The following is a 46605-nucleotide window of genomic DNA, read 5'->3' as shown; positions in this document are numbered from 1 at the left end:
CCCACTAGCAGCCGACCCAAACCCGACAGGCTGCTAGTAAGCCGAAGAGCACGTCTGTCTGACCAGCTTCTGATGTAGCAAGCAGCTTATTGCTGCGGACAACCAGTTGAGCAGGTTAAAGACCAAAAACCTTATTCACGGCGCTGGTCTGTCTTCAGCGTTGCACGCAACAGCGCGGTAGTGGTTTCAAGGATACCGGCGCAGTTTTCCTCAGTGCGGTAAGCCTCGACAGTCAAATGCTCGAGCAAGGCCAGCATCTCCTCCAGACCCTCAGCGATGGTATTGCGGCTTTTAGAGGACGAGGTCGACATCGGTGCTTGCTCCAGCAAACCAATGAGTTGATTTGTTAAATCGAGAAGTAACTTAACTGTGAGCGCTGGGGAACTAAGTCTTTTTAGATAAATCTCAAGACTCGGAACTAATTTCTGAAGCAGCTTTAGCTTTAGCTTTTTATGTCCCTGAACTTGAAAGCTTTCCTCTGGAAGATGAATTATTGTTCATGTTTCTGAACTGGTTTGTGCTGGCGGCCAGGGGTGAAAATCGCCTTAATAGAAATAATTTCCATGGGATTATCGCTCTGTAGTTGTTGATGGCTCTTATAGGGGCCCTACAGGCAGAACAAGACAAGGAGACGGATCATGTTCCATGCCAGTGCTGCCGCGCAGGAGACGCTGGAGCAGGCGATCTCGAGCCAGTTAGCGCAGGATGGGTACTGTGTTAAGGAACTTAACGTGTTGCGTCAGTCACTCGACCGCATACTACAGAGTGCGCCTAGCTGCGGAGATCCAGTGCAAGACTTGGCACTGCGCGCCATGCTAGCCACCCGCTTCCATGCTGCTCTGAACAGCGCTGTGGCCGCCGCACAAGAAAGCTGAACAGCCTTTGGCTTGTTCAGCCTTACCGTCACAGCACGGGGACAATACTCTTTGCGGTTTTTGATCCCCTGGAGCGCACCCTGTTTCGACCGGGCAGGTGGCGTAACCTGAGGGTCTAGGTGCAAGCCTAAGAGGCTGTCCGAGTAATTCCTGGCAAGGTGGGAATGGTTGTGATTCGATCTTGCCGATGAGCAAGACCTTCCGACCCTGGGACGTCGATCAGGCGTGGCTGCTGCCGCCGTCGCTGCACGAGTTTGTGCCGCCGGGCCATCCGGCCCATTTCGTCCGCGACTTCATGTGTGAGACGTTGGACCTGACGGAGATCCCGTCCGCTAGGACGAGGTCCGGGGCCTATCCGCCTTACCATCCAGCGATGATGGTGGCCGTGCTGCTCTACGGCTACAGCCAGGGCGTCTACTCCTCGCGCCGTCTGGCCCGGGCCTGCGAGGAACGGATGGACTTCATGGCGGTCACCGAGCTGAACCGGCCGGACTTCCGCATGATCAGCGACTCCGCAGGCGCCACCTCACCGTGCTGGGGACCTATTCGTACAGCTGCTGCGGCTGTGCCGGGCAGTGGGACTGATTCAGTTCGGGCACGTGGCGATCGACGGCACGAAGGTCAAAGCCAACGCGTCACGACACAAGGCCATGAGTTATGGGCGCCTCCGGCAGGCAGAGGCCAAACTCGCGGCCGAGGTCGCCGGATGGTTCGCAGGAGCCGAGCAGTCCGATGCGATGGAGGATAGCCAGAACGGGTCCGAACGGCGCGGCGACTAACCGCCGGATTGGCTCGCCGACAAGGCGAAGCGCCTGGCCCGCATCCGCGCGGCGCGGGCGGCGCTCGAAAGGGAGGCGGCCGAGGATCCATTCTGAAGGGAGGGCTGCTGAGAGGCGGTTTAAGCCGTCTCTCGTTAGGGAGGACGCTCCAAGGGCAACTAAGCAAATTATTGGTCTTCTACTCAGCTGCAAGTGGCAGGTCAGAGCGGTATGCTGGGCTCTTTGCCGACAAGGCGGTGACGAACATCTCGTCATCTTCCATGCTGTCATTCAAAAGACCGAGGACTTCATCGTGCTCGACGACAGGTTCACTGTGCTGTCGGAAGAGGTTGTCCTTGATCAGGTTGACAGGCTTGTCCTCACGAATGGCTCGCTTACGGCGGCGAAGTTGTTTTGCCACATGCTCCAGGGCCATGGTCAATGCAGCGTGTGCATCCCTGTGCATGGCTCGACCATCGAAATCGATTGCTCCTGCGACGCGGAATCGGATGTTGCAGCAAAAGCCCCATCCTTTAGCATGCCGGGAGAAGATCACTGTCGCATCTGCCGCACGCCCGAAGTATTTAGCCGCCATGGTCCTGACACGGGCTGCGGCGTTCGCTTTCAGCGCATCGCCCATTTCAAGCTGATGGCCCTCAACTGCGACGCGGGTATTTTCCGGACGATCTGACCACACAGAGCTTGCCATGATGGTGGTGTGTCCCTCCGCTGTGTTGCAGAACAACGGTAGGCAGATTGAGAACAGCAAGAAACAAGCAACTATGGGTTGTTTATCAAATATACGTTACCACTATGCGGGGTACTGACCTGCAAATGCACGTAACTCATCGAAGCTCTGGCTTGGCAAAAATCGCTAACATTTAGGCATCGTCAGAAATTCCTCGCTCACTACCCGATTACCCCACGTTTGAGAATGCTGATGGCAAGGTGTTCAGGGGACGCCGCGTGCCCAGATGGTCTGGATGTGGACCAAGGAACATCGCGCACGGCAGGCAGTGTCCGAGCGGCGCCGCTACCCGACAGATCTGACCGATGAGGAATGGCAGATCGTTCAGCCACTGCTGCCGTCCGCCAGTGCCCGTGGCAGGTGACCCGACCTCGATCTGCGGGAGGTGCTGAATGCAATCCGCTACCTGGCACGGGCAGGATGCAGATGGCGCATGCTGCCGGTCCATTTCGGGCCATGGCAGACGATCGACTGGTGGTTCAGGCGACTCATGCAGCGCTTCCTGTTTGTCACCCTGCACAACATTGCTCTGATGCTCGATCGCGAACGGGTCGGGCGCAAGGTCAGCCCCACTGCCGGAGTTCTGGACAGCCAGACGGTGAAGTCGCCTCATGCGGCAGGCGGTGGGGGCTATGATGCCGCCAAGCGTCTCAAGGGTCGCAAGCGCCACATCGGAGTGGATACCGATGGCCGCCTGCTGATGGTCAACTTGACAGCGGCCGACGTGCAGGACGCAGCCGGAGCCGAGCAGATCATCAGGGTCATCCGCAAGCGTTGGCCCTGGCTGAAGCACCTCTTTGCGGATGGCGTCTATAACCGCGGCAAGCTGATGAGCGTCGCTGCCTACCGTGACTTCGTCATCGAGGTCGTGCGCAAGCTGGCAGGCCAGCAAGGATTTCAGGTCCTGTCCCGCCGTTGGGTGGTGGAGAGAACCTTCGGCTGGATGACCCGCTGGCGCCGTCTGGTCCGCAACTATGAACGCCGCTGCGATGTTTCTGAAGCCATGATCCACGTCAGCATGGGCGCGCTCCTGATCAGGCGCATTGCCAATCCATGACCATTCTCAAACGGGCACTTAGACGTGGTGGAACGATTGTGAGACTTGTTGGCCAAGGAGGGTGACCTCGAACAGATCGCCGGGCTAGTCGACTTTGCGCAGTTCCGGACTGAACTGGAGCAGGGGGGTACTTCGCTTGGACAGCACAAACGGTGGCCGCTCAGCTTTCAATCACGTGCTGATGTTCAGGATCCTGCTGTTGCAGGCGATGCACGGATTGTCGGATGAGCGCTGTGAATACCTCATCAAAGTCAGTTCGATGCTGACCGTCCCTCCAGCAGCGCGACCTCGACGATCCAGCCGCAGGTCCGTCCTGCCTGCACTAATCTACTCTCAAGGCATCGAAAACCAGGGTTTCCGGAGGTGCCAAATCGTTGCTTTTCCAATTCAGTGCTTCAGGTTCCTGTGGTTAGCTTGATGTTATGAAGCCTTCCCTGGTCAACCTTTTTACACGCAATCAGTCCTACGCCACCTGAACATCTGTGCACACGCTGGACGCTGCTCAGCTCCAAAGCGCTCCCGAATATGCCGTTCGACAAAGCTGTTGCACGGTGCCGAAAATCTGTTACCCGGCATTGGATCGGTGTTACGCGGCCCTCATAAGATGCTTCCAAGAGTGAAGCATCGCAGTGAGGATATCCATCTCAGCGTCCGCAGCTCACTTGCTCCGGCAGGGGTGGTTTACCGGTAGCGGGATGCCGCATCCGCTGTCGCTGCTAAGACATCGATGTTGAGTGTGGGCGACACATCGACCTTGCCGCTCCTGCCCCTCACGTTCTCTCGGGTGGCAAGTGTGCGGCCGCGTGTCGCCACTGACACGGGAGCGTCGGCTCCTGACGACTGGTATAGTTCTGCCCGCCAGACCGTCGCCCTACGGTGCGGGGCCGTGCTTTTTACCGGCATTCTGCGGTGCCCGTACGGTGCCAAGTTCGTGGACCGCGTTTCCGATCCGGTGTTACCCGGAAAAAGTGGACGCCCGGAATGCTGTTACCCCGGCTCCGGAAAAGTGATTCTCGACACGGGAGTCACGGGGGGACGACATCGGGAAGGGCGTGGCGGCCAAGATCCTGGACCAGGCCAGCCGGTGATTCCGGCCGCTGCTGCATGATCGGGCGGGCAGGGCGGAATGGCAGAATCCGTTCAGGAATTTCAGCGCAGCCTACGTGCGGTCCGGTGCGGTCCAGGAAGGTGCAGATTGGCGACCTGGCAGGCAGGCCGATGGCGACTCAGACCATTGGGCACGACCCACCATCCGGACCGGCACCATGGCGGGCGGCGATGTCCGGAGCGGCGGCCCGCACTCAGTGCCGCCGCGCGGCCTCGTCGAGTTCGGCGGCGACGTGCATCCTGGCCCGCGCCAGGACCTGCTCGGCATCGATGTTGTGCCGGGCGCACCAGTGCAGCACATCGGTCAGCAGGTCGGTCGCGATGTCCTGCCGATCGGTGCCGGAGACGGAGGCGTAGATGTCGGCGATGGCCTGGATCCGCGCGACCCGGGCCGCGATCGAGGTGTCAGGCATTGGACGTCTCCTGCGGGACGGTTGAGGGACCAGGCCAGGCCTCGGCGCCGGGCGCGGCGTCGACGGCCATTTCCCCGGCCCGCGCTGCAATGACCGCCAGGGTAGCCTCGGCGCGGGCGGCGCGATCCGTGGCGGCGGCCCAGGCCTCGGTGATCTGGGCGAGGCGGGCTTCCGCGGCCTCGCGGCTTTTCCGCTCCCGCTCGACCTCCATGGCCATCGCCTCGGCGCGGGCGTCGGCCAGGGTCAGCCGCGTGGTCAGTCCGGCCGCCGCCGTTCGTGCCGCCTCGCACGCGCCGTGCAGCTGCTGGAGCTCCTGCCGGGTGCTGGCCAGTTCCCCCCGGGCCCGCCCGGCCTCGGCCATCGCGGCCTCGGCCGTGGCGCTGGCCGCGGCGGCATCCTGCCGCGCCCGCGCCGCCGCCTGCTCCGCAACGGACACCTGGCTCCGCAGCCCGGCCTCGGTCGCCGCCGCACGCTCGGCCGCCTGCCGGGCCGCGGTCTCAAGGTTCTGCTGCCGCTCGCCCAGTCGGGCAATGGTGGTGCGGGCTTCGGCCAGCGCCGCCGCCAGTTCCTCGGCCCGCTGCTCGGCGGCCGCGACGCGGGCATCGGCCTCGGCCAGCACCTCGCGGGCGGTGGCCTCGAGCGCCTCGACCTCTTCCCGCTGCCGCCGGGCACGCTCGCGCTCCTCGCGGGTGCGTTGCAGGGCCAGTTCCTCGGCGGCGCGCCAGGCCAGCACCGGCAGGCGATCCACCAGCTCGAGCGCCTGCTGCCGCATGCTGTCGCGCTGCTGCTCGAGCGAGGGCGGCAGCGGCGAGGCCGGAGCGGCGTCGGCCGCGGGCGCCGCCTCCACCTGGGCCGCCTGCCAGATGGCTGCCAGCCGCTCGGGCTGCCCGGCGCCGATGGCTTTCCGCAGCGCCCAGCCATTCACCGCCCGGCCCTTGGCCAGCAGGCGCTGGCCCGCCTCGAGGATCGTTGTGTCGGAAACCAGGGCAGGGCGGGGCACGGTGTTTCTCCACAGGAGGTGGGGAGAAACAAACCTACAAACCAACAATCAAGGAAAGCTTAAGCCCGGCTTCTCGTTGTCGGCGAGCAGGGTGTGGAACAGGCGCCGCGGACCCGCGGGCGCAACTTCGGATGGAACAGGGGCGGATCGCTTTTGGTCTTCATCGGGAGCCAAATGCGATCAAGGCTTTCGGCATCAATCTCTCATCAGGATCGTGATGCCCGCCTCCCACCCACCGCCTGCGGATCTGTCGCCCCGCGCCGCCCTCGCCCCCGCACCCGCGCCGCGGGTCTGGCGGATCTACCGCATCACCCGCTGCCGCGACGGCCGCGGCTATGTCGGCGTCACCTGCCGCAGCCTGGCAGGGCGCGCCGCGGCCCATCGGCACCACGCGCGCCGCCATCCGGATCTCGGCCGCCCCGGCAGTCTCGCCGCTGCCATCCGCGCGGCGCTGGCGGAGGGCCTGGGCTTCGCCGAGGCGTTCCGGATCGAGGAGCTCGACAGCACGCCCGACCCGGCTGCGGCGCGGGCGCTGGAGCGGCACTGGATCGCCCGCCTCGGCACCGCCTGGCCGGAGGGCTTCAACCGCGCACCCGGCGGCGCCAGCCTCGGCGGCCCGGCCAACGCCGTGCCGGTGACGCTGCACCACCCCCGGCGCGGCGTGCGGCGCTACCCGTCGCTGCTGGCGGCGATCGCCGCCATCGAGGCGGAGCGCCGCGCGGCCGGGCGGCCGCCGCTGCCGCCGGGAGTGGTGTATGCCCGGCGGGCGCTGGGCTGGAGCCCGGAGGAGGCGCTCGGCCTGCGGCCGCACCGGGATGGCCGCGGCCTGCGCAGCGATGTGTGCTGGGCCGGGCAGCCCGCCGCCAGCCTGCGCGCCGTGGCGGCGGCGCAGAACATTCCGCTCGCCACGCTGCGCTCGCGGCTGCACCGCGCCCGCAGAGTGGCTGGGGCGGACGGGGCGAACGAGGTGCCCGACCTGGCGCGGGACCGTCGCAAGGCTGGAAAGGCCACCCGGTCGCCGCCGCTGGCGCTGCCGCACCCCCACCGATCCGTGCGCCGCGCCGGTTACCGCGGCGGTGTTTGCCCGCCTCACCGAACTGCCGCGCGCCACGGTGCTGCACCGCTACCACGCGCTGGTCACCCGGTACGGCATGGACGCGCGCCCCTTGTCCCGCGCCCGGCTGCTGCGCGGGCTGCGGCGACGGCGGCGGCGCGAGATCCCGCTCCGCCTGGTGCTGCCGGGCGGGCGCGTCCTGCGCGGCGGGGTGCGCGGGCTGATCCGTCGGGTGCTGAACGACGCGGCGCTGGCCGGAGGGCGGCCCGAGCCGCTCGGCTGCTCGGCGATCCGCGCCCGGCTGCGCCGCCTGCCCGACTGGCCGCGGCCGGATGAGGCGGGGATCGCCTGGGCCTTCGGGTTCCGCCCGGCGGGGAACCGCCCATGACCAGCGGCACCCGCGCGGGGCGCTACCTGCTGCTGCGCGACGCCGACGGGCAGCGCCACGCGGTCGCGCTGTCCGCCGCCCTGGCACTGTGCGAACTGGACAGCGGTGGCACCGTGCTGCTGCTGCCCGGCGGGCGGCTGCTGCGGCTCGACGAGCCGCTCGAGCAGGTGCTCGCCTGGCTCAGCCCGTGAGCCGCCGCGAGCCACCGCGGCGCGCATCCGCCGGGCAGGTCGACCTGCCGGACGAGGCGACGCCGGAGCAGGCGGTGCCGCTGCTGGACCCGGCGCGGCTGGCCGCCCGGCTGGCGCTGCGGCGCGCGCTGGCCGCGCAACAGGTCGACGCCGCCCGCCTGCGCGGCGCCGTCATCATCGAGGTGCCGGAGGCGGGCTGGGTGGAGCCGGTCGGCAGCGCCTGGCCGGAGGTGGTGGACGTGCCCGGCCGCAGCACTTCGGGCGGCAGGCCTGGCGACCTCGCGGTGCGCCCGGGCGAGTGGATGATCTTCGAGGGTGAGGGTGGACCGGCGCGGCGCTCCCGGCATCCGCCCGGCTACGAGGACGAGCAGGTCGCGCTCTGCCTGTGGCAGGGCCAGGACGTGCTCGGCATCGCGCCCGCGCCGGACCGCCAGCTGCCGCCCGACCTGCGGCGCGTCGCCGACCTGCGCTTGGTGCTGGCGCCGCTGGACCCGGCGACGCTGCGCGAGGTGGCGGCCGCGGTCACCGGCAGCCAGCCCAGGACGGTGTTGCCGCCCGAGCTCTGCGCCCGGCTGACACCCGCCCTGCTGCGGCTGGCGCGCCGCCCCGGCCAGACGGCGGACGACTTCGTGGCGCGCGCGGCGCGGCTCGCCGCCCCCGCGCCGCGCGCCGCCGCGGCGGCCGCGCTCGACAACCTGCCCGGCCTCGACGAGGCGGTGGCCTGGGGGCGCGACCTGGCCCGCGACCTCCGGGACTATGCCGAGGGTCGGCTGGCCTGGCGCGAGATCGACCGCGGCTGCCTGCTGGCCGGGCCGCCCGGCACCGGCAAGACGAGCTTCGCCCAGGCCCTGGCCGCCACCTGCGGCGTGCCGCTGGTGGCGGCCTCCTATGCCGGATGGCAATCCTCCCGCGGCAGCCACCTCGGCGACCTGCTGCGCGCCATGGCCGCCACCTTCGACCAGGCCCGCCAGGCCGCACCCTGTATCCTGTTCATCGACGAGTTGGAGGCCCTGCACACGCGGCAGACCAGCGGTCAGCATGGCGACTGGTGGACGGCGGTGATCGGCGGGCTGCTGGAACAGCTCGACGGCGTCGGGGGCCGCGAGGGCGTGGTGGTGGTGGGCGCCAGCAACCACCCGGAGATGATCGACCCGGCGATCCTGCGGGCCGGACGGCTCGACCGCCTCATCACCATCCCGTTGCCCGACCGGCAGGCGCTTGCCGCGATCCTCAGGGTGCATCTCGGCGAGGATCTGGCGGGCGCCGACCTGGCCCGCGCCGCGCTGCACGCCCAGGGCGGCACCGGTGCCGATTGCGCCAAGTGGGTGCGCGGCGCCCGGCGGCGGGCGCGGCACGGCCGCCGCCCGGTGGTGCTGGACGACCTGCTGGCGGAGATCCGCGGCGCCGTGACGATGCGGCCGGAGCAGGAGCGGCGGGTCGCGGCGGTGCACGAGGCGGGGCACGCCCTGGTGCAGGTGCTGGAGCAGCCCGGGTCCTTGCGCCACGTCTCGATCCGCGAGGACGCCCATAGCGGCGGGCACACCTTGTCCGAGGCGCCGGGCGGCGACGTCTCCGAGGCCTGGCTCGCCACGCAGTTGCGGCGGCTGCTGGCCGGCCGCGCCGCCGAGGCGGTGGTCCTGGGACAGGTCACTGGCGGCTCGGGCGGACCGGCCAACAGCGACCTCGCCCGCGCCACCCGGCTGGCCCTCAACGCCGAGACGGCGCTGGGCCTCGCGGCGCGGCCGCTGCTCTGGCGCGGATGGTGGGAGGGCCGCGACGTGGCCACCCTGCTGATGAGCCGGCCGGACCTCGCCGGGCGGGTCGAGGCCCGCCTCAACGCCGCCAATGAGGAGGTCTCCCGTCTGCTGCGGCAGCACCGCGCCATTCTGGACCTGCTGGTCGCGGCCCTGCTCGAGCGCGAGGTGCTGGACGGCAACGAGGTGGAGGCGATCGTGCAGGCGAGGAAGAGTTCTATTGCAGACGCTTATCAATGATGAAGGCTGCTGTAGCAGGGGATGCTCGCCATGGACTCTGTGCCGTCTTGTCTGCTCGGCACACTTTGAAGCTATCCATTCTTAATCGGCATTCTTTAGAGAAAGCGCTCTTGACCGAACCAAGGCAGCCGAGTCAGCTGGGCGGATGAACCAGATATCCGATTTGGTGGTAACGCCACTGAATCGGATTTCTCCCGCATTTTCCGTGCTGCTAGACATCTCTAAAAAACCCCCTCCGAAAGCTCCTCCGTAAATCTCAAGCTGTTGGTCTGCCCTCAACAAGGTTGGCGGTAGCAAAATACTTGTAGCGTTGCGCCGCACTCTCTTTCTTAAGAGTTTTGAAGTAGCTCAAGCGCCGTTTTTGCCAGATCTTCATCATTGATCCTTACTCTGACCTTCTGTTTGGCAGAAGGCTGACGAACCATGCATGGTATGATTAGTTCACCGCTTTCCTTGTTGCCGACGAAGTAGATCTGAGTCGACACGTCATGACACCGACATTGTCAGAAATCTTGGCCTGCGCTGGCTGGCGCTGGAAGACAGCTCTTGCCTTGCTGATAGCTAGTCCAGCCTGTTGGTTGCTGCCGTCCTTCTTTATGCCTTGGGCTGGTCTTGCTCTCCTTGCGATGGCCGTTCTGCTTGCCTTGACCTCCACCATCGCGGTTTTGCGTCAAGTGCTACAATCGCCAGAAACAGAAGCTACTGTCGTCGAAGCAGTCGATCCTTTGATGACTCTGAACGCCCTGTTGGAAGGGCAGCGGGGTCAGATGCATGAGGCAGCAGCAGCCGTAAGTCGTGCCGTGACCGCCGGTGCTCAGCTCGCCAGCCTGACGCGCGGTGCTGAGCAACAGTGGCGGCAGTTGTTGGAACAGGGTACAGCTACTCGAACCGCAGCAGCCCCAACCTCAATGCTGGAAGAGTTGCGCGCCAGCATCGCTCTGGCGCAGGAAACTGCCGCTGTTGAGCGCGAGGCAATGGCTAAGGTGTTGCAGCAGCGACTGGATCAAGTCGAAGATCGGTTGGCCAGCATGCTGTTAGCTCTACAAACCAAGCCGCCCTCCCCCCCTGCCATGGAAGTGCCGCCGGCTTTGCTCAGCAGCTTGATCAGGCTCGATGAGGTATCCCGTCAGCTAGCCCTCCAAACTGAGGGGCATGCACATCATGAGGCATCTTTGGGTGACGCAGCACGCTATCTCACTGAAACTGCGGACCGGCTGCGAGATGGTACGCAATCTATAGAGACCCAAGCTTTGCGGCTTCAAGCTATGCTCATGGTGCAGCGCCATCAGGAAGCGGCGCAGACCGAGACTGTACGTCAGGAAAACACTTCGCCAATCGCAGAGGCTCCCAAGATCGTGTGACCCCTGCTCAAAGGCTTAGTGCAGCATCTTCGGAGTCCATATTCACCTCCGTCGTGAAACGAGCCGGCATTCCGGCATCAGAACGCCAGTGATGTGCCGATGCGAGTGAGCAGCTGCGAAAGCAGCTCCCACTCCTACAAGCCCCTATAAGCGTACGCTTGGTTCGGTACTGCCAAACACGCTTTGACAGGGTACGGAGAAGCTCATCGTAGAAGATCTCGCCTGTGAGTGCGTCGGCTTGGTCGAATTTGGCTGATCGGCGCCGGCAGCAGGGTCCACTTCGTCGAAGTCTTGCCAGGTGAAACGCACCCCGTCCAGGCCGTAGCGCTAGTCAAGATCGCCTCGGACCGCACCGAAGACGAACTCGCCGCCCAGGATGGCGCTCTTGCGAGTAGTAGCCACTACGCCTTCCGCTTGGAAAGACGGAGCAGGTTGTATACGGCCGCAATGAGGGTGAAGGTTCACCCAAATACCTTGTCGGATGCGCTGGCTCAGGACGTAGCCGGGATAGAACGTAGGGCTCTCAGCAAAGGCGAGAGCGGTTGGTAGTGCTCTGGGCGACATGCGGAGTGACCTTCATCTCCCGCAGTTTCACCACATCCTCGGCCATTTTTGTTCCGGACGGCCGAGTAGAACGGCTGCAATAGCAAGGCTCGTCGCAGCTTCTCCAGCGCGATAGACTCCCGTCCTGCCACCATAAATCCGGGCAAAGTTGGGCGACATGCGTTCCAGGCAGCATTGACCACTGGCCGGATCGCCCGAAACAGATGGCTGCGTGGCACCAGTGTGTCCGGGCTCAAGTAGTTGACGAGTGAGCCCGTTTGCCGATCTGCCCCACGCATTCTCCGTCTTGGTTGTCCAACGCCATCCTTAGCGAATCACAGCACCACCGAACTCAGAGAACGAATTTCTGCATTCCGCTAAGTCGGAACTCGCTTGCATCTCGCACAGCAGAGCTAACCGCGATAGCCAACACTACCGTCTGGATCAGATCCTAGCGCGTGGAGACAATGTGTAGGAATAAAAGTCCGCCATAGCCTCTTCCAAACTAGACGCGGACCAAGTCACCACATCACGAGGTTGACTAGATTGACGCTCGTCAAAGGCATGTAGTGCGTGGAACGGCAGAGTTTCTAGTTCGCCACGAAAGGCGTTTTTTCCATGGCTAGGCCAAGCGCGGATAAAAGCTGTCTGTAAGTGCGTCCAGGGAAGTTCTGTCGAAATAGGGCCCAGAGCACTTAGATAGGCGCAAGCCCAAATGCGCGGCATACCCGGCTCACGCACCATTTCCACAAAAGCAGGCGCTTTGCAGAGCACGCGTTCTGAAGACGAGAAGGTGCGTGAGGGACTTGGAGGAGCATTATGTGCAGCAGCCAAGGCTGCCGCAATAGCTTGCGTGAGTTCGGTTGCGCTTCCTTCCGCCACAACCCTAGCTTCGCCGAGAATGCTACGAGTTTCGGTCTGCCAATGTACCGGGCTGTTATTGTGCCATTGTCCTGTCGGTGAGCGGAGCTGACATTCGTGACGATGCGTTGCGCCATCACGGTCCTGCGGCCAACCAGGAGCAGCGGTAGTAAATGCACATGCGCGACGTACAGCGCCTGGTAGATCCGCGCTTCCTTCAACTTCGATGAAGTGTGGTGCCACGAAGCGGGGTTGGTACAGGTTCGTTGTCATATCGTCACGAATCCCACCATGGCCGGTCGGTTCGAGCGAAACACTACTTTAACACGGTACAACGAGATGAACGATCCGGGCATCGACGGCAGCTCCACCTAGCTCACAGGAAAGCTACTGCGGATCCGATGCAAAAACGCCTCCGAGGTGCCTCAAAAACGGAGATTTGACTCGAAAATATTTTACAAACCTCTAAATTGTAAATCGTTGGTTTAGATGTCGTGGCCGTGTTAGCGGCGGCAGGAAGGGTCGAATGATGCCGTTTCGTCAGTTGATGCTCTATATGCTGGTAGCGGTTCTCGCAGTAACGGGAACGGTACTGATGATTCCGCCCGAGGAAACGACTTCCAGTGTCCAGTGCTCACTGTCTTGCCATCAGGGAGCAGGCTGGTCTGTTGAGCGGGCGCAGCGTTTTGCGAGTGTGTTCCGTGAATGAATCAATAAGCATCCAAGCGCGTAGCACTCGATCCTTGATGCTGATCGAGCAGGGAGCGTAATTTTACTAAGTCGGCTTCCATAACTGCTGCGTGCTGCAAGGTTCGATGATGGCGATGCTGCTCCTGCAGCAGCGCCAGTTCAGCCCGTGCGAGCCGATCCGTTAATTGCTCAAAAACATCTTCCAGCGCATGGTTTCGGAGGCGCGAAGCTAGCTGCCGCGGTGAGCTGCGCAGCCAGACTCTGCCTTCCCATAAACCTGCAATGAAGCTCAAGGTCATGGCTTTGGGGCAGGCATCGCCCGCAAGACAAACAGGCGATGGGACGCAATATCAACCATGCGCCGCATCCGTTCCAACCAGACCTTCTCGGCATCCTGCATAGTGGCAAAGGGGCCGTGCAGTTCTTCGGTTCCGGCTTCGAGCTCGGCAAAGCTCGTATCGCGGAAGACCCCACCCCAGACCACCCAGATCTCGCGGCCGTTCAGGGGATCATTCATGTTGAGTCCTTCCATCGTGGAAACCTAGCCGGCTGCCGGACTGCCCAGCAGCAGGCTCCTTTGCCAAGCTTCGTTAGCGAGCGCAACGTATGCGGATTTTGAGACGCTTGGCAGACTGTCCGGCCAGGCTTCTGCGGCCCCACGGCGCTGACATTGTTCGAGCCGCTCCTGAATTTCGCAAGATAAGCAGGAGCGCCAAGCAGAGCAGAGAAGTTATCGACAAAGCGAGGAAGGCTGCTGACGTGTATGCCGCATTCGACGGCATCACTGCGGCTCCGAGAGTGCTGGCGCCGGCTGTAATCATCAACGCTAGGGCAGCCCAGCGATTGTCAGGCATCAGGGTTCTCCCGAAGAGTAGGAACGTCAGCTTTTTAAGCTGCGTACTGATCGAAGCATAAAAACTTCAGCTGCCTATATCAAGGTTTTTCGCATAACTTTTGATGAAACTGGCTGCGTTTGAGCCGGAGTTACGACCACCTCTTTCAAAGAGAACAAACCCCATCATCACAGTTAGTTGACTATAAGGTTCTCGGCATGCAGAAGATGTCGGCGTCACGACGACCAAAAAATAATCATCCGGCCTAATAACCGTTTAACGTATTTCTTTTCTGTAGGTCGCCTTTTGGTTGATAACTTCTCATTATTCTACGGTTTGCTCGTCATTTGGCCGACATCGCAGATTCGGCTCACGGCCTCCCCCGATCTCTTGAAAGCTTTCCTCATTGCTCTCTTCTTCAGTGTTAAAGCAGTTACAAAGTTATAAAGTTATATAGTTATACCCCCAAAATTCATGTTTAGAATCATGGGCTTGGAAGGTTTTTTGTCGGCGTCACGACGAGGATATGTCGGCGTCACGACGAGGATATGTCGGCGTCACAACGAGGATATGTCGGCGTCACGACGAGGATATGTCGGCGTCACGACGATGGGTTGTCGCTATGTCGGCGTCACGACGAGGTTGCTCTGTGGATAACTTTCAAAACATTCTCAACACCGGGATACAGGACCTCCTCCCGAGATGTCGGCGTGGCGACGAGTCTTGGAGAGAAAAAGACTCGTCACCACGCCGACATTGTCCTTCTTTTGCTGGTTTCATTGCCTGAGCTCGGCCACAACGTCCGAGGCAGGATGGTTCCATGGACGAACAACAAGTCTTTGAGTTTCCCGCAACCGACAGTCCGCTGGTGGGCAAGGTCAAAGGGGATCGTAACACGATGGTCTACAACTTCTTCTCGCTGCGGCGGGAGAAGGAGACCGAACTGCCACGTTACGATGACGGGGAGACCTGGATCGAGGTCGTTGGGACCAAGCACGGGGTTGCATCGATCTGGGACAAAGAATTGCTGGTCTACTCAGCCTCGCTGATTGCCGACAAAATCAACCGCGGTGAGAGTCCGGTGCCTCGTATCAGCTTTACGGCGCACGATTTCTTTGTGACCACGGGCAGCGCTACAGGAGGCTCTGCCTATGAACGACTTGAAGAATCTCTGGCGCGGCTGAAATCTACCTTTGTTCGCACCAATATCGAAACAGGCGGAGAAGGCGAAGATCGTGGCTTTGGCTGGCTTGACGAATACCGCATCCTGTACCGTCGAGGCCGAGACGGTTCTAAGCAAATGCGTGCGGTGGAGTTGACACTATGTGCATGGCTATTCCGTGCCATTGTGCAGGACAAACACTTTCTGACCTATAGCCCAAAGTATTTTGAGCTTCCGCCAGTGGCTAAACGTCTCTACGAAATTGCCCGTAGTGGCCCGCCCAGTGGCTTCCGAATGAATTTAACCAAGCTGCGCGCACGTGTTGGTACAGCGCAGGATCTACGCCGCTTCAAAGCGGAGATCAGTGCCTATTCTATGCATAAGCGTAGCTTACCTGATTATGGTATCGCGCTGATCGACCCACGGATACGACGCTCGATCGACAAGGGTTTTCCAAACCCGTCAGGAAATGCGCCGCTAAAATCTTGGCTCGTGGCATTCTACCCCACCAGCAACATCACGAGCCTAGAACCGCTGGAAACTATGCCGCTGCTTGAGGATGACGAGGCAGAATTGACTGCTGCTTAAGACTGCGGACGTAAATACGCTTCCAGCTTGCTTGATATAGGTGTCGAACAGCAGAGTAGGATAAGGGAGTGCAGGGGAATTTCTCCCCCTGCTTCTATCGGATCGAGATTGGCTCGACGCCCACTGAGCCATCGCGTCGAAATACTGCACCGCCTTCGGCCAGCACGGACTGCACCCGCCCCAGCGTTCGGCTCGTGACATTGCCGTCGCCTTCAATGCGGCTCAGCGTATTAACCGAAACGCCAGCCGCCTCGGCCAATTCTCGAAGGCTAAGACCAAGTGCGGCGCGGGCCATGCGACATTGCGCTGCCGAGATCAGCATGATTACCGCCCCGGTGTCAGGTCGATATCGATCTCCCGCAACTCCAATGTCGGCGAGGTTCCGATCTTCACCCGGACATGGCCACCGCGAGCCAGCTTACGGATCTCTCTTAGGCAAGCCTCCTGCAGGCGCTGACCGATATCCTCGCCTAGAACTGCCATCCGGTCGGCGCCGACCTGCTGGCGTAGCCGGGCGGCTGCGAGATGCGCCGTGTTGCGGCGTTTGTGGATCAAAGCAATGAGCGACATGGATTCCTTCCGTTCAGCCGCGACCGAACAGGCGGCGGAAGAAGCCACGCGGCTCGCCCCCTGGGCCCATCGCAGCGTTGATGACCGCCGCGTCCGGCACGCCGGCGGGCAGGCGGCCTTCGCCTAGGAAACGGGCGACCGCTTCACGATAGGCGCGACCAGCATCGGTTTCGCCATCCAAGCTGGCGGGCACGCCGGCATTGGAGGCCTTCAGCACTGCCTTACTGTCCGGGATCACACCCAGCAGTTCAGCCGAAAGAATGTCGCGGATTTCGGACAGCGGAAGCATTTCACCGGTACGGACGCGCTCCGGGTCAAAGCGAGTGACCAGAAGATGCTCCTGAACCGGATCAAGACCTTCCTCAGCGCGCTTTGATTTGGAGGAAATGAAGCCCAAAATACGGTCAGCATCGCGGATGGAACTGACCTCGGGATTGCACACCACCAGTGCATGATCAGCGTGATAGAGTGCCATCATTGCACCATGTTCAATGCCAGCTGGGCTGTCGCACAAAATGTAATCAAACTCGCGCTTCAGCTCGTCCATTACCCGACCTACGCCCTCTAGGGTCAACGCATCCTTCTCATGCGTCTGCGAGGTCGCCAGGATGAACAGGTTGGCGATGCGCTTGTCGCGGATCAACGCCTGATGAAGCTTGGCCTGACCATTGGCGACATGCAGGAAGTCGTAAACCACTCGCTTCTCGACACCGAGCACCAGGTCCAAATTGCGCAAGCCGACATCGAAGTCGACCAGGCAAACGCGCTTGCCCAGCAGGGCCAGAGCGGCGCCGAAAGCAGCGGTGGTGGTCGTTTTTCCGACGCCTCCCTTGCCGGAGGTCACGGTGATCACGGTAGCGGCCATGCGGGATTCTCCCAGCGGATGAAAACAGAGGTCAGGGCAGGGGGGCGAAACGCAGCCAGCCTTCGTCGATACGAAGTTGGGCTGGGCACTTCTGCCAGTTGGCAGGAATGTCTTCGGCGCCAAGCCACAGCCCGGCAATCGAAAGCAATTCTGCGTCCATGATTTTCGCAAAGATGCGGGCCTGCGTATCACAGCCAACACCTGCGCTGGCCGCGCCACGTAGGGCGCCGTAAACGTGGATGCAGCCATCGGCGAGCAGTTGAGCGCCGGGGGACACGGAGTGCAGCACAATCAGATCTGCTTCGGCAGCATAGATTCGTTGTCCAGAACGCACCGGCTCGCTAATGATCAGCGGCGGGCGACGTTCACAAGGCTGCTCCATGTCCTGGCCAGCTTCGGTATCCAGCATGCGGCCAAGCCCACATGCGAGAGCTGCACGCTCCACTTCCGGCCAACGGGCACGAAAAGCGGCGGGCACCAGACCACAGCTTCGTACGGCATCCACGAGCGCGGTAACGTGAGAAGCAGAGGTTGGCGCCCAGGCGTTCAAATTCAGCAACACAGGAGCATGCCGGAAATAGCCGGCTGCGGCTCCAAGTCGGGCACTCAAAGCGGCCTGTAGTACATTCGTTGGCAGATCCGCAATTTCCAACGTCAGCAACGCATGGGCACGGCCACGCAGTCGGATAGGAGCTTCTGCTGTCGTGTCCCAGGTGGTGTCTGACGTCATCGAACCTGCCTTCTGACGGTGCCAGCCGGTTTTTCGCAACATGCCCGGTGTGGCAAAGCTCACGTTCTGTGAGCCATTCTTTGTGTAGTTCTGTTGGATGTTTTTCGCAAGACATTTTTGCCTTGTTCGGAGCGTTGCGAATTTCCTGACATAAATCCGGGAAGTGTTCACCCCCCCGGATCCTGTCTTCTGGATTAATTGTTGAAGCGCAGCTTGTCCGCTTCAGGCAGCTTGCATAAGACGAGGTGGAGGCGCTGTGGTAAAGCCTTGCCGTTGCGCTGCCATTGTTAACCAAAGACGGAACTGAGCCGCACCATCATAAGGCCCATCCAGCGCAGCCTGCGACACCGGCAAAGCTTGGCGCTGTAGCTGTGCCAAGGCCACGCGGCGCATAGCAATCGACATTGCCGCATCCGACACTGCCGCATCAGGGTTCATCGGATCTGGCAAACCGGTAGCCCTGCAAAAGGCGGCCATACTACAGGTGCCTCCAGGAGATCCGGGCTCAGGCAAAGCGCCTAAAGGACGCAACTGCCTTCCATCCCAAGCGAGAAGCCGCATATCGTGACGATGGCAGCCCGGTGGCACAATGAAGCCCAGTACCTCGCCTGGTTGCGCCTGTACCAGTCCACCCAGCCAATCAAGCCCAGCCTTCAATAGAGCAGGCCGTGGCGGCAAGCTGGCTGATGCTTCAAGCCGTGGTGCCGGTGCCTCCTGTAGTACGCGAGATCCCCGGGTGGCATGATCCAGGCTTTCACCTGTTAACAACAGGGCAGCCTCGGGATCTCGGAACAAGGGATGTGGATGGCTACCAACTGGCCGACGGCCCAACAACAAGGCCACCAGCGCTTCTGCCTCGCTGCGTGGCAGCGGACGGCGCAGGGGAGCATCCAGTTCCAAGCGCGCTTCGCGTAGCGCCGTGCTCATGTCCCACTCCGTGCCAAGCGGCGCTCGACGCGATCCAGCATCACTGCCAAAGCGGCAGGATCCGGCGTCACGACATGCCGCGTTATACGTAGTGGCGGCAGATCATGCGGGTCTTCCTCGATCACCACCAGCTCCAGGGGAAGTTCTGTTTGCACTGCACCCAACAAGCCCTCCTGCAGGGTCAAGGCTAGGCGAGGCTGACTCCCAGTCGGCTTCAAAAAGCCTTCCAACCGCTCCAGCACAGCTTCGAACTCTTCATCCCCGACCTCGGCTGCTACCAGATCGATCAGGATGCGCTCACCCAGGGCCAAGCTGGCCTCACCAGGAGCGCGGCGGATGATCTGCATTCAGCTTCTCCAGAATCCGATCCAAAGAGGTGTGCCATGCTGGACCGGCTTATTCAACGTTTTTCGCAAAACACGGATAATTTGTCGCGATTTATGGGGACTGATCGGCAGGGCTCTATAGGCCATGCTCCATGGACATCTTTAATATGATTATGACTACAAGCCCCTAGGCGCTGGCCCAGCGCATCCGCTTGAGTGCGTTAATGCATTGTTTGATAATAATATTATGTTGGTGAGGGCGTCGCGTCTGGAACAGCCACGGCATCGTGGATGATCCTGCAAGCTGTCCGATAACCGCAGTTTCCCAAGAACCAAAAATCTGGCCAAGCTGTTTTAACGCCCTTACTGAAAAAGACCGGCCTGGAGACACCAAAAATCTTGCGAAAAACGTCTATATCCTCCAGAATATGGCAATGCAGAAGGGAACCGGCGCGTGAAAATCCTGGTTGTTGATGATTATCCGACAATGCGTCGCATTGTGAAAAACCTTTTGGACCAGATTGGCTACAAGGATGTCGAGGAAGCCGGCAACGGCGTCGAGGCCCTGGAGAAGATCAAGGTCCACCGCTACGACCTGGTGATCTCTGACTGGAACATGGAGCCCATGACCGGTCTGGAGCTGCTGAAGGAAGTGCGCGCTGATGCCGGGCTGTCGAAGACACCCTTCATCATGGTGACGGCTGAAAGCAAGACTGAGAACGTTGTGGCCGCTAAGCAGGCGGGCGCCTCTCAGTACATCGTCAAGCCATTCACGGCTGAGACGCTGAAGGCTAAAATCGCGTCTGTTGTGGGCTGATAGGAGCCGCATGAGCGCCTCCCTTCAATCTGCTGCGGGCACTCAACCTGGGCTGGCGCGCATCGCTGGCCATGTGGCTGCCATCTCTGGCGAGGTGGACCGGCTACTTGGCATTGAAACAGAAGGTGCGCACACCAGGGCGGACAAGCTCAGCCAGACCCTCGCCGAGATGCGCGCTATGGCCAGCTTGCTGGCCGAGATGCGGGCTGAGGTAGTAGGGCTGGCGCCGCCCTCCAGTGATCTGGGTGACGCGCTGGATGCTGTGGTGAGCGAAACTGAAGGTGCTGCCTTCGAGATTCTCCGCCAAGCTGAACGTGCCCAAGCAGCGGCAGGGCGCCTGAACCGTGGCGAAACTGCTGATCCCTCTACCGACCTTGCCGAAGTCGACGCAGCGGCGACCTCCATTGTTCTGGCTTGTGCCTTTCAGGACATCACTGGCCAGCGGGTGCGCAAGGTTCTGTCCACCCTTCGTCAGGTTGAAGCGCGAGTTTTTGTTCTGGTGCAGATGCTGGGCATCCGCCCGGAAGAAACCCAAACTCAATCTGGATCGCGAGACCCTCGTTCCGACGCACATCTGCTGAACGGCCCGAGTTCAGCAGCCGAAGGCGGGCTGGGACAGAGCGCTGTGGATGATTTGTTCGGTTAACGGCGCATTGGTTACCGCCGCATCATCTTAATCCTGTCAGAGCCGGGAAGGGGAAAACCCCATGAGCGTCACCTTTGGTCAACCGCTTCCCGGCGGCAATCCTCTTGCCACCGGATCCGCCAACAAGGGCGAAGGATCGCGTAACTCGGCTCTGGGAAACGTTCCAGTCCAAGACGACGGCCAATTTGCTTTGTTGATGGCAGGCCTTATGGGCGGCAACTCTGCTGTCGGAATGTCCGTGGCTACGTCGCAGCAAGCGGGAGCACCGGCCGTAGAGGAAGCGCCAGCCAAGACCCCAGCTTCCAGCGGCCTACCTTGGGATACGCTGGCAGCTGCCTCGGAAGAAGCGGGCCGTTTGGCTGTAGCGTTTCAGTGGCCAATGCCGCAGCAAGTTCAGGCCGCTCCAGCCATTCAGGATACAGCACCAGTCCTGCTGCCGATGGCCCAAGCTGCGGTCCAGCCTACGGCAGAGGAGGTCATGCCTTCCGTGGCAGCACCTGTCATGACTCCTGCTTCGGAAACAATCAGGACTTCCCTTGCACCGGCGTTGGCTGAAGCTGGTCCATCGCGTACCCAAATCGCCTCCGGCCTTTCACAGCTTTCGCAGACCAGCATTGATCTTCCGGCCTCCCCCCCTCTGGCCGAAAATGCTACCCAATTGCACAAAATGGACGCAACGGTCCTGCCGCTGGCCGACGCGGCAGCTGGCCAGAATACAACAGCTACAATCTCACTCCCCCAAGCGCCAACTGCTCCCCAGAACATGGAAGTTGCTGTTGTCGCTGCCGCTAGCGCAGCGGCCACAACAGCAGCCGAGATTGTTACGCCGCAAGGAACCGCCGTGACCCGGGCCGTTTCCAACCTGCGTGCTGTCGCCCAGGAAAAGCCCGTGCTCCTGGTCGCGGATAGTGTGGCGGATGCCGTAGAAACCACCCTTCCCGATGCCGTTGCGGCGGTGAGCGAAGCTCTGTCGGCTGCGGCCTTGCCGCTGCCCCAGCAGGGTGAAAAAGCTGCATCTCTGGACCTCAAAGCTGCAGATCCTGTTGATGCGGCTGCGACTTTGGCTGCGGCTTCAACACAAACTCCTGCTGCACGACCCCTCATGTCGCCCCAGCCGTTGCCATCCCCTCATCCCGCCGTGCCACAGCGGGCGCAGCTGGCGGCCGAGGCCGCGCCACAACTGGTGATGCGCGTGGCGCAAGCGCAAAAGGACGGGGTAGACCGCATTTCTGTGGATCTGCGGCCGCCTGAGCTGGGCCGCGTTGAGTTACAGATGACCTTCCGCGACGGAATGGTGCATGTTGTCATGCGTGCTGAGCAGCCGGAAACCTTTGAAGCGCTAAGGCAGGAACGCCACCACCTGGAGCAGCAGATGGCTGACGCCGGATTGCAACTCGGTGCTGGTGGTCTGGATCTGCAGCAGGGCCGGCTGCCGCAACCTGAGCCCGAGGCGGAGTCGCGCCGGCAGGGTCCAGTTCTTGCCTCTGAGGGCGAGACAGCCGTCGAGGAGACGTCCTCTGCTGGGCCACGTCCACCTGCTTCGGACAGCCTGATCGACATCATTGCCTGAGGCGCCCCGCGCGCCCTTCCCGGAGAGCCAAGATGGCCACCACATCCAGCATCACTGCCACCTCCGCGGCCGGCCTAGCAGGCGGCACCACTGGCAGCACCTCAACAACCGCAACCACGCAGCTGAAGAGCAGCAGCGAGGATTTCGACCGCTTCCTGACGCTGTTAACGGCGCAGATGAAGTATCAAGATCCCATGCAGCCGACAGATCCGACCCAGTTCGTGGCACAGCTCGCGCAGTTCTCGCAGGTTGAGCAGCAGACCAAGAGTAACACTTATCTGAAAACCATCTCCGAAGCGCTCACCAACAGTGCCAGCTTGTCGGAAAACGCCGCCATGCTGGGCCGCACAGTGCAGACGGAGATGTCGGAGATCACCCTCTCTAGCAGCGGCGCGACTGTGCCATTGAACCTCACGGTCAGCAGCAGCACGCTGTCCGGCACCCGGCTTGAGGTGGTGAACAGCGCAGGTCAGGTGGTACGTAAGGTCAACCTCAACAGCGGCAGCACCAACCTGACCTTCGATGGCAAGGACAATAGCGGCCTGCCGCTTTCGGGTGGCAAGTACACGGTGCGCGTCGTCGGCGAAGATGCTGACAGCACCCGACAGACAGCCGGAACGGTGAGCAGCTCTGGTAAGATCACTGAAGTCCGTCGCGACAGCAGCGGCTCCCTGAGTCTGCTACTGGACAATGGCAACTTGGTTAGCGCTAAGGAAGTCACCCGCCTCGCGGCGGGCTGAGCTTTCTTGTCTAAGGGCGGGTTCCTAGGCTGGTGATGGCGGTGCCCTGACCTAGCCTTTCCCGTGCGGTGCGCAGCACGATCCCGGCCAAACGATGCCCAGACTCCGTTGACAGATGGTAGGCATCATCAAAGTCGGCACTGGTCAGTTGCGGCAGGTCCTCCCGCTGAAGCACTATCAGCTTCGGATATTGGCGCTGTAGAGCCACCAGATACTGCTTGAAGGCGGCGTTCTGCCGTTGCAGATCAGGCGTTTCGCCCTTGGGGTTGTACTGCCCCTCGACTAGCACAACACCAATGTCAGCATTATCTAGATTGCGTATGAAGCTTTCCAACAGCCGACTCTGACTTTGCATGGAATGCTGGCCGCGCGCTCGTAGCGCTGTGTAGTTGACTTCGTCGTCTGATGAGCGTTCCGGGCGGAAACCAGGTAGATGAGCCATCTGTGCAGCCCGACTCAGAATGGCACGAAAAACAAAGTTATACCGGTACTCTGGTAATAGGGCGCCCAACAGCAGATCTCGTTTCAGATCAGGAAGTGAGTTGGGTGGTAAAGCGGCATCGAGCATCTCTACCCTGTCGGCTACCTGCAGCAATGATACAGGCGCCAATCGCGCCCATTCCGGCCGCAGATCCGCGGCTAGATCAAACTCGGAAATGTAGAGCAGTACCTGCTTCGGCTTTAGGGCAATGATGTGGTCGCGGTATAGCTCCATGTCCATTGGCGTCATGCCAGCCAGCGAAAAGATCTGTAACTCCGCATGATCACGGCTAAAGCCACGGTACAAGGCGTGGGTCTGGCTGGAGCCCACAGCCAAGAATTCAACGCCGCGCGGCAGCGGAAGCATGCTGCGGAAGCGCTCGGCAATGACGTCGGTCTGCCGCCAATCCGCATGACCCTGCAGGACGACATAATAGGCGCCCCAGGCAAGCGGATTGCCAAATAAGGCAACCCGCACAGCCAGAACAGCCAGAACCGCATAAGCGGCGCTGCGCCAGGATCTGTGCAACCAGCGTCGCGTCAGCCAAAAGCCCAGCGCTAGAGCGGCGATCTCAGCCAGCAGCAGCAGCACGAAGCCGGGGTCGATAAAGGAAGACAGCCGCGCCAGCATCGTCATGTCTCCGTTGGATCAGAACTGGAAGTAGATGAAGTGGGACACGCCGAAATCGCCGAACACGGGGATGGCGAAGGCCAGGCAGGCGGCGCTGGCCCAACGTGCTGAGCTGGAAAGCTGCAGCGGCCGCAAGGTGCCGTCCGGCGCACGCAGTAACAGGTCGGCCAGCAACGTCGCTGAGGCCAGCATCAGAAGTGTGATGATGGAGGGGCCAAGGGCGGCGGCCGTTCCGACCGGTGTGGCCAAACCCAGAGCACGCAGAAAGCCGCCCACCTGTGCTAGGGATTCAGCGCGGAACAACAGCCAGCCCAGGCAGGTGAGATGGAACATCAGCAGCACCGCCAGGAGGTGGCCGAGCGCTGGGGGCAGCCGCACCAGTGCCGAGAGGGGCTGGGCTAGCCAGCGGTGCAGCACCAGCAGGATGCCGTGATAGAAGCCCCAGAGTAGAAAGGTCCAGGCGGCGCCGTGCCACAGCCCACCCAGCACCATGGTGGCCATCAGGTTACGACTGGTCTTCCAGGTACCGCCACGGCTACCGCCAAAGGCAATGTAGACGTAATCGCGCAGCCAAGTAGACAAGCTGATATGCCAGTGCCGCCAAAAGGCTTGGGGCGAGGTCTGCAGATAGGGATGGCCGAAATTCGGCGGCAGCACGAAGCCCATCAGCCGCGCCACGCCGATCGCGATGCCGGAATAGCCGGCAAAGTCACCCAGGATCTGGAAAGCGAAGGCATAAACGCCCACCAGCGCGTGCAACCAAGATTCCGGCTGCGGCATGCTGAAGGCGTTATTGGCAATTGGGGCCAGATTATCTGCCACAACCACCTTGAGGAAGTAGCCAAACAGGATCAGCCATACGCCTTCCGTCACCATAGTTTCGGTGATGCGGCGCGGCGTATGCAACTGCGCCAACACGGTCTTGGCACGAATGATCGGACCGGCCACCAGATCGGGAAAGAAGGCCACGAAGAGCGCGTAGTCGAGCAGATTGTGCTCGGGTGAGACTTCACCGCGGTACACGTCGATCGTGTAGCTCAGGCTCTTAAAGACAATAAAAGAAATGCCGACCGGCAGGATGATATTCAACAGCGGCCAACTGACCGGTACGCCCATCAGGTCGAGCAGATCGGCGCTGCCCTGGATAAAAAAATTGCAGTATTTGAAATACACTAGCACGCCGATGTCGAAGATGATGCTGATGCCCAGGAACAGGCGGCGCCGGTTGGCTTGCTCTGTGGCCGCGATGGCGTTGCCGCAGAACCAGTCCACCAGCGAGATAGCGGCAAGCAGGAAGCAGAAGCGCCAATCCCAGCCGGCATAGAAGACATAGCTGGCGACCAGTAACAGCCGGTTCTGCGCCTGGTACCCGGCCCATCGTCCGAGGGGTAGATAAACCGCCATCAGCGCGGCGAAGAAGGCAACGAAGGTCCAGGAGTTGAACAGCATGAGGCTCAGGTCCGGATGGTCGAGCCCAAGGTCCTCCGTTTGGTTTCAAATTCAACACAAGTTATCGTTAATGAAAGATGAAACCTTGTCGTGCGCCTCGCGTTTAAGCGGCCTTCACAGATTTGCTCCTACCTACTAGCAGGTTTGACCATCAGGGCGGGAATTTCCCTGAAGTTTTGCGCGCCGCGCTGAAGATTGACTGCGCGGGATGTTCTGTAGCAGCGGCAGCAGGTTGAAAATTTTACAGTTCAGCACGTCCGGTGTCTGCTGAAGGAGGAGAGCAGCCTAAACGCAGCTGTGAAATGCTACTAACGCCAGCGCCAGCCATTCCAGTGGATCAGCCGACGCTCACGCCTATCTGGTCGATATGTTGCGCGAAACCGGTCAGGTGGGTACGGCGGTTGCCGCCTATCAGGTCCTTAAATGCTGCGGTAGGCGCATCGCGGTACACAGGACAAGCTGAGAACTGTCTTTGGCCAGCAGGGAGTATAGGATAAGGCCGCAGCCTATTACCGGAGCGCTGGGACTGCAGCCCGACTTTGCCGGGGCACATAACAGCCTGGGCATCGCCCTGCAGCAGGGCGTGTCAGGCGAGGCCATCGCTTGCTACTGGGGAGGCCGTATTTTGCTGCCCGATCCTCCGGATCTTCAGGACAATCCTGAGATTGCGCTCAGGCGCAGGAAGTGCGACTGGCGCAGCGTGCCCATGCCAAGGCCGATGCAGCATCCGCCTGGTAAGGCGCTGGCTCATTATGGTGGCAGCACTGCAACGGGTTAGGCGAGCTTCGTCGTCAGCCTCCCTTGAATAGCCCGGGACATAAAGACAGGACCGGTTCAGAAGCGATCAGGCGGCCATAACAGACCACCTGATCGGAGCGACGAGGAGGTTGGTCCGCGTCAGCTGTGCAGCAGGCGTGTGATCACCACATCCCGCAAGCCACCTTCCTGAACCTGCATTAAGCTGTCGAATAGATTGTCCCGTAGCTGTGCAGGATCGGTGCGGCCAGGGCGCAATTCCTGCCGTTCCGACATGCTCATCAGCCGGCGCAGCACGGCCTGCTTTAGGCGGGGCTGCAAATCCTTAAAGGGCTGGCTATGGCCAGCCTCGGTCTCCAGCGTCACTGAGACCACTACATAGGACATGCGCCGCCCTGTGCTGGGCAGGTTGATCGTGAAGTCGCCAAGGGCAACGTACTCGAACTCCTTCTTAGGCGCTTCCTCAGCGGCTCGACCGGGAGTGGCTGTCAGTATGGCGAGCGGGGCCGTGGCCAGACCAGCCAGGAAGCCCATCGCAATCCTTCGGGTAGAAATCCGGTTCATCGAAAAGCCCCTGCGGTTGGCGCCTGCCTGTTTCGCAAAGGCTTCTTCTCACGTCAATCAAATCATCTCTTTTTTTGTGACGCACCCTTGGCGTTGCGTCCAGATTGCGCCCAAACAATGCCAATGACCTTGGCCACCGCCTCAAAATGCTCAGGCGGAATGACGTCGCCTACTTCCACGGTGGCGTAAAGAGCACGGGCCAGGGGCCGATCTTCAATCACAGCTACACCCGCCGTCTGTGCAGCTTCGCGGATCCGCAGCGCCAGATTGTCGACACCTTTAGCTAAACAGACCGGCGCAGCGTCCTCACCCCGCTCGTAGCGGAGGGCAACGGCAAAGTGGGTCGGGTTTGCGATCACCACCGTGGCCTTCGGGACATCCGCCATCATCCGACGCTGCGACATCTGCCGCCGCTTTTTGCGCTGGGCGGCCTTCACGTGCGGATCGCCTTCGGTAGATTTCATCTCCTCACGCATTTCTTGCAGGCTCATGCGCTGACGACGGCGATATTCAAAGCGTTGAAAGCCAATATCGATTGCTGCCACTAGGCCTGCGACGAGCGTGACCGCGAAAAGCACTGTTATTAGGAGCTGCTTAATCAAGCCTGGCAGCACTGCTGGATCCAGTGCTGCCAATTGTCCGCTCTGCTGATAAAGCGGTCGCCCTACGATCCAGCAGACCACACCCACTGCGGAGGCCTTGGCAAGGCTTTTACAAAACTCGAAAAGCGCCTTGAGCCCAAACAGGCGTTTGAAGCCTGAAAGTGGCGACAGATTGGAAAACTTTGGCTGTAACCGCTCTGTTGCCACCACGATGCTGTTTTGCGCCAAATGCGGCAGCAAGCTTCCGGCGATCAACAGCCCAAACACTGGCAGCAAGGCGACGGCTAGAGCCTCCATCACGGCAGCTCCGGCGCGACGATAACCCTCGTCAGACAGTTCCAAGAAGGCATCCGGCTGTTCGACGAGCGGCAGCAGGATGTTCGCCATGTGCTGCGCAATGACGCCCCCGGCTAATCCCATAGACAGAAGCATCGCGGCATAAAGCCCAAAGCTCGATCCTTCCCGTGATATCGGGATGTCACCCTTCTCGCGAGCTTGTTGCAGCTTGCGTGGCGAAGCGTCGAGCGTTTTCTCTTGGCCGCTTTCCTCTGACATTTGGCCTCAGCGTGCCAGAAGGAAGACTGAGCCGTAGGCTCCAACCATTTCGTCGACCAAGGTCGGCGAAACGGCGCCTAAAAGATATAAGCCGGCCATCAGTAGCGCTGGGGCGCCAATCATAAAGACTGGCATGGCTGGCATGGCACGGTTGATACCGGCAAGTGCCACGTTGAACAATACCGACAAAAACAAAAAAGGCATGGAGAGCTGCATGGCAAGGCGAAACGCCGTGGTCATGGCTTCGCTCATATTACGGGCCACGGCAGCCGCAGGCAGAGGTTGGCCAAGCGGTATCAGTTGGTAGCTATCGGCTAGCGCCTTGAACCCTGAATGGTGGCCATCAACGGCGAATAGTATCACCAAACAGGCAGCATAAATCGCAGCTCCCAAAACAGCGGAGTTGTCCATGCCGACGCCAAAGGCGAAGGCGTTGCTGACGCCAATGCACTGGCCAATGATCTGTCCCGCCGTCTGCACCGCTGATAGCAGCAGCCGGGATAGTGTGCCCAGAAAGGCACCGGCGGCCACCTCCATCACTACCGCGAAGGCGACTCCCCAAGCGGCTGGCGGCGGCGCTGCTGATCCAGCCAATGGTGCCACACAGAGTGCGATGAGTAATCCGGCCAAGATGCGAATACGCGCTGGCACTTGACTCTCCCCGAGCCCCGGCAGCAGCAAGAGTGCTGCCGAGACACGGCAGAATACCAGCAGCAGTCGGTACAACTCGGCCGACACCCAGGCTTCGAGGTGCAGTGCTGCGTCCATTGCGTTTCAGATCTGGCCGACGGTGCGTAGCTTGACACGCTGATGCACCTCAGCATGAGAAATCACCGCAATGGTCGGATTGATCCGCTCAACCAGTTGTCTCACAAAGGGCCGTGCCACCGCCGAAGTCAGCACTGCAGGCCAGTCGCCACGCGCGGCTGCCTCAGCAATACGACCGCGGGTCACGGTAACCAGTTCCTGGATCTTCGACGGCGCCATGGCGAAGGAGCGCTGGTCGCCCTCCTCCACAATGGCCGAGCCTACCTCGCGCTCCCAATCGGGCGAAAGAAGCAAGGCCGTGACATAGCCATCTTCCTGCGTAAGTCCTCGGCAGATTTGCAGAGAAAGCCGTTGGCGCACATGTTCAGCCAGCAGGGAAACATTGCGGGTAAAGCCGGCAGCTTCGTGCAATGCTTCCAGGATCAGCGGCAGATTGCGGATCGAGATCCGCTCGGCCAGCAGTGAAGCCAAAACCTTTTGCACTGTTGCCAACGGTAGTACTGATGGGATCAGGTCGGAGACCAAGCGCTGATGCTCTTTCTCCAATCCATCAATGAGCTTCTGCGTTGCGACATAGCTCTGTAACTGCGCCATATAGCCCTTCAGAACCTCGGACATGTGAGTGGTCAGCACCGTCTCAGCATCCACCACAGTGAGGCCCTGCGCCATCGCTGTATCGCGCAGTGCTGGCTCAATCCAGCGGGCCTTGATCTGAAAGGAGGGTTCCTGGGTATCGATCCCGGGCACGCCAATTTCCTGCCCACTGGGCGCGAAGGCTAACAGTCGGCCAAGTACCAGAGTCTCGCGTGCCACTTCAACGCCCTGCACCTGAATGGAGTACTCGCCGGACGCGAGGTCCATGTTGTCCTTGATGCGCACCGCAGGCAACACGAAGCCGAATTCCAAACCAAAGGCGCGCCGCAGCTTTTTGATTTTCTCAGACAATCCGCCTTGACGGCCAGCGGTAAGGGATACCAAGCCCATACCAAGTTCCAAACGGACATCGTCCACTCGGATCAACTCGGCCATGGTTTCCTCACGCGGGGCCGTATCGGCAGGTTCAATTCCGGCCGCAGCGGCCTCGGCGATTTTTTTAGCGTTGCGGGAAGCGAACCAGCCTGCGCCCGCAGCGATACCGCCCAACACCACGAAGGGCAGAAAGGGCAGACCTGGCAGCACCGCAAACAATCCCGAGAGCCCGGCAGCTAGGTAGAGCGGCTTGGGCTGTGCAGCAAGCTGCCCAATCAGCGCTTTATCGGTGGAGCCGCGAACATTACCCTTCGACACCAACATGCCGGCGCCAATGGAAACGATCAGCCCAGGAATCTGAGAAACAATACCATCACCGATCGCCAGGGTAACATAGTTGCTGGCAGCAGCAGAGAGCGCCATATCATGGCGCAGCGTTCCCACAACAATGCCGCCAATTACGTTGACGATGGTGACGATGATGGCAGCAACCGCGTCACCACGAACAAACTTTGAAGCGCCGTCCATGGCGCCAAAGAAGCCGTTCTCGTCCTCCAGCTCGCGGCGGCGGCGTTTAGCCTCAACATCGTCGATGGTACCCGCAGCAAGATCAGCATCGACTGCCATCTGTTTGCCCGGCATGGCATCCAGGCTGAAGCGTGCCGCAACCTCGGCGATACGCCCAGCACCTTTGGTAACAACAACAAAGTTGACGATGACCAAGATCGCAAAGACGATTACGCCAATGACAAAATCTCCGCCGATCACGAAAACGGCGAAACCGTGGATGACGCTGCCCGCAGCGTCTAGGCCGTGGTGACCATCAGCCAGAATCAGGCGAGTGGTGGCCAAGTTCAGCGCTAACCGCAACAAAGTCGCAATCAGTAGCACGGTTGGAAAGGAGGAGAAGTCGAGCGGCCGTTCGATCCAAATGGCTACCATCAAGATAAGCACTGACAAGGTGATCGAGGTAGCAAGACCAAGATCCACCAACCAGCTTGGCATCGGCAGCACAAGGACGGCCAGCAGCACCACCATGGCGGCGGCGAAGAGCATATCCTGGTGACCAAAGATACTGCGCAGGCGATGCAGGAAAGCCATGCGCTATAATCCCACAATGAGTTGTGCAATTTGCTCTGTATAGGAGCGTAGCGCGGAGAAGCCGAAGGGCAGGGACAGCATGCAGACCAGCAGCGTCACCACAATCTTTGGTACAAAGGAGAGGGTCTGCTCCTGGATCTGTGTCAACGCTTGCACGACAGAGACCGCAAGGCCAACCAGCAGGGCAGCCAATAGAGGCGGCCCCGACACCATCATGGTGGCGTAGAAGCCGCCGCGCAGCACCTCCACCACATCTCCCTCATTCATCGCGGATTCTCCGGCGGTGGCTGATTGGGGCGGCTTAAACCGCCATGCGCAGCACATCCATGTAGGCGCTGACCACCTTGTCACGCAGCTGCGTCATGGTCTGCACCGTCAGCTCGGCATTGGCGGCAGCCTGCACCACCTCTTGCACGTCGGCGGTGCCGGCGACACCTCGTGCTGCGGTTACTTCAGCAGTGCGCAGCGTGTTGAGCGAAGCACGGGCAGCATCGCCCACCATGGCGCCAAAATCAGCGGCCGGAGTAGCGGCAGCACCATAGGCGCGCATCGCCGCAGAGACAGGCTGGATCGCGGGAAGTGGAGCGGTCATATGGATCAGGATCTCAAGATGTCGAGTGTCTTGCCATAAAGCGCGCGCGCCTGCTGCATCACCGCGATGGATGCCTCATAGGAGCGTCCAGCGGCGCGCATGTCAGCCTGCTCGATCAATGGATCGACATTCGGAAGTTTGACATAGCCCTGCTCATCAGCCGCCGGATGAGCGGGGTCGAACTGGGTGCGGAAGCTGCGAGAGTCAGGGCGAATATTGTCAGTGCGCACCAGCTCAGCGCCAGTGCCACGATCAACCATCCGGCCAAAAGAGACGAGCTTGCGGCGATACGGATCACCACCTGGCGTCGCAGCCGTGGAGTTCGCGTTGGCGATGTTCTCGGTCGCCACACGCATGCGAGTGGCCTGGGTGCTCATGCCAGAAGCGGCCGTCGCCATAGCTTGGCTGAGCGGCCCTGCGCCACTGATGGGTGGGATGCGAAGCATTAGCGGCCACCCACTGCATTGCGCAGCAACGCCGTGCCACGCTTGTAGACCAGGGTGGTCAGGTCATAGGCTTTCGCCACGTCTGCCTGCTTCACCATCTGCTCCTCCAAATTCACGGTGTTGCCGTCCGGGTCCTCGCTATAGGAGTTGGCACGGTCGGTAATGACGTTGGCGGCGCCAATCGACTGACCGATATGACCCGGGCGGGTTGAAGCCAGTCGCAGCGAAGCGAGGCCCGGCTGCTGACGCAGCAATGTGCTGTCAAAGCTGAAGGGCTTCACATCCCGGGCGCGGTAATGCGGCGTGTCTGCATTAGCGATATTCTGCGACAACACGTTCTGCCGTTCCGCCAGCTGGCGCATACGAGCGCCGCTGATCCGGAAGACATCAATGCCATCAAGCATGGGGCGTGCTCCCGTTGCGCTGTTCCGGAGCAATACCGTGTCATAGCCTCTGTGTCGAGATTTTTCGCATAGCATTCCCTCGGAACATCGATGACAATATCTAGGATGAAGATCTCCGCCGCCGTGCCAGGAACCTTTTTCGCATGATGGACCGCTTGCTATCCTCCACCTGCCTGGCAGATGCCGTGACGTCGCTCTCGCGGCTGCCGCACTGGCAGCGCTTCGGCACCCTGGCAGGGGTGCAGGGAGCCGCTTTGTCAGTAACTGGCCTTGGGCGAGGCCTCACTATCGGCGACCGGCTACGCATTACGCGAGAACGCGGCCCTGCCATCGAAGGAGAGTTTGTTGCCTTCACGCCGGGTCGCGCGGTGGCTGTACCAGAGGGTAGTACAGAGGGCCTCGGGCCAGGTGCCCGGATCTGGCTGGAGCAGCCACTGGAACTTTACCCCAGTGATGCATGGATGGGGCGTGTCATTGATAGCCTCGGTCAGCCTATGGATGACCGCGGACCGCTGCCCCAAGGGGCACGTGGCGTAGCATTGCGCCAAAAAGCTCCCTCAGCCATGCGACGACGCCTAGTAGGGGGCAAGCTGGAAACCGGGGTGCGCGCCATTGATGTCTTCACCCCCATCTGCCGCGGTCAGCGCCTCGGCATCTTCGCCGCTTCTGGTGTCGGTAAATCGACCCTGATGGGCATGTTGGCCCGCGGCGTTGAAGCAGATGTCATTGTTGTTGGCCTGATCGGCGAGCGAGGGCGTGAAGTGAAGGAATTTCTGGATCATACCCTGGGCGAGGAAGGGCGCCGGCGTACCGTGGTGGTGGTCGCAACGTCTGATGAACCTGCCCTGGCACGGCGCCGTGCGGCACAGGCGACATTGGCGGTGGCCGAGTATTTCCGCTCTGAAGGCAAGCAGGTCTTCCTTCTCCTGGATTCAGTGACGCGTCTGGCGCATGCGCAGCGTGAGATCGGCCTGGCCGCCGGCGAGCCGGCCACGGCCCGTTCCTACACCCCTTCGGTGTTTACCGAGTTGCCGGCGCTGCTGGAACGTGCCGGGCCAGGTGTCGAGGGCGAGGGCGATATCACCGCAATCTTCACGGTGTTGGTGGATGGCGACGATCATGATGAGCCAATCGCTGATGCGGTACGCGGCATCCTTGATGGCCATCTGGTGCTGGATCGTCGCATCGGCGAGCGCGGCCGCTGGCCAGCCATCGATGTGCTGCGCTCGGTCAGCCGTGCTCTGCCGCGCTGCCACGACGCGGAGCAGAATGCGCTGCTCGCGACCGCCAAGCGCTGCCTTGCTACCTATGCCGACATGGCGGAGATGATTCGCCTCGGCGCCTATCGCAATGGCAGTGACCCGGAGGTGGATGCCGCCATTCAGCACCATCCCGGACTGGACGCCTTCCTCAACCAGGATGTCGACGAGCGCAGCGCCGCCGCCGATAGCTTCGCCCGGCTGGCCGATCTGCTGCCAGCCCGGTGACGCCGGGAAGCAGGCCGCAGCCGCGGCCTGCCTTGCTCAGCGGGCCGCCAGAATCGCGAACAACGCCGCGGAGCTGGCCCCGGAGAAACTGTCACTGCCCCAGGACACCGGCTGCACTAGGCTGACCACACCATTGCTGCTGGCCAGCGCCTTGGCCTCGCTGATGCTGGTTTGCGCGACGTAACGTTCCAGCAGCTTGGACAGCTTGGTGCTGTCCTTGAAGTCGGCAATGTCCATCCGCTTGGATAGCGCCGCCTTTTGCTGGTCGACATCCAGGCTCCCAAAGCTACTGGGCAGGCCCAGCACGGTCTGCACCACCTCGGCCAGGTTGCGGTCGGCGATGACGCTGTACCAGCTGGTGGTCTGCGGCAGGGTGCGCTTGGCGTACACCGCCCGGCGCAGGGTTTCCGAGGTTTCGCCAAGCGATTCCTCGAAGCGCGCCTGGGTGTATTTCTGCACGATGGCGTCCACCACGGTGCTGCTGGCCACCTTGGGGCCGCCGGTCGCCGCCGTTCCGGCGGTGCCGTTGGTGTTGGTGAGCAGCTTGGCGGTGGCCTGTCCGGCGAAGTTGAACTGCGCGTTGCTGCGGTTGCGCGCGTCGGTGAAGGTCAGGGTCTGGCCATCGGCCTTGACGCTGATGTCGGCGCGGTCGCCATCCGCCTTGCGGAACGCCGCCTGCAGGGCGGCGGCGACATCCGCGGCGGTGCCCAGCCCCTTGAGCGACACGCCGGACACCGCGACGGTGCCGAAGGTGCCGGTGAAGCTGCCGAGGTTCTGGCTGCTGCTCAGCTTCTCCAGCACCATGGTCTGGCTGACGGGCTGGGTGGTGCTGGTGCCCGCGGTGACGGTGGCCGCGCTGCCGACGGCGGGGGTGAACTTGAAGCTGCTGGCGCCGCGCCCCTTGGCGTCGGAGAACACCAGTTCTAGGCCGAAGGCGGTGACGCTGATGTCGGCGCGGCCGCCATCGGCCTTGCGGAAGGCGGCCTGCAGCTTCTCGGCCAGCTTCTGGCGGGTGTCGGCACCATCGAGCGGCACCTCTTTCACCTGCACCGTGGCGAAGCTGCCGGAGAAGCCGCTGAAGCCGACGCCGCCCGCGGCCCAATCCACCTGCAGGGTGCCCTTGGACGGCACGGCCGGCACCGCGGCCACGCTCTTGCCGCCGTAGTTCAGGTCGGCGGCGAGCTGGCGGAAGCGGCTGTCGGTCATGCGGCCGGCCGCCGAGGTGCTGTCCGCCGGATCGCTGTCCAGCACCTTACGCATCAGCCCGTTGAAGCCGATCTGGGCGTCCAGCCCGTAGGCGCGCAACACCATCTCCTGCAGGCGGCGGTCATCGAGCAGGGATTTCGACGTCAGCTTGGTGGGCAGCTTGTCGCGCAGGTAAGCGAGGTCCTTCTGCAAGGCAGGGTCCTTGCTGAAAGCCTTGAAGTCGCCGGGGGACTTACCTTGCAGGATCTTCCACCCGGCAAGTCCGGTCGGCACCCCGGTGAGGACGGCGGCGACGCTCATGCAGTAGTGGACACGCCGTTCTTCGGCACATCGTCCTCTGGGTGATAGCCGGCCGGGAGGCGCATCAGCACCCGGTTGGTCTCGGGATCGCGCAGCTCGGAATAGAGCCGCATGGTTTCGCCATCGAGCCGCACATCGATCGTCGGCGCGGCAGCGGTCACCCGCTTTTCACGTTCAGCCATCTGCACCTCACCTGCGGCAGGCGCCGGCATGTCGTTGCGTGCCCCGCGCTCTTGGCGCAGCAGCGGATCCTGCGACACGGCGGGTTTCTGGATGGCTTGGGTAGGCTCGATCATAGCGAAGTTCCTTGTCTTCTGCGTCTGGCGGTGAAGTTGCCTCCCGTCCTGGGAAAAGTTGGTTATTCGGCGGCTTGCAAGACCTGCGGCCGCAGTGGGGACGTCGGCGGCATGCGGGACGGCGCCTCACGACGGAAGCGCTGCGGCGGCTCCAGGTTCAGCAGGGCGGACTCGTAGAGCACCAGCTCGCGCAGCGCGGCCAGGGCGCGGTAGGTGTTGCCCTGCTCCATCTGGCGCTCTGCCTCGTCCAACAGGTCGATGTGCTCCGACTTGCGGAAAACGGCACGCAATATGCCCATCTGCGTCTCGAATGCTTCGGTGCTGCCGAGCGCGGGCTGCGCATTCAGCAATACGTTCTGCGCGGCGAAATAGGCGCGGCGGACCGGGGTGGAGGCGTCCTCCAGCTGCAGCACGTCCTTCTCGCGGACGATCTGCGCCTTGGTTTCCACCATCAGATAGGCGCGGCGGTCACCATTGGTGACCACGGCGCCGTTGATGAAGAGGCGCTCGCCCGGGGCGAGCTTCAGGATCAGTGACATCAGCTCAGCCCTGTGGCGGCAGGAGGAAGGCCAGACCGCAGCCCGGCCATGACGGCGCGGTTGACATCGGCCAGCGCCTGCGGGCTGCGGCCGTCACGTAGGACACGATCGCTCTCGGCAAAGACCCAGCGGGCCAGGGAGAGGAGGCGTCCCTTCAGCTCGTCGCCGAAATGGTTGTTGTGATCCGCGAGGTCAGCGGCGAAGGCGATCCAAACCAGACGGTTTTCGTGAATGGCGATGGGCAGGGCGGCAGGGCCGGCACTATCCAGCAGGGCGCTGTCCAACAGGGCGGCGGCGCGAGCGAGCACGCGATATTCGATGTCGCGCGGATCTTCGGTGCCGCGGATCACTGAGCCATAGGCGGCGGCGGCGCCTCGCGGGCGTTTCAGGGGCGCCAGGGCGGCGCTGTCGGACAGGGCGGCGGCGTTCTGCATCGGATTCTTCCTGGGGCGCGCGGCGGCCGGGGCCGGCGGCGCAGGGGGCGCCGCCGGTCAGGCCGGGTTGCGGTCGGGGCGGATCTCCGCCCCGGCCGCGATCGGGATCAGCCGCGGAACAGCGACAGGATGCTCTGCGGCGCCTGGTTGGCGATGGAGAGCGCCTGAGTGCCGAGCTGCTCCTGCACCTGCAGGGCCTGCAGGCGGGCGGCTTCCTCGGACATGTCGGCATCCACCAGGGCGCCGACGCCGCTGGTCAGGGTGTCGACCAGCTTGTCCATGAACTCCTTCTGCATGTCGACGCGGGTCTGCACCGCACCGAAGGCCGCGCCGGCCGCCAGCACGTTCGACTCCACCTTCTTCAGCGAGGCCAACAGGTCCGAATAGTCACCGCTGTTGGCAGAAAGCTCGGTGTTGTCGCCGTAGTTGACGGTGCTGGTCACCTTCAGGTCGCTGGCCGCGAAGGTCGTCACGGGAGTAGCCGCCGCGGTGTCGCGGAACCGGTCGATCACCAGATCGCCGTTCTCGTTGACGAACGCGATGTCGAAGTTCTGGCCAGCCGGATAGGCCGTCGTGTCCTGCTGGTCGTTGATCTCGTCCGCCATGCGCTGCAGCACGGATTTGTTGCTCTCGCCGGCAGTGGCCGTGACAGTCGCCGTGCGAGAGGTGCCGCCATGATCGGTGAAAGTAAGCGACAACTTGGTCAGGCGGGTCGAGTCGGACGGCAGTGCATAGACCACGGCCTTGTCCGCCTCAGTCACCGCAACCGGCACGGCCGTAATCGGGCTGGCCGCGCCGCCGCCGTCATGCGCCTTGAAGGCGTCATTGGCGAAGGTCATCGTGCCCTTGGCAGCATTCCGGTCGATGACCATCTTGCCGGCATTGTCGATATAGGCGACCGAAGAGCCAACGGAGTCGTTGATCTCTTCGGCGAGCTTCGCCATCGTCGTCGGCAGATCGGTGTCGTAATAGGCCGTAACGTGCTTCGCCACGCCGTTGAAGGCAAAGTCGAACGTCAGGCTATCCTGCGCGTCGTTGAGGCCGGTGGTGCTGTCGTTAAAGGAGACCTTCGCCACGCCATTGGCAAGCGTGCCAGCTTCTTCCAGCTTCGCGCTCTTCAGCGCGTTCTCGCCGTCGAACTCGACCTTGCCGCCCGCCTTGGCCGCATCGACAACCAGCTTGCCGCTCACGGTGTCGATCGAGGCGATTTCGTTGCCGGTGCCGGCCTCCAAATTGATCTGATCACGCAGCTTGCCGAGCATGGACGCGAAGTCGTCACCGGCCACGGTGGTCACGCTGGCAACCTTGGCGGTGCCATCGACCTTGAAGCTGAATTCAAAGGTCTGCGCGCCGGCCGGGTCCAGTTCGTCATTCAGAACCGGCGAGTAGGAGAACTTCGCCTTAGACGGGTTCAGATCCTCAGGCGTACCGAGGACGATGCTGCTGCCGCCAACAGACTTGGCCAGCGCCGTCTCGCCGTCAAAGGTGATGTTGCTGTCGGACAGGGTGGAATTGACCACCAGGGCGCCGTTAACATCAATCTTGGCGATCTGGTCACCGGCTGCGGTGTTGATGGCGTCCTTCAGGCCCTTCATCATGTCGGCCGCAGTCGCACCAGCGGCGGCGCTAAAGGTCGCCTTCTTGGTTTCGCCGCCCGCCTTGAAGGTGAAGGACAGCTGGTCACCGGTGGCAACAGCGCCGGTCGGTTCTGCGTAGGAGTAGACGGCGTCACGGTTCTCGACGCTGACCTTCTTGAGCTCGGCCAGCATACCGTCATCGGCAGTGCTCAGCTTGTAGCCATCGGCCGTGATGTAGGCCGCCTTCTGTGCGCCGCCATTGGCGTTCACAGAGGCCAGGATCTCGGTCTTCTCGGTGCTGCCATCCAGCAGGTTGACGCCCTTGAAGGAGGAAGAGCCGACGATGCCGTCGATCTGGGCGATCAGCTGGTCGATGTTCGCCTGGACGGTCTTGGCGTCCTTCACACCGTCCTGCACCGAGGTCACCTGGATGCGGATGTCAGAGACCAGGCTGGCGATCTGCTCGGCGCCATTGGCGGCCGTGCTCATGATGCTGGCAGAGACGGACAGGTTCTCACTGACCTGCTTGTAGTTGGCGATGTCGCTGCGCATCGAGGTGGCGACGGCCCAGGTCGCGGCATTGTCCTTCGCCGTGGAGACCTTGAGGCCGGTGGAGATGCGGTTCTGCGTCTCGAGCAGGCTCTTCTGCGTCGACTTGAGCGACTGCAGCGCGGTCATCGCGCCGTTGTTGGTGAGGATCGAGCTGACCATTATTGCGCCCTTTAAGGGTTCCGGTTCCAAGGAGCGCCTTCTGACGCGACTACAGCGCAAGGACCTTCGCTAGACCAAGGCTGATGGAGATTTTCTAGCATTCCAGCATTTCTGCTATCAATCAAATCTGTGCCTCTTGAAGCCATTCCGAGGATTTATTTATTATTAATGGGGACTGCCCAGTTTTATTCAGAAAAACGGAGATATTTTCTGAAGAGCTTTACAAATATTGAAGACTTTATGCTGTGTGGTCGAGCTGCGCCGCCAGTGTGTGTCGCAGCTTGCGTCGGTGTCCTACTGTTTGAGGACCATACAAACCAGGATCAGCTGCTGCGGACACATCCTGACGTAATCTCTCGCGTACTGTCTGAAGCGCGCCCTCTACGGCACCTAGTACCAAGGCATTCTCTTCTGCAGCACGCAGCATCGCGGCCAAGGCAGTGCGATCCGAGTCGGTTTCCGGCATGCCAGCGTTTACGAGTTTAGTGACAGCTTGGCGCTTGCGCTCAACCAGCTTCACTAAATTCGGTAGCTGTGCCTGGCGTGCCGCTGCAGCTTCAACATCTAGAACGTGCCTCAGCTGATCAGCGGCTTCAACAAACTGGCTCATTGTCCATTTCCCATGCTGCGACCTTTAATGCTGCTCTCGAGAGCTTCACCCAGGCCTAATCCGCCACGCGCCACGAGCGCTGCACCCAGTGCTTCATCCATAAAGCTGTCGAAAGCATCGCCGCCGGTACCGCGACCGGCGATGCCGCCAGATTTCGAATTTGGACGAGCAGCACGCAGCAACTCGGCCGCGAAGCTGCTTTCTAGTTGCCGCGCCAAGCGCCGCTCCTGCGGCATGGGCGGGCGGAGGGTCATAGCATCCATTCGGTCCTACCTTCTGCTCGGACGAAATCAATCGCCATCCAACAATGTGACACGATCTTAGTCGGCCATCAGCAAATTTCGCATAAAACATATCGGCATTAAGCGCCCTCCAGAAGGACGGCTCCAAAATTCCAGAAGGAACCACCCCTTGTCGCATGAAGCGACGCTGAGGAGCCGAACTGTGGACGTGGATATGGACGTTGACGTGGATTCGGATGAAGACCTGGAGGAAGACGAATCCGTATCGTCTGGAACGAAGCGTCGGCACCAAGTTCGCCGTCGAGCTTTGGCGCCGGAACTGCGTGGCGATTTCGATCGGCGTCTGCTGATGGGTGAGGACATCAACAGCCTGGCACGGGCTTTCGGGATCGAGCCTTGGTATGCGCAGCGTCGCGCCAAGCGCGTACTCCAGCGGACCAGCAAGGGACACGAAAACGCACCCTTCCTCAGCCGCATGGATGAGGCGGAAGAAGATATGACGCCATTACAGTATGCCTCTAGCCTGCTGGGTGGCCGGGTGCGTCCGCTGCGCAATGGCTACTATATGCTCGATGGCTTCCAGGCAGGCCCCCGGGAGATCGCCCGCGCGGCCAATCGCCTGCTACGAGACCGTGGACTTCCAGAAATCCACTATCCCGGACTTAATCCGCTTTACTCCTAAGCGCTTCCTGCCCCTCAGTGGGGCAGGAAGACTCAATTTAGAGAGTGGGCACCACGTTGAGCAGGCGCTCCGGTGTGGCGCGCAACTCGACTTCGAGGTCCACCAACTCGTCCACGCCATCCTGCGCCAGTTCGGCCGCGGCACCTGCGGCGGCCTGACTGACCTGGGCCAGTTCCTGCAGCGCCGCTTCGGCTTCCGCGACCAGAGCGGCCGTGCTGGCCGCAGCTGCCAACAGAATGCTTTCATCCACCGGAGCATCAGCCTTGGTGCTCACCGCCTCGGTGACGTTGTCCGAACCCGTAGCTTGGGCCGATGGTGTTTCGGGGTCGCGCTGGCGATGCAGGCCGCGCACCCGCGCACCCCGCTCAATGCTAATCTCGTCGTACACCAATTCAGCTTCAACACAAGCGGTTCGCGCCACCTCAATCTCGCGCGCGATCACCGTGCCACGCAGCGTGCCAGCAATGCGCACACGATCGGCCTTGACAGTGCCATCCACTTGGCCGCCGATCTCCAGCATCAGCAGCGGGGCCTGTAGGCCACCCCGAAGTACGCCTTCCACCCGCACCGCACCGCGGCTGCGCAGTTCTCCTTCAACTTCACTGTCAGCGGACAGCAGCATCGGACCAGGCGTAGCCGCTTCAGTCTTTGGCGTCGGCGTCGCAACAGCACGAAGGGCAGCACTGCGCGTTTCAGCCGCCAGATCGATATGTTCGAAGGTAATACGCGGTTCGCCGCCACTGGACTTGCCGAAAAAGCTCATGTCCGGTCCCGTTCTAGGAGGTTGACGCGGACGCTCCGCGCTCTGTGCATCGTTCTACGTTTTTCGCACGTCGCACGCAAATATTTTCGCACTATCCATGACGACAAACTCAACCTGCCGGTACGGAAATGCTGCCGGCCGTTTGAAGCACCTCATCCAGGTGACGGCCTTCCGTAAAAGCCGCCACCAGAGCTGTGAACTGCAGAGTCTCTGCCTTTAGCCGATGGTGGTTCAGCCGCTGACCCAAGGCGGCGAAGCCAGCGGCATGAGCAGCGGCATCGCTCAATTCTGCCAGTAAGAGGCTTGTGGCATCCTCTTGCGAGGATGGCAGCCAAATTGAGGGTGCAGTCACCACCCGACCTCCCTGCAAATGCAACCGACCACTTTCTCGATCAGCTTGGCCACAGCATATTGTGCTGAGCTCTGCCAGAGATACGCCGCAGCACAACAGCAGTCCTACGAGCCGGGGCCAAGCACCCCCCATGACGGCTGCCTGGGCATGGAGCAACTGGCAAGCAGTCTCATCCAGGAGGCTGATGCCGTCCGGCGCTGCCTCTACAAAGGGGTCATCCAAGGCCGGAAGATGAAAGTCACGAAACTGGCCCAACGCAACTGCTAGAGCGGCCTGCTCTACCAGCATAAAGGCGGCGCCGCTCAGAGCCTGGGATCGATTCCGCCGCAGCGTCGCTAGATCTTCTGCCTGCAGCAAAGCCAAGGGCCAATGACACACGGCTTCCGCAGCCAAGGCCGCCAATCGGCTTACGGGCGCCACCTGTGTGCCTCCTTCGGAGCGGGGCAGAGTGCCTTGATCAATAGCCCAACGCTGCAAGGCCTCCGCAGCAGTGCCGAGGAAGCGTTTGGTCCCAATACGGATGGTGCATTGCTTCAAGGCTAGAGCCGCCTGAACTGCCCATGTCTCGGCAGCGGCGCGGTCTGCAAAGGCATTACGGGTTAGGCTGGCTGCGCCCCGGCTGAGCATTACCTGCCAGCCTTCCCCCCGTTCCTCCCGGCAAACTCGGAATCCCATAGCACATTCCTCGCGATTCCGTGAGGATGGCGAGATATGCTAAGCTCGCGCAAGGTTTCTGTCTTGGCGCTGCTGGAAACTAGCTCCGAGCCACAGACCCGATCATCTAACTTGTCGGTTCTATGTTATTTCGCGCAGGATGATGCCGCAGACATCCTGCTCTCTTCTGTTTTGGCCTATAACAAAGGCACGCCCCTCCTCTAGGAAGAGGGGTGTGGCCCGATGTTCAGGCTGCAACCAGCGCCATGTCGGCCGACATCTCAGTCGGCACGGCAGGGACAGTAGGGGCAGCGTTGGCCTGCAACAAGGCCACCAGATCGGCCGGCAGTTGCGCTTCAATCACCACCGCTGCACCGTCGATCTCCACAACGGCACCCGACAGAATACGGGTTTCCATTTCAACACCGCGCGGCGCGGGATCTACCAGCCGCAGGCTCTCACGCGCGCGGGCCAAAGCAGCGCCTCGCAGCGCTTCGAGCACCTCACTACGAGTGAGTTGGATGGTGTGGCTGACATAGAAGGGGGCGTGGATACTCATTGGGAGGGATTCTCCTTCCTACGGGGGCCAAGGGATCAGCCAAACGGCCGACAAGGGCGGCCTTTCCGCCCCATGCTTCTTCGCAGACCCTTCAATGTGCCACACAATGGCAGGTCAAAAGGTCCACCTGGGCTTTCTAGCATCCCTTTCGCCCAATCTCTACTCCGGTTTCTGAGAACATTATGAAGAAAGCCTTTCCGCTATTCATAGACAGTTTCTATAAGCTTTTGTTTTAAAACGTTTTATAAACATGATGCAAAAACCACCCCATCCAAACAGTCAAGCTAAAGCTATAATTTCGCCTGTTTTTGCATCTGGCATTAAAAGCGAAAAAAGTCTAAACGTCAGTCAGACCCTCGTAGGTTTCTGGCGCGCAGCAGGGATAGAGGGCTGAGCAATGGCCGGACGAGGACGAAAGGAAAAACCCATGGCTCGGGCAAGCAGCACAGCACGCAAAGCGAACGTCGCGGCTCTGGAGCCGCAGAACGGTCGAATCGTGCAAGTGCAAGGGCAGAGTCCTGATAGCCCTTTCTTCTCCGTTGAACTTGTCACTCCGGCTAACGCCACAGAATGGCTGCAGCGCAAGCGCCCTACTGCCGCCGAAAACCCCAATGCCATTACGATCTATGCTGAGGCAATGCGGGAAGAGCGTTGGATCCTAAACGGCATGCCGATCATCTTGTCGCGCGGCGGCGTGCTGCTAGACGGGGTTCAGCGGCTGCGTGCCTGCGTCAAGGCCGGTGTACCTTTCCTGACTGTGCTCGCTCAGAACATCCCAGATGATGTCCTGCACACCATTGACCAGCAGCGGCGCCGATCCTTTGCCGGCGTGCTGGAAGCCCGGGGAGTTCTGCACGCGCATGCTCTTCAGTCGGCGCTGGTGAAGCTAATCCGTTATGATGACGGCAAGATGCAGCGCGGCGCTGGAACCGCTGCTTGGTCGCGCATGGACCGGCTGCTGCGTGCTAATCCCGACCTTGAGCAAGCGGTCAAGATATCGCTGGAGAGTGAAGCAACCGCACTCTCCGAGGCGGTGCGCACACCTCTGCTCTTCATGGGCTTCCGCGTTAATGAGACAGCAACCCGCCGCTTCCTTGATGCCATTGCTTACCCAGAGAAGTACAGCCCTATGGAGCCGGGCGCTCGCATCCGCGACCTGATCGACATCACCCGCGGTGACCCGACAACTCGCCTGAAGCCGATCAATCTATTCGCGCTTTGCATCAAAGCGCTCAATGCCACGATTAGCGGTGAGCATCACCGCACCTATACCTGGATTGATAAAGCAGCCAATCCGATCAAAGGCGAAGAATTTCCGATTTTGGAAGGATATGCCGGGCTCAATGATCCCGACCATGCCGATGACACAGAGGAAACGACACGCAGTCTACAGGCTGTCGTGCAAAGATTGGTTACTGAGGAAGGCGTTTACCCTCTGGTCATTGAGAGCATTACGCCGGCAACCGCAGAGGCTTACCTCATGCATAACACCCGCAACCGCAAGATCGTCTCCGCACATGTGGATGCTATCGCCCGCGACATTCGCGCCGGCAATTGGATGATGAATGCGCAGCCTATTTGCTTCAGTCGATCGGGTCGTCTGCTAAACGGCCAGCACAGATTGTCTGCCGTTATTCAGGCAGGTGAGGCAATTGAAGTTCCGGTGATGCGCAGCCTTCCCGAAGAAGCCTACGACACCTACGACATTCATGCCAAGCGGGGTCCTCAGCTAGGAGTCGCGTTCGACAGTTTCGGCGATAAGCCGTTGATTGCTGCCGCCGCCGTACTGCTGTGGAAGCGTGAATTGAAGCCGGCCGGTATCCGAAACGCTAAGCCGACGCCAGCTGAAGTGATGCGCATTGTTGAGCAGCATCCGCGCTTGCTGGAAATGCGCACCTTCGGTCGCAAGATGATTGAGTTTGGCCGTGGCTCGGTGCTGGCTTATGCCGCCTATTGCATCGTGCGCGATAACCCTGAACTTGGCCAAGTCTTCCTGGATCGTTTTGAGACAGGCGCTGATCTGCCCCGTGGTCACTTGATTTTGGAATTGCGCAGGCGGATGCAAAGCCTTCGACGCGAGCGCGCCAGCCAAGACGAGCAGCTGCGTGAGCTGTTGAGCGCTTGGGCACGCTTCAAGGAGAAGCCGGATCTGGAACGCCTAAACGAAGAAGTCTGAGCGCTGCAGGCTCAGCCTTCTGTTCGAATTCGGTGCAGTTCCAGTTCTTCCGCACGCTTTTCCATTTGGCGCGCCAGATGCCGGGTTTGTGCCTTCTGTCGCGCCTCCCAAGCGAGTTCCAAGCGCTTGGCCTCAGCAAAATCGTTCGCTAGAGCCCCTCTGATCTCATCCTCGCGCTGAGCCATAAGGGCTTGTGCGTGAGCCAGTTGCTGAGCCAGCTGTACCGAATGAGGCCACCATGCTGACCAAGCTGCCATTTCAGCTGGATTATTGGTCGCCCGTGCTGTTTCTACCGCAACCTCAGCCCTATGAGCCGACATTCGTTCTGCTGTAGCCCGATGCTGCCGCTCAGCCTCGGCCAGAGCGACTCGTCGTGCATCTGCACGTTGGCGTGCCAATCGAATCAAGAGGGGGAGGGTCTGCATTGATCTATCTTCTCTTAAATGCTCGACGCGAGTCAGTTCTGGCCCCACGCACCAATCAGTGGTAGATAGTACTCGTTTTTCGCATGGCGGTCGAGAACAGGATGCCGCATAGCTTGCGCTGGTTGCTAACAGGTGTCGTAGGCCTGACCTTGGCCTTCTTCGTTACGGTGGCTCGTCTTGGCTCTGGCAGCCCTGCAGAGGCCATGACATCAGCGTCAGCAGGAGTTGGCGGCTCCGCCTTTCTGGTAGGACCAGGTCTACTGGTGACCAACACCCATGTGGTCCTGCAATGCCGTGCTCTCGGACGGCAGATTGAGGTGGCTGGCACGCCAGGCTCCTGGCGCATCCTGGCTGAAGAAGCTGGTACGGATCTGGCCTTGCTAGCTGGACCGGTATCCGTGGATGCTCCTTTGCCATTATCCGCCGCACAGCGCTTGCCGCCAGATCTGCCTGTATTACTGCTAGGTTATCCCACGCAAGGTGCTCTGCCGGGCATTCTGCAAGGTCAGGCAGGGCATTTGCGTGGCGCAGCTCTTACAGTCCATAGTCCTGAAGCGGGCCGTGCTGTTAGCTTTGTCATGACTGACCGCGCCGGTCAGCCGGTGGCGGCGCGCTGGGAGGATGGAGTGGACTACTTCGGGCCCAGCCAAGCAGAGCGCATGCGATGGCAATTGGAAATTGACGTGACCACGGGTGGAGGGAGTTCCGGCGGGCCAGTCCTGGATGCGGTGGGCAATGTCGTAGGCGTAATTTATGCTGGGGGTCGTACCGGCACTGCCGCGGTACCGCTGGCTGACTTGCGAGAATTTCTGGCGCGCGTCGGCATTGCTCCCGCTTTTCAGAGTCCAGCTGGAGGACGGACGCCAGATTGGCCTTCAATCCTGCAGCGAGCCAAATCGGCTATGCGACGGCTAGCTTGCTAATCCAGTAATCACTGGAGCCAGTGCAGCCGGACGAACACCCGGAGCAAAGGAGGGCAGCGCGCCAGTTGCTTCCATGCGGAGGCCAAAGCTTGGCAAGCACTAGGTTCTGTGGACTCTAGGGGTTCCCGACTGGCCCTTCCTGTGATTCAAGGCTGCCTTTCAGGAGGTGGCCTTGGGCGTCTTGGACCGGTTGGTGCTGAGTGATGTGGCGTGGGATCGGATGGCGCCGCTGATCATTGGGCGGCCTGACCAGAAGGGCTCGACCGGGCGCGACAACCGGATGTTCGTCGAAGGCGTGCTGTGGATCGTACGCACCGGCGCGCCTTGGCGTGATCTGCCAGAGGTGTTCGGCGACTGGAACAGCGTGTTCCGACGCTTCAGCCGCTGGAGCGACAAGGGCGTGTGGCGGCGCATCTTCGAGGCCATGTCGGACGACCCGGACTTTGAATACCTGATCGTCGACAGCACCATCATCCGCGCCCATCAGCACGCCGCCGGTGCCAAACGTATGGCCCGCCCCGTCGGCAAGCGGTTTCTG

The 46605-nt window shown here is 61.2% G+C and carries 48 protein-coding genes and 2 pseudogenes; 19 read left to right on the top strand and 31 right to left on the bottom strand.

From position 1 onward, the window contains the following. Positions 1 to 131: 131 nt before the first annotated feature. Complete coding sequence (locus D2K64_RS17980) at positions 132 to 311, bottom strand: hypothetical protein (protein ID WP_120009773.1); 180 nt, start codon at positions 309 to 311, stop codon at positions 132 to 134. Positions 312 to 638: 327 nt separating this feature from the next. Between D2K64_RS17980 and D2K64_RS17975 the strand changes: the two genes are divergently transcribed. Then, positions 639 to 875 (top strand): hypothetical protein, encoded by a 237-nt coding sequence (locus D2K64_RS17975; protein WP_120009772.1) that lies wholly within the window; start codon positions 639 to 641, stop codon positions 873 to 875. Positions 876 to 1062: 187 nt separating this feature from the next. Continuing rightward, positions 1063 to 1744 (top strand): annotated as a pseudogene (locus tag D2K64_RS17970) (transposase); the annotation flags it as partial. A gap of 88 nt (positions 1745 to 1832) precedes the next feature. Here D2K64_RS17970 and D2K64_RS17965 read toward each other — a convergent pair. After that, positions 1833 to 2342 (bottom strand): HPF/RaiA family ribosome-associated protein, encoded by a 510-nt coding sequence (locus D2K64_RS17965; RefSeq protein WP_157985919.1) that lies wholly within the window; start codon positions 2340 to 2342, stop codon positions 1833 to 1835. A 274-nt stretch (positions 2343 to 2616) separates the two neighbouring features. On the opposite strand from D2K64_RS17965, the pseudogene D2K64_RS17960 reads away from it, so the two are divergent. Next, positions 2617 to 3438, top strand: a pseudogene (locus D2K64_RS17960) (IS5 family transposase). 94 nt (positions 3439 to 3532) lie between these two features. Continuing rightward, positions 3533 to 3856 carry a transposase gene (locus tag D2K64_RS26215; protein WP_370765108.1) on the top strand — a complete coding sequence of 108 codons (324 nt, stop codon included), beginning with the start codon at positions 3533 to 3535 and terminating at the stop codon, positions 3854 to 3856. 883 nt (positions 3857 to 4739) lie between these two features. On the opposite strand, the gene D2K64_RS17950 is transcribed toward D2K64_RS26215, so the two are convergent. Together D2K64_RS17950 and D2K64_RS17945 are read right to left on the bottom strand one after the other, a co-directional pair. Further along, complete coding sequence (locus tag D2K64_RS17950; protein ID WP_120009768.1) at positions 4740 to 4958, bottom strand: hypothetical protein; 219 nt, start codon at positions 4956 to 4958, stop codon at positions 4740 to 4742. Continuing rightward, positions 4951 to 5958 (bottom strand): hypothetical protein, encoded by a 1008-nt coding sequence (locus D2K64_RS17945; RefSeq protein ID WP_157985917.1) that lies wholly within the window; start codon positions 5956 to 5958, stop codon positions 4951 to 4953. The genes D2K64_RS17950 and D2K64_RS17945 overlap by 8 nt, the downstream gene beginning before the upstream one ends. 217 nt (positions 5959 to 6175) lie before the next feature. Between D2K64_RS17945 and D2K64_RS17940 the strand changes: the two genes are divergently transcribed. The 5 genes from D2K64_RS17940 to D2K64_RS24515 all read left to right on the top strand — a co-directional run bounded on the left by D2K64_RS17940 (position 6176) and on the right by D2K64_RS24515 (position 13059). After that, positions 6176 to 7348 carry a GIY-YIG nuclease family protein gene (locus D2K64_RS17940; RefSeq protein WP_120009766.1) on the top strand — a complete coding sequence of 391 codons (1173 nt, stop codon included), beginning with the start codon at positions 6176 to 6178 and terminating at the stop codon, positions 7346 to 7348. Positions 7349 to 7396: 48 nt separating this feature from the next. After that, entirely contained in the window at positions 7397 to 7591 is a 195-nt protein-coding gene (locus D2K64_RS17935) for a hypothetical protein (RefSeq protein WP_120009765.1), read from the top strand. Further along, the gene (locus tag D2K64_RS17930; protein WP_120009764.1) at positions 7588 to 9585 is read left to right on the top strand and encodes an AAA family ATPase; all 1998 of its coding nucleotides are present in this window, start codon (positions 7588 to 7590) and stop codon (positions 9583 to 9585) included. Before D2K64_RS17935 ends, D2K64_RS17930 begins: the two co-directional genes overlap by 4 nt. A 488-nt stretch (positions 9586 to 10073) precedes the next feature. Beyond that, complete coding sequence (locus D2K64_RS24520; RefSeq protein ID WP_157985916.1) at positions 10074 to 10946, top strand: hypothetical protein; 873 nt, start codon at positions 10074 to 10076, stop codon at positions 10944 to 10946. Between the two features lie 1930 nt (positions 10947 to 12876). Then, entirely contained in the window at positions 12877 to 13059 is a 183-nt protein-coding gene (locus D2K64_RS24515; RefSeq protein WP_157985915.1) for a hypothetical protein, read from the top strand. Position 13060: 1 nt separating this feature from the next. Here the strand turns inward: D2K64_RS24515 and D2K64_RS24510 are convergent, their stop codons facing one another. Together D2K64_RS24510 and D2K64_RS17920 are read right to left on the bottom strand one after the other, a co-directional pair. Next, positions 13061 to 13339, bottom strand: coding sequence for a hypothetical protein (locus D2K64_RS24510; protein WP_157985914.1), 279 nt, complete (start codon positions 13337 to 13339; stop codon positions 13061 to 13063). Further along, positions 13336 to 13557, bottom strand: a complete 222-nt coding sequence (locus D2K64_RS17920) for a DUF4170 domain-containing protein (RefSeq protein WP_120009762.1) — start codon at positions 13555 to 13557, stop codon at positions 13336 to 13338. The genes D2K64_RS24510 and D2K64_RS17920 overlap by 4 nt, the downstream gene beginning before the upstream one ends. A gap of 1136 nt (positions 13558 to 14693) precedes the next feature. On the opposite strand from D2K64_RS17920, the gene D2K64_RS17915 reads away from it, so the two are divergent. Continuing rightward, the gene (locus D2K64_RS17915) at positions 14694 to 15623 is read left to right on the top strand and encodes a replication initiator protein A (protein ID WP_120009761.1); all 930 of its coding nucleotides are present in this window, start codon (positions 14694 to 14696) and stop codon (positions 15621 to 15623) included. 94 nt (positions 15624 to 15717) lie between these two features. Here D2K64_RS17915 and D2K64_RS17910 read toward each other — a convergent pair whose 3' ends face one another. From D2K64_RS17910 to D2K64_RS17890, 5 genes are all read right to left on the bottom strand, one after another. After that, positions 15718 to 15945 carry a helix-turn-helix domain-containing protein gene (locus D2K64_RS17910; RefSeq protein WP_120009760.1) on the bottom strand — a complete coding sequence of 76 codons (228 nt, stop codon included), beginning with the start codon at positions 15943 to 15945 and terminating at the stop codon, positions 15718 to 15720. 2 nt (positions 15946 to 15947) lie between these two features. Then, entirely contained in the window at positions 15948 to 16193 is a 246-nt protein-coding gene (locus D2K64_RS17905) for a hypothetical protein (protein WP_120009759.1), read from the bottom strand. Positions 16194 to 16206: 13 nt separating this feature from the next. Then, positions 16207 to 17058 carry a septum site-determining protein MinD gene (gene minD / locus D2K64_RS17900; protein WP_120009758.1) on the bottom strand — a complete coding sequence of 284 codons (852 nt, stop codon included), beginning with the start codon at positions 17056 to 17058 and terminating at the stop codon, positions 16207 to 16209. Positions 17059 to 17089: 31 nt separating this feature from the next. After that, on the bottom strand, positions 17090 to 17959 hold the full coding sequence (gene minC / locus D2K64_RS17895) for a septum site-determining protein MinC (protein ID WP_157985913.1): 870 nt from the start codon (positions 17957 to 17959) through the stop codon (positions 17090 to 17092). A 752-nt stretch (positions 17960 to 18711) separates the two neighbouring features. After that, positions 18712 to 19062, bottom strand: coding sequence for a hypothetical protein (locus D2K64_RS17890; RefSeq protein ID WP_120009756.1), 351 nt, complete (start codon positions 19060 to 19062; stop codon positions 18712 to 18714). Positions 19063 to 19495: 433 nt separating this feature from the next. On the opposite strand from D2K64_RS17890, the gene D2K64_RS17885 reads away from it, so the two are divergent. The 4 genes from D2K64_RS17885 (at position 19496) to D2K64_RS17870 (ending at position 22814) form a co-directional block, all read left to right on the top strand. Continuing rightward, a complete protein-coding gene (locus tag D2K64_RS17885) occupies positions 19496 to 19858 on the top strand; it encodes a response regulator (protein WP_120009755.1) in 363 nt (120 codons plus the stop codon). 10 nt (positions 19859 to 19868) lie between these two features. After that, on the top strand, positions 19869 to 20504 hold the full coding sequence (locus tag D2K64_RS17880; protein ID WP_120009754.1) for a protein phosphatase CheZ: 636 nt from the start codon (positions 19869 to 19871) through the stop codon (positions 20502 to 20504). Between the two features lie 61 nt (positions 20505 to 20565). Beyond that, positions 20566 to 22074 (top strand): flagellar hook-length control protein FliK, encoded by a 1509-nt coding sequence (locus D2K64_RS17875; RefSeq protein WP_120009753.1) that lies wholly within the window; start codon positions 20566 to 20568, stop codon positions 22072 to 22074. A gap of 32 nt (positions 22075 to 22106) precedes the next feature. Next, positions 22107 to 22814 carry a flagellar hook assembly protein FlgD gene (locus D2K64_RS17870; protein WP_120009752.1) on the top strand — a complete coding sequence of 236 codons (708 nt, stop codon included), beginning with the start codon at positions 22107 to 22109 and terminating at the stop codon, positions 22812 to 22814. A 10-nt stretch (positions 22815 to 22824) separates the two neighbouring features. Here D2K64_RS17870 and D2K64_RS17865 read toward each other — a convergent pair whose 3' ends face one another. The 10 genes from D2K64_RS17865 to D2K64_RS17820 form a co-directional block, all read right to left on the bottom strand. After that, positions 22825 to 23925, bottom strand: a complete 1101-nt coding sequence (locus D2K64_RS17865; RefSeq protein WP_238384262.1) for a hypothetical protein — start codon at positions 23923 to 23925, stop codon at positions 22825 to 22827. 18 nt (positions 23926 to 23943) lie between these two features. Beyond that, entirely contained in the window at positions 23944 to 25374 is a 1431-nt protein-coding gene (locus D2K64_RS17860; RefSeq protein ID WP_120009750.1) for an MBOAT family O-acyltransferase, read from the bottom strand. Between the two features lie 897 nt (positions 25375 to 26271). Beyond that, on the bottom strand, positions 26272 to 26694 hold the full coding sequence (locus D2K64_RS17855; RefSeq protein WP_120009749.1) for a flagellar basal body-associated FliL family protein: 423 nt from the start codon (positions 26692 to 26694) through the stop codon (positions 26272 to 26274). Between the two features lie 62 nt (positions 26695 to 26756). Further along, positions 26757 to 27851: an EscU/YscU/HrcU family type III secretion system export apparatus switch protein gene (locus tag D2K64_RS17850; protein ID WP_120009748.1), complete on the bottom strand. Its 1095-nt coding sequence runs from the start codon at positions 27849 to 27851 to the stop codon at positions 26757 to 26759. A 6-nt stretch (positions 27852 to 27857) separates the two neighbouring features. Continuing rightward, entirely contained in the window at positions 27858 to 28619 is a 762-nt protein-coding gene (locus D2K64_RS17845) for a flagellar biosynthetic protein FliR (RefSeq protein WP_120009747.1), read from the bottom strand. 6 nt (positions 28620 to 28625) lie between these two features. Beyond that, the gene (gene flhA / locus D2K64_RS17840; protein ID WP_120009746.1) at positions 28626 to 30689 is read right to left on the bottom strand and encodes a flagellar biosynthesis protein FlhA; all 2064 of its coding nucleotides are present in this window, start codon (positions 30687 to 30689) and stop codon (positions 28626 to 28628) included. Between the two features lie 3 nt (positions 30690 to 30692). Next, entirely contained in the window at positions 30693 to 30956 is a 264-nt protein-coding gene (fliQ, locus tag D2K64_RS17835; protein WP_120009745.1) for a flagellar biosynthesis protein FliQ, read from the bottom strand. 34 nt (positions 30957 to 30990) lie between these two features. Continuing rightward, complete coding sequence (locus tag D2K64_RS17830; RefSeq protein WP_120009744.1) at positions 30991 to 31281, bottom strand: flagellar hook-basal body complex protein FliE; 291 nt, start codon at positions 31279 to 31281, stop codon at positions 30991 to 30993. Between the two features lie 5 nt (positions 31282 to 31286). Further along, positions 31287 to 31679 (bottom strand): flagellar basal body rod protein FlgC, encoded by a 393-nt coding sequence (flgC, locus tag D2K64_RS17825; protein WP_370765099.1) that lies wholly within the window; start codon positions 31677 to 31679, stop codon positions 31287 to 31289. Positions 31680 to 31726: 47 nt separating this feature from the next. After that, complete coding sequence (locus D2K64_RS17820) at positions 31727 to 32131, bottom strand: flagellar basal body protein (protein ID WP_120009742.1); 405 nt, start codon at positions 32129 to 32131, stop codon at positions 31727 to 31729. 143 nt (positions 32132 to 32274) lie between these two features. On the opposite strand from D2K64_RS17820, the gene D2K64_RS17815 reads away from it, so the two are divergent. Beyond that, positions 32275 to 33618 (top strand): FliI/YscN family ATPase, encoded by a 1344-nt coding sequence (locus D2K64_RS17815; RefSeq protein ID WP_120009741.1) that lies wholly within the window; start codon positions 32275 to 32277, stop codon positions 33616 to 33618. Positions 33619 to 33654: 36 nt separating this feature from the next. On the opposite strand, the gene D2K64_RS17810 is transcribed toward D2K64_RS17815, so the two are convergent. The 7 genes from D2K64_RS17810 to D2K64_RS17780 form a co-directional block, all read right to left on the bottom strand. Continuing rightward, on the bottom strand, positions 33655 to 35124 hold the full coding sequence (locus tag D2K64_RS17810; protein ID WP_120009740.1) for a DUF1217 domain-containing protein: 1470 nt from the start codon (positions 35122 to 35124) through the stop codon (positions 33655 to 33657). Next, entirely contained in the window at positions 35121 to 35420 is a 300-nt protein-coding gene (locus D2K64_RS17805) for a hypothetical protein (RefSeq protein ID WP_120009739.1), read from the bottom strand. The genes D2K64_RS17810 and D2K64_RS17805 overlap by 4 nt, the downstream gene beginning before the upstream one ends. A gap of 62 nt (positions 35421 to 35482) precedes the next feature. Beyond that, entirely contained in the window at positions 35483 to 35959 is a 477-nt protein-coding gene (locus D2K64_RS17800; protein WP_120009738.1) for a flagellar biosynthesis repressor FlbT, read from the bottom strand. Continuing rightward, positions 35959 to 36393 carry a flagellar biosynthesis regulator FlaF gene (locus D2K64_RS17795; RefSeq protein ID WP_120009737.1) on the bottom strand — a complete coding sequence of 145 codons (435 nt, stop codon included), beginning with the start codon at positions 36391 to 36393 and terminating at the stop codon, positions 35959 to 35961. The genes D2K64_RS17800 and D2K64_RS17795 overlap by 1 nt, the downstream gene beginning before the upstream one ends. Before the next feature lie 107 nt (positions 36394 to 36500). Then, positions 36501 to 38681: a flagellin N-terminal helical domain-containing protein gene (locus D2K64_RS25970; RefSeq protein WP_274379310.1), complete on the bottom strand. Its 2181-nt coding sequence runs from the start codon at positions 38679 to 38681 to the stop codon at positions 36501 to 36503. A 238-nt stretch (positions 38682 to 38919) separates the two neighbouring features. Then, positions 38920 to 39291, bottom strand: a complete 372-nt coding sequence (locus D2K64_RS24505) for a hypothetical protein (protein WP_157985912.1) — start codon at positions 39289 to 39291, stop codon at positions 38920 to 38922. Beyond that, complete coding sequence (locus tag D2K64_RS17780; RefSeq protein WP_157985911.1) at positions 39288 to 39509, bottom strand: rod-binding protein; 222 nt, start codon at positions 39507 to 39509, stop codon at positions 39288 to 39290. Before D2K64_RS17780 ends, D2K64_RS24505 begins: the two co-directional genes overlap by 4 nt. A gap of 193 nt (positions 39510 to 39702) precedes the next feature. Between D2K64_RS17780 and D2K64_RS17775 the strand changes: the two genes are divergently transcribed. Further along, positions 39703 to 40215, top strand: coding sequence for a hypothetical protein (locus D2K64_RS17775; protein WP_157985910.1), 513 nt, complete (start codon positions 39703 to 39705; stop codon positions 40213 to 40215). A gap of 37 nt (positions 40216 to 40252) precedes the next feature. Here D2K64_RS17775 and D2K64_RS17770 read toward each other — a convergent pair whose 3' ends face one another. Together D2K64_RS17770 and D2K64_RS17765 are read right to left on the bottom strand one after the other, a co-directional pair. Beyond that, positions 40253 to 40978 (bottom strand): bactofilin family protein, encoded by a 726-nt coding sequence (locus D2K64_RS17770; protein WP_120009734.1) that lies wholly within the window; start codon positions 40976 to 40978, stop codon positions 40253 to 40255. A gap of 1253 nt (positions 40979 to 42231) precedes the next feature. Then, positions 42232 to 42543: a methionyl-tRNA synthetase gene (locus tag D2K64_RS17765; protein ID WP_202910732.1), complete on the bottom strand. Its 312-nt coding sequence runs from the start codon at positions 42541 to 42543 to the stop codon at positions 42232 to 42234. A 427-nt stretch (positions 42544 to 42970) separates the two neighbouring features. Here D2K64_RS17765 and D2K64_RS17760 point away from each other — a divergent pair, with 427 nt between their 5' ends. After that, positions 42971 to 44719: a ParB/RepB/Spo0J family partition protein gene (locus D2K64_RS17760; RefSeq protein WP_120009733.1), complete on the top strand. Its 1749-nt coding sequence runs from the start codon at positions 42971 to 42973 to the stop codon at positions 44717 to 44719. Between the two features lie 11 nt (positions 44720 to 44730). Here the strand turns inward: D2K64_RS17760 and D2K64_RS24500 are convergent, their stop codons facing one another. Continuing rightward, a complete protein-coding gene (locus D2K64_RS24500; RefSeq protein ID WP_157985909.1) occupies positions 44731 to 45144 on the bottom strand; it encodes a hypothetical protein in 414 nt (137 codons plus the stop codon). 83 nt (positions 45145 to 45227) lie between these two features. Between D2K64_RS24500 and D2K64_RS26210 the strand changes: the two genes are divergently transcribed. Together D2K64_RS26210 and D2K64_RS17750 are read left to right on the top strand one after the other, a co-directional pair. After that, positions 45228 to 46067: a trypsin-like peptidase domain-containing protein gene (locus D2K64_RS26210; protein WP_120009732.1), complete on the top strand. Its 840-nt coding sequence runs from the start codon at positions 45228 to 45230 to the stop codon at positions 46065 to 46067. Positions 46068 to 46239: 172 nt separating this feature from the next. Further along, positions 46240 to 46605, top strand: a 366-nt coding sequence (locus tag D2K64_RS17750; protein WP_120009731.1) for an IS5 family transposase, incomplete at its 3' end; no start/stop codon positions are given.

Origin of the sequence: Teichococcus vastitatis, assembly GCF_003604215.1 — a bacterium.
Lineage (GTDB): Bacteria > Pseudomonadota > Alphaproteobacteria > Acetobacterales > Acetobacteraceae > Pseudoroseomonas > Pseudoroseomonas vastitatis.
The sequence above is the reverse complement of the archived record's forward strand: the minus strand, read 5'-3'. Positions and strand labels throughout refer to the sequence as shown.

Coding starts and splice junctions, on each gene's coding strand:
- D2K64_RS17980 (WP_120009773.1), bottom strand. CDS start 311: ATGTCGACCTCGTCCTCTAAAAGCCGCAATACCATCGCTGAGGGTCTG.
- D2K64_RS17975 (WP_120009772.1), top strand. CDS start 639: ATGTTCCATGCCAGTGCTGCCGCGCAGGAGACGCTGGAGCAGGCGATC.
- D2K64_RS17965 (WP_157985919.1), bottom strand. CDS start 2,342: ATGGCAAGCTCTGTGTGGTCAGATCGTCCGGAAAATACCCGCGTCGCA.
- D2K64_RS17950 (WP_120009768.1), bottom strand. CDS start 4,958: ATGCCTGACACCTCGATCGCGGCCCGGGTCGCGCGGATCCAGGCCATC.
- D2K64_RS17940 (WP_120009766.1), top strand. CDS start 6,176: ATGCCCGCCTCCCACCCACCGCCTGCGGATCTGTCGCCCCGCGCCGCC.
- D2K64_RS17935 (WP_120009765.1), top strand. CDS start 7,397: ATGACCAGCGGCACCCGCGCGGGGCGCTACCTGCTGCTGCGCGACGCC.
- D2K64_RS24520 (WP_157985916.1), top strand. CDS start 10,074: ATGACACCGACATTGTCAGAAATCTTGGCCTGCGCTGGCTGGCGCTGG.
- D2K64_RS24515 (WP_157985915.1), top strand. CDS start 12,877: ATGATGCCGTTTCGTCAGTTGATGCTCTATATGCTGGTAGCGGTTCTC.
- D2K64_RS24510 (WP_157985914.1), bottom strand. CDS start 13,339: ATGACCTTGAGCTTCATTGCAGGTTTATGGGAAGGCAGAGTCTGGCTG.
- D2K64_RS17920 (WP_120009762.1), bottom strand. CDS start 13,557: ATGAATGATCCCCTGAACGGCCGCGAGATCTGGGTGGTCTGGGGTGGG.
- D2K64_RS17915 (WP_120009761.1), top strand. CDS start 14,694: ATGGACGAACAACAAGTCTTTGAGTTTCCCGCAACCGACAGTCCGCTG.
- D2K64_RS17910 (WP_120009760.1), bottom strand. CDS start 15,945: ATGCTGATCTCGGCAGCGCAATGTCGCATGGCCCGCGCCGCACTTGGT.
- D2K64_RS17905 (WP_120009759.1), bottom strand. CDS start 16,193: ATGTCGCTCATTGCTTTGATCCACAAACGCCGCAACACGGCGCATCTC.
- minD (WP_120009758.1), bottom strand. CDS start 17,058: ATGGCCGCTACCGTGATCACCGTGACCTCCGGCAAGGGAGGCGTCGGA.
- D2K64_RS17890 (WP_120009756.1), bottom strand. CDS start 19,062: ATGCAGATCATCCGCCGCGCTCCTGGTGAGGCCAGCTTGGCCCTGGGT.
- D2K64_RS17880 (WP_120009754.1), top strand. CDS start 19,869: ATGAGCGCCTCCCTTCAATCTGCTGCGGGCACTCAACCTGGGCTGGCG.
- D2K64_RS17875 (WP_120009753.1), top strand. CDS start 20,566: ATGAGCGTCACCTTTGGTCAACCGCTTCCCGGCGGCAATCCTCTTGCC.
- D2K64_RS17870 (WP_120009752.1), top strand. CDS start 22,107: ATGGCCACCACATCCAGCATCACTGCCACCTCCGCGGCCGGCCTAGCA.
- D2K64_RS17865 (WP_238384262.1), bottom strand. CDS start 23,925: ATGCTGGCGCGGCTGTCTTCCTTTATCGACCCCGGCTTCGTGCTGCTG.
- D2K64_RS17860 (WP_120009750.1), bottom strand. CDS start 25,374: ATGCTGTTCAACTCCTGGACCTTCGTTGCCTTCTTCGCCGCGCTGATG.
- D2K64_RS17855 (WP_120009749.1), bottom strand. CDS start 26,694: ATGAACCGGATTTCTACCCGAAGGATTGCGATGGGCTTCCTGGCTGGT.
- D2K64_RS17850 (WP_120009748.1), bottom strand. CDS start 27,851: ATGTCAGAGGAAAGCGGCCAAGAGAAAACGCTCGACGCTTCGCCACGC.
- D2K64_RS17845 (WP_120009747.1), bottom strand. CDS start 28,619: ATGGACGCAGCACTGCACCTCGAAGCCTGGGTGTCGGCCGAGTTGTAC.
- flhA (WP_120009746.1), bottom strand. CDS start 30,689: ATGGCTTTCCTGCATCGCCTGCGCAGTATCTTTGGTCACCAGGATATG.
- fliQ (WP_120009745.1), bottom strand. CDS start 30,956: ATGAATGAGGGAGATGTGGTGGAGGTGCTGCGCGGCGGCTTCTACGCC.
- D2K64_RS17830 (WP_120009744.1), bottom strand. CDS start 31,281: ATGACCGCTCCACTTCCCGCGATCCAGCCTGTCTCTGCGGCGATGCGC.
- flgC (WP_370765099.1), bottom strand. CDS start 31,679: ATGGCGACGGCCGCTTCTGGCATGAGCACCCAGGCCACTCGCATGCGT.
- D2K64_RS17820 (WP_120009742.1), bottom strand. CDS start 32,131: ATGCTTGATGGCATTGATGTCTTCCGGATCAGCGGCGCTCGTATGCGC.
- D2K64_RS17815 (WP_120009741.1), top strand. CDS start 32,275: ATGATGGACCGCTTGCTATCCTCCACCTGCCTGGCAGATGCCGTGACG.
- D2K64_RS17810 (WP_120009740.1), bottom strand. CDS start 35,124: ATGAGCGTCGCCGCCGTCCTCACCGGGGTGCCGACCGGACTTGCCGGG.
- D2K64_RS17805 (WP_120009739.1), bottom strand. CDS start 35,420: ATGATCGAGCCTACCCAAGCCATCCAGAAACCCGCCGTGTCGCAGGAT.
- D2K64_RS17800 (WP_120009738.1), bottom strand. CDS start 35,959: ATGTCACTGATCCTGAAGCTCGCCCCGGGCGAGCGCCTCTTCATCAAC.
- D2K64_RS17795 (WP_120009737.1), bottom strand. CDS start 36,393: ATGCAGAACGCCGCCGCCCTGTCCGACAGCGCCGCCCTGGCGCCCCTG.
- D2K64_RS25970 (WP_274379310.1), bottom strand. CDS start 38,681: ATGGTCAGCTCGATCCTCACCAACAACGGCGCGATGACCGCGCTGCAG.
- D2K64_RS24505 (WP_157985912.1), bottom strand. CDS start 39,291: ATGAGCCAGTTTGTTGAAGCCGCTGATCAGCTGAGGCACGTTCTAGAT.
- D2K64_RS17770 (WP_120009734.1), bottom strand. CDS start 40,978: ATGAGCTTTTTCGGCAAGTCCAGTGGCGGCGAACCGCGTATTACCTTC.
- D2K64_RS17765 (WP_202910732.1), bottom strand. CDS start 42,543: ATGAGTATCCACGCCCCCTTCTATGTCAGCCACACCATCCAACTCACT.
- D2K64_RS17760 (WP_120009733.1), top strand. CDS start 42,971: ATGGCTCGGGCAAGCAGCACAGCACGCAAAGCGAACGTCGCGGCTCTG.
- D2K64_RS24500 (WP_157985909.1), bottom strand. CDS start 45,144: ATGCAGACCCTCCCCCTCTTGATTCGATTGGCACGCCAACGTGCAGAT.
- D2K64_RS26210 (WP_120009732.1), top strand. CDS start 45,228: ATGGCGGTCGAGAACAGGATGCCGCATAGCTTGCGCTGGTTGCTAACA.